Annotated in this window: 50 protein-coding genes, 5 tRNA genes and 1 riboswitch; of the genes, 32 read left to right on the top strand and 23 right to left on the bottom strand. The window is 55.1% G+C overall.

Annotation, left to right across the window (positions count from 1 at the left end):
• Nucleotides 1-42 precede the first annotated feature (42 nt).
• Nucleotides 43-480 carry a hypothetical protein gene (locus AC3WOK_RS18195; RefSeq protein ID WP_492354911.1) on the bottom strand — a complete coding sequence of 146 codons (438 nt, stop codon included), beginning with the start codon at nucleotides 478-480 and terminating at the stop codon, nucleotides 43-45.
• Between the two features lie 543 nt (nucleotides 481-1,023).
• Here AC3WOK_RS18195 and AC3WOK_RS18190 point away from each other — a divergent pair.
• On the top strand, nucleotides 1,024-2,643 hold the full coding sequence (locus AC3WOK_RS18190) for an ABC-F family ATP-binding cassette domain-containing protein (protein WP_492354910.1): 1,620 nt from the start codon (nucleotides 1,024-1,026) through the stop codon (nucleotides 2,641-2,643).
• Nucleotides 2,644-2,682: 39 nt separating this feature from the next.
• Here AC3WOK_RS18190 and AC3WOK_RS18185 read toward each other — a convergent pair whose 3' ends face one another.
• Nucleotides 2,683-2,970 (bottom strand): HTH-type transcriptional regulator, encoded by a 288-nt coding sequence (locus AC3WOK_RS18185; RefSeq protein ID WP_008502755.1) that lies wholly within the window; start codon nucleotides 2,968-2,970, stop codon nucleotides 2,683-2,685.
• A 331-nt stretch (nucleotides 2,971-3,301) separates the two neighbouring features.
• On the opposite strand from AC3WOK_RS18185, the gene AC3WOK_RS18180 reads away from it, so the two are divergent.
• The gene (locus AC3WOK_RS18180) at nucleotides 3,302-4,012 is read left to right on the top strand and encodes a DUF3053 domain-containing protein (protein WP_047347632.1); all 711 of its coding nucleotides are present in this window, start codon (nucleotides 3,302-3,304) and stop codon (nucleotides 4,010-4,012) included.
• A 246-nt stretch (nucleotides 4,013-4,258) separates the two neighbouring features.
• Entirely contained in the window at nucleotides 4,259-4,471 is a 213-nt protein-coding gene (gene cspE / locus AC3WOK_RS18175; RefSeq protein WP_032615822.1) for a transcription antiterminator/RNA stability regulator CspE, read from the top strand.
• Between the two features lie 58 nt (nucleotides 4,472-4,529).
• Here the strand turns inward: cspE and ghrB are convergent, their stop codons facing one another.
• The 6 genes from ghrB to AC3WOK_RS18145 form a co-directional block, all read right to left on the bottom strand.
• A complete protein-coding gene (gene ghrB, locus AC3WOK_RS18170; protein WP_492354909.1) occupies nucleotides 4,530-5,504 on the bottom strand; it encodes a glyoxylate/hydroxypyruvate reductase GhrB in 975 nt (324 codons plus the stop codon).
• Between the two features lie 26 nt (nucleotides 5,505-5,530).
• Nucleotides 5,531-6,811, bottom strand: coding sequence for an MFS transporter (locus AC3WOK_RS18165; protein WP_492354908.1), 1,281 nt, complete (start codon nucleotides 6,809-6,811; stop codon nucleotides 5,531-5,533).
• 117 nt (nucleotides 6,812-6,928) lie between these two features.
• Nucleotides 6,929-7,867 (bottom strand): sugar kinase, encoded by a 939-nt coding sequence (locus tag AC3WOK_RS18160; RefSeq protein WP_447854932.1) that lies wholly within the window; start codon nucleotides 7,865-7,867, stop codon nucleotides 6,929-6,931.
• Nucleotides 7,868-7,870: 3 nt separating this feature from the next.
• Nucleotides 7,871-8,620: a sugar phosphate isomerase/epimerase family protein gene (locus tag AC3WOK_RS18155; RefSeq protein WP_059311802.1), complete on the bottom strand. Its 750-nt coding sequence runs from the start codon at nucleotides 8,618-8,620 to the stop codon at nucleotides 7,871-7,873.
• Nucleotides 8,621-8,723: 103 nt separating this feature from the next.
• On the bottom strand, nucleotides 8,724-9,740 hold the full coding sequence (locus AC3WOK_RS18150; protein WP_063429477.1) for a LacI family DNA-binding transcriptional regulator: 1,017 nt from the start codon (nucleotides 9,738-9,740) through the stop codon (nucleotides 8,724-8,726).
• Between the two features lie 179 nt (nucleotides 9,741-9,919).
• Nucleotides 9,920-10,582, bottom strand: a complete 663-nt coding sequence (locus AC3WOK_RS18145) for an OmpA family lipoprotein (protein WP_059311801.1) — start codon at nucleotides 10,580-10,582, stop codon at nucleotides 9,920-9,922.
• A 212-nt stretch (nucleotides 10,583-10,794) separates the two neighbouring features.
• On the opposite strand from AC3WOK_RS18145, the gene AC3WOK_RS18140 reads away from it, so the two are divergent.
• Entirely contained in the window at nucleotides 10,795-13,074 is a 2,280-nt protein-coding gene (locus AC3WOK_RS18140) for a molybdopterin guanine dinucleotide-containing S/N-oxide reductase (RefSeq protein WP_492354992.1), read from the top strand.
• Here AC3WOK_RS18140 and AC3WOK_RS18135 read toward each other — a convergent pair.
• On the bottom strand, nucleotides 13,037-13,483 hold the full coding sequence (locus AC3WOK_RS18135; RefSeq protein WP_059312272.1) for an N-acetyltransferase: 447 nt from the start codon (nucleotides 13,481-13,483) through the stop codon (nucleotides 13,037-13,039). The two genes, AC3WOK_RS18140 and AC3WOK_RS18135, sit on opposite strands and share 38 nt — an antisense overlap.
• A complete protein-coding gene (gene tag, locus AC3WOK_RS18130) occupies nucleotides 13,461-14,042 on the bottom strand; it encodes a DNA-3-methyladenine glycosylase I (protein WP_047347640.1) in 582 nt (193 codons plus the stop codon). Before tag ends, AC3WOK_RS18135 begins: the two co-directional genes overlap by 23 nt.
• 153 nt (nucleotides 14,043-14,195) lie before the next feature.
• On the opposite strand from tag, the gene AC3WOK_RS18125 reads away from it, so the two are divergent.
• The 9 genes from AC3WOK_RS18125 (at nucleotide 14,196) to dppF (ending at nucleotide 24,776) form a co-directional block, all read left to right on the top strand.
• Nucleotides 14,196-14,894, top strand: coding sequence for an autotransporter domain-containing protein (locus AC3WOK_RS18125; protein WP_492354907.1), 699 nt, complete (start codon nucleotides 14,196-14,198; stop codon nucleotides 14,892-14,894).
• Between the two features lie 237 nt (nucleotides 14,895-15,131).
• Nucleotides 15,132-16,334 carry an L-lactate MFS transporter gene (locus AC3WOK_RS18120; RefSeq protein WP_059312270.1) on the top strand — a complete coding sequence of 401 codons (1,203 nt, stop codon included), beginning with the start codon at nucleotides 15,132-15,134 and terminating at the stop codon, nucleotides 16,332-16,334.
• A gap of 258 nt (nucleotides 16,335-16,592) precedes the next feature.
• Entirely contained in the window at nucleotides 16,593-18,284 is a 1,692-nt protein-coding gene (eptB, locus tag AC3WOK_RS18115) for a kdo(2)-lipid A phosphoethanolamine 7''-transferase (protein WP_047347643.1), read from the top strand.
• Between the two features lie 91 nt (nucleotides 18,285-18,375).
• Nucleotides 18,376-18,452: transfer RNA gene (locus AC3WOK_RS18110), tRNA-Pro, on the top strand.
• Nucleotides 18,453-19,072: 620 nt separating this feature from the next.
• Nucleotides 19,073-20,680 carry a dipeptide ABC transporter periplasmic-binding protein DppA gene (dppA, locus tag AC3WOK_RS18105; RefSeq protein WP_059312269.1) on the top strand — a complete coding sequence of 536 codons (1,608 nt, stop codon included), beginning with the start codon at nucleotides 19,073-19,075 and terminating at the stop codon, nucleotides 20,678-20,680.
• A gap of 160 nt (nucleotides 20,681-20,840) precedes the next feature.
• Nucleotides 20,841-21,860, top strand: a complete 1,020-nt coding sequence (gene dppB / locus AC3WOK_RS18100; protein WP_492354906.1) for a dipeptide ABC transporter permease DppB — start codon at nucleotides 20,841-20,843, stop codon at nucleotides 21,858-21,860.
• A gap of 9 nt (nucleotides 21,861-21,869) precedes the next feature.
• A complete protein-coding gene (dppC, locus tag AC3WOK_RS18095; protein WP_047347645.1) occupies nucleotides 21,870-22,772 on the top strand; it encodes a dipeptide ABC transporter permease DppC in 903 nt (300 codons plus the stop codon).
• A 10-nt stretch (nucleotides 22,773-22,782) separates the two neighbouring features.
• Nucleotides 22,783-23,766: a dipeptide ABC transporter ATP-binding protein gene (gene dppD / locus AC3WOK_RS18090; RefSeq protein ID WP_063957890.1), complete on the top strand. Its 984-nt coding sequence runs from the start codon at nucleotides 22,783-22,785 to the stop codon at nucleotides 23,764-23,766.
• Nucleotides 23,763-24,776, top strand: a complete 1,014-nt coding sequence (gene dppF, locus AC3WOK_RS18085; protein ID WP_047347647.1) for a dipeptide ABC transporter ATP-binding subunit DppF — start codon at nucleotides 23,763-23,765, stop codon at nucleotides 24,774-24,776. Before dppD ends, dppF begins: the two co-directional genes overlap by 4 nt.
• Before the next feature lie 43 nt (nucleotides 24,777-24,819).
• Here the strand turns inward: dppF and coaA are convergent, their stop codons facing one another.
• Nucleotides 24,820-25,770 carry a type I pantothenate kinase gene (coaA, locus tag AC3WOK_RS18080; protein ID WP_032654569.1) on the bottom strand — a complete coding sequence of 317 codons (951 nt, stop codon included), beginning with the start codon at nucleotides 25,768-25,770 and terminating at the stop codon, nucleotides 24,820-24,822.
• A gap of 317 nt (nucleotides 25,771-26,087) precedes the next feature.
• Between coaA and AC3WOK_RS18075 the strand changes: the two genes are divergently transcribed.
• From AC3WOK_RS18075 to rpoC, 13 genes are all read left to right on the top strand, one after another.
• Nucleotides 26,088-26,163 (top strand) — tRNA-Thr (locus AC3WOK_RS18075).
• An 8-nt stretch (nucleotides 26,164-26,171) separates the two neighbouring features.
• Nucleotides 26,172-26,256, top strand: a tRNA-Tyr gene (locus tag AC3WOK_RS18070).
• Nucleotides 26,257-26,373: 117 nt separating this feature from the next.
• Nucleotides 26,374-26,448 (top strand) — tRNA-Gly (locus AC3WOK_RS18065).
• 6 nt (nucleotides 26,449-26,454) lie between these two features.
• A tRNA-Thr gene (locus AC3WOK_RS18060) sits at nucleotides 26,455-26,530 on the top strand.
• A 118-nt stretch (nucleotides 26,531-26,648) separates the two neighbouring features.
• Complete coding sequence (gene tuf / locus AC3WOK_RS18055) at nucleotides 26,649-27,833, top strand: elongation factor Tu (RefSeq protein WP_014068448.1); 1,185 nt, start codon at nucleotides 26,649-26,651, stop codon at nucleotides 27,831-27,833.
• A 229-nt stretch (nucleotides 27,834-28,062) separates the two neighbouring features.
• On the top strand, nucleotides 28,063-28,446 hold the full coding sequence (gene secE, locus AC3WOK_RS18050) for a preprotein translocase subunit SecE (protein WP_014068449.1): 384 nt from the start codon (nucleotides 28,063-28,065) through the stop codon (nucleotides 28,444-28,446).
• Nucleotide 28,447: 1 nt separating this feature from the next.
• Entirely contained in the window at nucleotides 28,448-28,993 is a 546-nt protein-coding gene (nusG, locus tag AC3WOK_RS18045; protein ID WP_002438628.1) for a transcription termination/antitermination protein NusG, read from the top strand.
• Between the two features lie 155 nt (nucleotides 28,994-29,148).
• Entirely contained in the window at nucleotides 29,149-29,577 is a 429-nt protein-coding gene (rplK, locus tag AC3WOK_RS18040) for a 50S ribosomal protein L11 (protein ID WP_008503452.1), read from the top strand.
• Between the two features lie 3 nt (nucleotides 29,578-29,580).
• Nucleotides 29,581-30,285 carry a 50S ribosomal protein L1 gene (gene rplA / locus AC3WOK_RS18035; RefSeq protein WP_006810530.1) on the top strand — a complete coding sequence of 235 codons (705 nt, stop codon included), beginning with the start codon at nucleotides 29,581-29,583 and terminating at the stop codon, nucleotides 30,283-30,285.
• Between the two features lie 291 nt (nucleotides 30,286-30,576).
• Nucleotides 30,577-31,074, top strand: a complete 498-nt coding sequence (rplJ, locus tag AC3WOK_RS18030) for a 50S ribosomal protein L10 (protein WP_001207203.1) — start codon at nucleotides 30,577-30,579, stop codon at nucleotides 31,072-31,074.
• Nucleotides 31,075-31,140: 66 nt separating this feature from the next.
• Nucleotides 31,141-31,506 (top strand): 50S ribosomal protein L7/L12, encoded by a 366-nt coding sequence (gene rplL / locus AC3WOK_RS18025; protein ID WP_006176746.1) that lies wholly within the window; start codon nucleotides 31,141-31,143, stop codon nucleotides 31,504-31,506.
• Nucleotides 31,507-31,825: 319 nt separating this feature from the next.
• Complete coding sequence (gene rpoB / locus AC3WOK_RS18020; RefSeq protein WP_047345341.1) at nucleotides 31,826-35,854, top strand: DNA-directed RNA polymerase subunit beta; 4,029 nt, start codon at nucleotides 31,826-31,828, stop codon at nucleotides 35,852-35,854.
• 76 nt (nucleotides 35,855-35,930) lie between these two features.
• Entirely contained in the window at nucleotides 35,931-40,154 is a 4,224-nt protein-coding gene (gene rpoC / locus AC3WOK_RS18015; protein WP_047345342.1) for a DNA-directed RNA polymerase subunit beta', read from the top strand.
• A gap of 115 nt (nucleotides 40,155-40,269) precedes the next feature.
• On the opposite strand, the gene AC3WOK_RS18010 is transcribed toward rpoC, so the two are convergent.
• The 10 genes from AC3WOK_RS18010 to AC3WOK_RS17965 form a co-directional block, all read right to left on the bottom strand.
• Nucleotides 40,270-40,587 carry a PTS lactose/cellobiose transporter subunit IIA gene (locus AC3WOK_RS18010; protein ID WP_492354905.1) on the bottom strand — a complete coding sequence of 106 codons (318 nt, stop codon included), beginning with the start codon at nucleotides 40,585-40,587 and terminating at the stop codon, nucleotides 40,270-40,272.
• 3 nt (nucleotides 40,588-40,590) lie between these two features.
• Nucleotides 40,591-40,896, bottom strand: a complete 306-nt coding sequence (locus tag AC3WOK_RS18005; RefSeq protein ID WP_014882067.1) for a PTS sugar transporter subunit IIB — start codon at nucleotides 40,894-40,896, stop codon at nucleotides 40,591-40,593.
• Between the two features lie 180 nt (nucleotides 40,897-41,076).
• Entirely contained in the window at nucleotides 41,077-42,618 is a 1,542-nt protein-coding gene (locus tag AC3WOK_RS18000; RefSeq protein WP_063431654.1) for a sensor domain-containing diguanylate cyclase, read from the bottom strand.
• 323 nt (nucleotides 42,619-42,941) lie between these two features.
• The gene (thiH, locus tag AC3WOK_RS17995) at nucleotides 42,942-44,069 is read right to left on the bottom strand and encodes a 2-iminoacetate synthase ThiH (protein WP_063431656.1); all 1,128 of its coding nucleotides are present in this window, start codon (nucleotides 44,067-44,069) and stop codon (nucleotides 42,942-42,944) included.
• On the bottom strand, nucleotides 44,066-44,836 hold the full coding sequence (gene thiG, locus AC3WOK_RS17990) for a thiazole synthase (protein ID WP_063431658.1): 771 nt from the start codon (nucleotides 44,834-44,836) through the stop codon (nucleotides 44,066-44,068). The genes thiH and thiG overlap by 4 nt, the downstream gene beginning before the upstream one ends.
• 1 nt (nucleotide 44,837) lies before the next feature.
• On the bottom strand, nucleotides 44,838-45,038 hold the full coding sequence (thiS, locus tag AC3WOK_RS17985; protein ID WP_059312260.1) for a sulfur carrier protein ThiS: 201 nt from the start codon (nucleotides 45,036-45,038) through the stop codon (nucleotides 44,838-44,840).
• Nucleotides 45,022-45,777, bottom strand: a complete 756-nt coding sequence (locus AC3WOK_RS17980; protein ID WP_492354904.1) for a HesA/MoeB/ThiF family protein — start codon at nucleotides 45,775-45,777, stop codon at nucleotides 45,022-45,024. Before AC3WOK_RS17980 ends, thiS begins: the two co-directional genes overlap by 17 nt.
• The gene (gene thiE / locus AC3WOK_RS17975; RefSeq protein ID WP_063958158.1) at nucleotides 45,764-46,405 is read right to left on the bottom strand and encodes a thiamine phosphate synthase; all 642 of its coding nucleotides are present in this window, start codon (nucleotides 46,403-46,405) and stop codon (nucleotides 45,764-45,766) included. Before thiE ends, AC3WOK_RS17980 begins: the two co-directional genes overlap by 14 nt.
• Nucleotides 46,405-48,300: a phosphomethylpyrimidine synthase ThiC gene (gene thiC / locus AC3WOK_RS17970; RefSeq protein ID WP_492354903.1), complete on the bottom strand. Its 1,896-nt coding sequence runs from the start codon at nucleotides 48,298-48,300 to the stop codon at nucleotides 46,405-46,407. Before thiC ends, thiE begins: the two co-directional genes overlap by 1 nt.
• A gap of 78 nt (nucleotides 48,301-48,378) precedes the next feature.
• Nucleotides 48,379-48,488: riboswitch (TPP riboswitch) on the bottom strand.
• Between the two features lie 54 nt (nucleotides 48,489-48,542).
• Nucleotides 48,543-49,040: an Rsd/AlgQ family anti-sigma factor gene (locus AC3WOK_RS17965; RefSeq protein WP_059312256.1), complete on the bottom strand. Its 498-nt coding sequence runs from the start codon at nucleotides 49,038-49,040 to the stop codon at nucleotides 48,543-48,545.
• Nucleotides 49,041-49,135: 95 nt separating this feature from the next.
• On the opposite strand from AC3WOK_RS17965, the gene nudC reads away from it, so the two are divergent.
• From nudC to AC3WOK_RS17935, 6 genes are all read left to right on the top strand, one after another.
• A complete protein-coding gene (gene nudC / locus AC3WOK_RS17960; RefSeq protein ID WP_063431667.1) occupies nucleotides 49,136-49,909 on the top strand; it encodes an NAD(+) diphosphatase in 774 nt (257 codons plus the stop codon).
• A gap of 38 nt (nucleotides 49,910-49,947) precedes the next feature.
• Nucleotides 49,948-51,012 (top strand): uroporphyrinogen decarboxylase, encoded by a 1,065-nt coding sequence (hemE, locus tag AC3WOK_RS17955; protein ID WP_063431669.1) that lies wholly within the window; start codon nucleotides 49,948-49,950, stop codon nucleotides 51,010-51,012.
• A gap of 9 nt (nucleotides 51,013-51,021) precedes the next feature.
• Nucleotides 51,022-51,693: a deoxyribonuclease V gene (nfi, locus tag AC3WOK_RS17950; protein ID WP_063958156.1), complete on the top strand. Its 672-nt coding sequence runs from the start codon at nucleotides 51,022-51,024 to the stop codon at nucleotides 51,691-51,693.
• A gap of 41 nt (nucleotides 51,694-51,734) precedes the next feature.
• The gene (locus tag AC3WOK_RS17945) at nucleotides 51,735-52,325 is read left to right on the top strand and encodes a YjaG family protein (protein ID WP_063431673.1); all 591 of its coding nucleotides are present in this window, start codon (nucleotides 51,735-51,737) and stop codon (nucleotides 52,323-52,325) included.
• Nucleotides 52,326-52,511: 186 nt separating this feature from the next.
• Nucleotides 52,512-52,784: a nucleoid-associated protein HU-alpha gene (gene hupA, locus AC3WOK_RS17940; RefSeq protein WP_002445246.1), complete on the top strand. Its 273-nt coding sequence runs from the start codon at nucleotides 52,512-52,514 to the stop codon at nucleotides 52,782-52,784.
• Nucleotides 52,785-52,795: 11 nt separating this feature from the next.
• Complete coding sequence (locus tag AC3WOK_RS17935) at nucleotides 52,796-53,488, top strand: DUF1481 domain-containing protein (RefSeq protein WP_492354991.1); 693 nt, start codon at nucleotides 52,796-52,798, stop codon at nucleotides 53,486-53,488.
• A gap of 48 nt (nucleotides 53,489-53,536) precedes the next feature.
• On the opposite strand, the gene purD is transcribed toward AC3WOK_RS17935, so the two are convergent.
• Entirely contained in the window at nucleotides 53,537-54,829 is a 1,293-nt protein-coding gene (gene purD, locus AC3WOK_RS17930; RefSeq protein WP_063958153.1) for a phosphoribosylamine--glycine ligase, read from the bottom strand.
• A 15-nt stretch (nucleotides 54,830-54,844) separates the two neighbouring features.
• A complete protein-coding gene (gene purH, locus AC3WOK_RS17925) occupies nucleotides 54,845-56,434 on the bottom strand; it encodes a bifunctional phosphoribosylaminoimidazolecarboxamide formyltransferase/IMP cyclohydrolase (RefSeq protein WP_492354902.1) in 1,590 nt (529 codons plus the stop codon).
• Nucleotides 56,435-56,880: the final 446 nt, after the last annotated feature.

The following is a 56,880-nucleotide window of genomic DNA, read 5'->3' as shown; positions in this document are numbered from 1 at the left end:
GAGCTTTCGTAGGCCGGATAAGCGCAGCGTCATCCGGCAGGTTTAGCCGATCGCGACTGTGCCTTCATCCGTTTTCAGCCAGCGTGGTGCCTTCAGCGTATCGGCAAAGTAGCTGACCAGTTCGCACAGCAAATCTTCCATCACGATTGCAGATTGTCGCGGCAGTGAGCCGTTCATCAGCAACTGCGTAATCTCCTGACAGTAGCGCCCCAGCTGATCGCATTCGGGTTCGAAAGCCGGAAGACGTGACGGGAGTTCCTCCACGGTCAGGCTGGCTTTTAAATATTCCGGAACAGGATCCAGAAGCGTGGGTTGCAGAAGATGCAGGCAGGTGGAGAGTCGACCGTAAAGCGCCATTTTGTGGGCGGGCTCTGCGCAATCTGTCAGTGCATCGGTAAAACGTTCGCAGTTATCCGCCAGTTCGGTGAAGTCGGTGGCGTGGTTGAAGGGCAGGGTGATTAAAGAGTTAGTCATTGACATAAAATAACCTCAGTGAGTGGTATATCTTCCGCCACGGGAGGTTCCAGACTCGCTGGTGGCGGAACCGAACAAGGTTGGAACGACTGGCCTCACTGACACCAGCGCGCTTTGCAGCGCCCCTGTTCGGCCCGCCATTGAGATGCAACAGGCCGTACGACACAGAGCCTGTGTCGCCAGTGAAGTGATTCAGGGTTCCAATCCCGGCACCTGATTTTGCAGATGCGAAGAGAACTTACTGCTCATCAAAACAGGCGGCAACAGATTTGAGCTATGCCACTGAGGATATTACCATTTCTGGAAAGAGGCTCGCAAAATTACCGTATGTTCCCCCTCACCCCCAGCCCTCTCCCAAAGGGAGAGGGAGTACAAATCGTCCAAAATTTAACCTTGAAATATTCAACACATTACCGCTATCCTTATCCGCGTTAACTTTCTCGCTCTGGAGCGCCCCCCAAAAATGAACAAACACGACTGATGAATTTCGATCCTTGCTAAACGCCACCGCGTCGGCAGGGGATGTTTTGATTTCATTCAGGAGTGCTTATGGCTCATTTTGCGCAGTCCCCTTCTTTTATTTTGCATCAGGTCACCTGTCAGTTTCCGACGGGCGATATCCTTTTTGGTCCGCTGAATCTTACGCTGGAACCCTCCCTGTGCGCGCTGGTTGGCCGCAACGGCAGCGGGAAAACGCGTCTGCTGCGCTTGCTGGCGGGGCTGGATGAACCGGCCGTCGGCCATATTGAACGCTTTGGCTCGCATTTCTATGTGGCGCAGCAGCACGCTATTTCTCCGCAGACGACGGTTGCGGAACTGCTCGGGTACGACGCGATATTTGCGGCGCGTAAACGCATTGATAGCGGCGATTACCAGCCTGACGATCTGGACGCACTCGACGGCCACTGGGATGTCGCCGAGCGTCTGAGCGAGGCGTTTATCAATGCCCAACTGCCACCGTTTGATCCGGATAAGCCTGCCGCTGAACTCAGCGGCGGCGAGCGCATCCGCGCCCTGCTGTGTGGAGCATTTACGGCGGACGCGGATTTCCTGCTGCTGGACGAACCCACTAACCATCTGGACCGGCAGGGCCGGGCGTGGTTCTACGACCAGCTTAGACGGTATCAGGGCGGCGTGCTGGTGGCCTCCCATGACCGCGAACTACTGGAGCAGGTGCCGCGCATTCTTGAACTAAGCCCTTCGGGCCTGCGCAGCTATGGCGGGAATTATGCGGATTATCAAACCCAGCGCGATGCTGAGCAGCTGGCTGCCCGTGCGGCGCTGGAGCATGCAGCAACCGAGCGCAAACGTACCCGGGCACGCATGCAAAAAGAGCATGACGACAGCCTGCGGCGGTCGGCAAAGACATTACGCACCGTCGATACCCTGAACATCGCCTCGTTTGAACGGGTCAAATACAAAGGCGCGGCAAAGGAACGGATCGGCGCATGGAAAAAACAGCACAGCGATCAAAATGCGGAGCTGAACGCCGCGGTCAACAAGGCTCGTGAACGGGTTGAAGACGATAATCCGGTGATGTTTACCCTACCGGGAAGTCAGATCCCGGAAGGCAAACAGGTGCTGGTACTGGAGGATCTGGTATTGCCGCATGTGCCCGTTCCACCCATCACCTTTCGGATGGACGGACCGATGCGCATAGCGTTAAAGGGGCCAAACGGCTGCGGGAAATCGACGCTGTTAAAAACCATACTCGGTGAGATCGCCCCACGTTCAGGTACCTGTAAGGTTTCCGTCAGTTGCGCCTATCTCGACCAGCATTTGTCACAGCTCGATCTTTCACAATCGGTCATGACGCATCTCAATTTGAGCCATACGCCTCTGGAAGAGGGGGTATTGCGAACCCGTTTAGCGCAGCTGCAGCTGGGTGCCGACAAAGTCACGCTCCCGCTGGCGGAACTCAGCGGCGGCGAGCGCCTTAAGGCTGCGCTGGCCTGCGTGTTATGGCGCGCCGAAGCTACGCAGCTTCTGCTGCTGGATGAACCGACCAACCATCTTGATCTGGCTTCGGTACAGGCGATTGAAGCGGCGCTGGCCGGTTTTCCCGGAGCGCTGCTGGTGGTATCACACGATGAGGCTTTTTTAAGAGGCTTAACGTTAACGCATGAATGGGTGTGGGAAGAGGCGGGCTGGCGTTGTGATAGCCTTTAAAACACAAGCCCCCGCAAAGGCGGGGGCATTCAAACTTCACTACGCTATCTGTTTGCTGAGTGCAGGGTTGGCCTGAATCAGGCGCATCAGCCTTAACTCGGTTGGGGTGGGTTTTTCACGTTTTGACTCCCACTCCTGCACCATAGCCACGCTGACACCCATCGCTCTGGCGAATTCTTCGGTTTTCAGTCCTGTCCCTTTGCGCAATTGCTCATATTCTGTAAAGGGATTGGATTTTTGTTGCAGGGTAATCGTCTGCGGTACATCTTTAAAAATGATCTGTTCCAGGCTGCTCAGCAGCTCAAACTCAGGATCTTTATATTCCATTGAGGACTCCTCTTAAATCTCACATCGTGATCAAGAACATCAGAGAGCCAGTTAAGAATAGTCCCTAATACCAACCCAGGATCGTCACGGTTGTGATTAATCGTGCGGTAACGATCGCTTTACGCGATTCAGCGATATGGATAGTTATGCTAATTACCTGATTAGTCATATGTCGGCTTCGCCAGGTATTTTTTTGTAAATGGTAAGAAATAAATCGGCAATAGCCGTTTTGCATGAAAAGAGTATCTTGCAAGGCTGACCTGGACTATCCTTGTCAGCGTCGGGCACGCGTGTGCCGGTGTGCGCTTTTTTGGGTGAAAGGAGTAATAAAATGGCGACAGGAAAGTCCTGCTCTCGCTGGTTTGCGCCTATTGCGGCGTTGTTGATGGTTGTTAGCCTGAGTGGGTGTTTTGATAAAGAAGGCGATCAGCGCAAAGCGTTTATCGATTTTCTGCAGAATACAGTGATGCGCAGCGGCGAGCGGTTGCCGACGCTGACTGCGGATCAGAAAAAACAGTTTGGCCCCTTCGTGTCCGATTACGCCATTCTTTATGGTTATTCACAGCAGGTGAGCCAGGCGATGGATTCCGGTATCCGTCCCGTGGTGGATAGCGTGAACGCTATCCGCGTTCCACAGGATTATGTGACGCAGCGTGAACCGCTACGCCAGTCTAACGGTGCGCTTGGCGTGCTGAGCCAGCAGCTGCAAAATGCGAAAATGCAGGCTGATGCGTCACGTTCTGCACTGAAGCAGGGCGACGATCTCAAACCGGTCTTCGACAAAGTGTATGAGAAAGTGGTGACCAAACCTTCTGAAGCACTGCAACCGTTGATTCCAGCCGCGCAAATCTTCACGCAGCAGCTGGTTCAGGTGGGGGATTTTATCGCCCAGCAGGAGACTCAGGTGAGCTTTGTTGCCAATGGCATTCAGTTCCCGACCTCGCAGCAGGCAAGCCAGTACAATACGCTGATTGGGCCGCTGGCCTCCCAGCATCAGGCCTTTAGCCAGGCCTGGAGTGCCGCAGTCACGGCCACAGAATAAACCGAAAAAACCCCGCTCCTGGCGGGGTTTTTTTATGCATATCGAAAATAACGCTTGTCATTCTTCTACCACATCGGTATAACTATCCCCGTCGGTTTGTTACACAGACCTAAAGCAGTTTAGTAAAGCAGTCCAGATTGTTATCCATAGATACCCTTCGTTGTGACCCTTCCTTCATCGCTTAGAAATCTGTAACGCAATCCATCAAGCCGGAAGGCTCAATATATTTTTAATAAGGTAATTTCTATGTCTGGTAAAATGACTGGTCTGGTAAAATGGTTCAACGCTGATAAAGGTTTCGGCTTCATCACTCCTGACGATGGCTCTAAAGACGTGTTCGTACACTTCTCTGCTATCCAGAACGATGGCTACAAATCTCTGGACGAAGGTCAGAAAGTGTCCTTCACCATCGAAAGCGGCGCTAAAGGCCCAGCAGCTGGTAACGTTGTAAGCCTGTAAGCTTCCAACCCAGTAGCACAAAATTCAAAAACCCGCCTTCTGGCGGGTTTTTTCGTTTCTATCGTTGCACTTGCGGGTTCACGCAATTTATCTCTACCTTGCCGCTGAGGGCAGAGATGAGGTTATCTACCGCCGTGGCCGCCATGTTGTAGCGCGTCTCATGGGTGGCTGAGCCGATGTGGGGCAGGGCGACCACGTTGGGTAGCGTTAGCAGCGGAGAATCTACCGGTAGCGGCTCCTGCTCGAATACGTCCAGACCTGCGGCGTGGATCTCACCGTTTTGCAGGGCTTTAATCAGCGCCTTCTCATCCACTACCGGGCCACGACCCGCGTTGATGAAAATGGCTGACTTCTTCATTTTCTCAAACGCCTCTTTACCAATCATATGACGCGTTTCGTCCGTCAGCGGCAGGACCAGGCAGACAAAATCGGCTTCCTGCAGCAGGGTATCCAGCTCGTAGTAACGGGCATTGAAACGTTCTTCGGCTTCACTGTGATGACGACGCGCGTTGTACAGAATCGGCATGTTAAAACCAAAATGCGCGCGCTGCGCCAGCGCCAGCCCGATACGCCCCATGCCCACAATGCCCAGCGTTTTACCGTGAACGTCCACGCCGAACCAGTCCGGGCCAATGCTTTTTGTCCATTCGCCCGCTTTGACGCGCTCAGCCACTTCCACCACGCGACGGGCCGTTGTAAGCATCAGCGCCATCAGCGTGTCGGCCACGGTTTCCGTCAGGGCATGTGGCGTGTGCATCAGCAGGATCTTGCGGGCGTTCAGGGCATCTACATCGAAGTTGTCATAACCTACGGAAACGGTAGAGGTAGCACGAAGCTTCGGCATTTTCTCCAGCAGGGCGACATCCACTTTTTCGCTTGAACCCAGCAGGCCTTCGGCGCTGGCGAACGCCTCGGCGTGCTGTGCCACGGTCTCCGGGCTCAGATTTTTCACCTGCGTGACGGTGAAGTGTTCTTCCAGGCGTTTCTGCAGATCTTCCGGCAGGGCTTTATACAAAATGACGGACGGCTTCATGCTAATCTCCGTTGATTTTTAAGGATTCAGGCGTGGCGAGCGCCGACAAGGTGTTGTTGATTATTAGCAGGCTTAACAATCAGAGTAAGCCACACGGAAGCGAAAAGCGCCACCCCCATAAAGATGTACGAGGCTGACGGACTGCCGGTAGCACCGTTCAGGTAACCGACGAACCAGGAGCCGCAAAACGAACCCAGCGCGCCCATACTGTTAATCAGCGCCATCGCGCCACCTGCCACGTTACGCGGCAGCATTTCAGGGATGATGGCAAAGAACGGACCATATGGAGCGTACATAGCGGCACCGGCAATGACCAGCAGGGCGTAAGAGGCCCAGAAGTGATTCGCACCCACGGCCCAGGAGCCAATGAACGCAAAGGCAGCGATCAGCAGCAGCGGCCAGACAAACAGCTTACGGTTCTGCAGCTTGTCCGATGCCCACGATGCGACGATCATAGCGATGGTTGCCGCCAGATACGGTACGGAAGAGAGCCAGCCTACCTGTACCATACCGAGGTTTTCGCCGCCGCTGCGGATAATCGACGGCAGCCACAGCACAAAGCCGTACACGCCAATGCTCCAGGTAAAGTACTGCGCGCAGAGCAGAATAACGTTGCGGGAGCGGAAGGCTTCGCCGTAGTTGCGTACCGCCTTCAAGCCTTGCTGTTCTTTATCCAGCTGCGCCTGCAGCGCCGCTTTTTCATCTTCGGAAAGCCATTTGGCCTGTGCCGGTTTATCTTTCACCAGCACCCACCAGCAGAAGGCCCAGATCACTGCCGGCACCCCTTCGATGATAAACATTTCGCGCCAGCCGAAGGACTGGATCAGGTAGCCAGACACCACCGACATCCACAGTACCGTGACCGGGTTACCGAGGATCAGGAAGGTATTCGCGCGCGAGCGTTCAGATTTAGTAAACCAGTTGCTGATGTAGATCAGCATCGCGGGCATGACCGCCGCCTCAACCACGCCAAGGATAAAGCGAATGGCGGCCAGGGCAGGAATATTGTTCACCACGCCGGTCAGTGACGCGCAGGCGCCCCACAGGATCAGGCAGATGAAGATCAGCTTACGCACGCTGCGGCGTTCCGCATAGATAGCGCCGGGGATCTGGAAGAAGAAGTAGCCCAGGAAGAAAAGGGCACCCAGCAGGGAGGAGATACCTTTGGTGATCCCAAGGTCTTCGGTGATCCCTGCCGCGGACGCGAAGCTGAAGTTGGCACGATCGAGATACGCCAGGCTATACGTGATAAACACGATTGGCATGATGTACCACCAGCGTTTTACTGCATTGGTCGAACTGTTCATAGGCTTGCCTCTGTTGTTGAGGTTGTTACCGCCGTTGTCTGTAGGGTACACGGTGGCTTAATTATGTGGTGCGGCTTGCTGTCCTCACCCTGGCCCTCTCCCACAGGGAGAGGGAATTTAAACGCCGAGCTCTGCTCGCGTTGGTAATCCTTCGCTATCGCCCTGCACCTGAATGGCCAGCGAGCCAATCTTGTTGCCTCGCGCTACGGCCTGCTGCAGCGTTTTGCCTTCCAGCAGAGCGCTAATGACGCCCACGGCAAAACCATCGCCCGCGCCGACGGTGTCGACAACGTTTTCAACCTTCACCGCAGCGACCGCGCCCTGTTCGCCGTCTGCCGTTTTAAACCATGCGCCATCGGCACCGGTTTTTAGCACCACGGCTTTTACTCCTTTGTTCAGGTAAAAGTCGGCAATGCCTTCCGGCGTGCTTTCGCCGGTCAGGATCATTCCTTCTTTCAGGCCCGGCAGAACCCAGTCCGCCCTGAATGCCAGACGGTTGAGCTTCTCGACCATTTCCGCTTCGCTTTTCCACAGCACCGGGCGCAGGTTAGGATCGAAAGAGATCGTTTTGCCCTGGGCCTTCATTGTCGTTGCGGCATGATCCAGCAGTTCATACGAGCTGGCAGAGAGCGCTGCCGCCACGCCGCTCAGGTGCAGATGGCGCGCGGAGGCAAAATAGTCGGCGTGGTAATCCGCCACGGAAAGATGGCTCGCTGCCGATCCTTTACGGAAATACTCAACAATGGGATCGGTTCCATTTTCGACCTTCGATTTAAGCTGAAAGCCGGTGGCGAAGCGCCCGTCGAGGGTAACGCCTGCGGCATCAATACCCTCTTTTTTCAGCGAGTCGAGAACGAAGTGGCCAAAGCTGTCGTCCCCCACGCGGCTGACCCAGCCGACGTTCAGGCCAAGGCGCGCAAGTCCCGTCGCGACGTTCAGCTCTGCGCCTGCCACGCGTTTGATAAAGTGCTCCACCGCGCTCAGCTCGCCCGTTTCGGTGGCGACGAACATCGCCATGGCCTCGCCGATTGTGATGACATCCAGCGTCTTGTGCATGGTTTACTCCTCGCGCAGCAGGTTGACGTAATGGCGGGTAACGGCGGTTAAATCCGCCCCTTCCAGCGGGAACTCGATACCGCGCGGGGCATCGGCTGGCAGCTGGCTAAGCAGATCCAGCCAGCGCGCATCGGCGTGGTCCGGTGCCACGGCGCGGAAGTTATCTTTATGCGGCACGGCGGCTTTCACGTGGATATAGCTCACGGCAGGGGCCAGATGGCGTGCGGCCTCTTCAGGCGAATCGCCAACCCACAGCCAGTTACCCATGTCGAAGGTCAGCGTGACGGGGAGCGCCATTTCCCGACAGGCGGTCTGGAAGCGCTGCATGGGTGCGAGCTGGCCGCAGTCGGTCTGATCGTTCTCCACGACCAGCGCCATGCCGCTTGCGTTCAGTAGCGTACGCAGAGCTTCGAGAGGCTGCGCATCGCTAAAATGGCCCAGGGAAACCTTGAGCCACAGCGCGTTCAGGGTGTTGGCCTCAGAGAGGTAGCGAGGCAGGTCCGGGTTGAGGGTGCCGTCCGGCATAAACAGGGCCGCAGGGGCGGAGTAGCACGCCAGCAGGCCCAGCAGCTCAATGGATTCACCCAGCGCAGGCAGTGCCAGCAGCTCTTCGCTGTTGAACAGTTCGCGGCGGATCTCCACGCCGTCTGCCCCCGCGCCGGCAATAACGGGAAGCATCGCCCGCTGACCGCCTGCCTGTCGCACCTGTTCCGCCCCATACGCGGCGGTGACTACCATAATTTTCCTGTCCATCGTCGGACTCCATCGCAACCTATCAATACTATTACGCTAGATGGAACCGGTTCCAAAGAAAAGGTCAGGATGTTGAATTTATGATCGGTATCACAAGGGAAAATTAACGCGCGGTGGAGCCGCGAACGATCAGCTCGCCGGAGAAGACCTGCTCGCGAACGGCATCGCTGGTGCCTTCAATACGGCGAACCACTTGTTCTACAGCAGCATAGCCAATCTGCCAGGTGGGTTGTTTGAGGGTGGTAATGCCGACGCCGGCCAGTTCCGCCCACTCCAGTTCATCAAACCCCAGCAGACCGATGTCGCTGCCCCAGTGCAGGCCAATGCGCTTGAGCGAGCGGGCGACCTGAAGGGTTAGCGCCCCGTTGGCGGAGATAACGGCTTTGCGCATCCCGCGATGGCGAGTGTGGAACTGACGCAGAGTGTTGTCGAGCTGGTCGGCTTCGTGAAGCGGGGTTTCGGCATTTTCGGCGATCACGCCGGGATAACGCTCCAGCGTGGCGCGAAACGCGCCCAGGCGTTCGCGACGGGTGTTAACCATACCTAACGGCTCGCTCAGAAAGAGAATCGCTTCGAAGCCTTGTTCAATTAGATGTTCGGTGGCGGTTGTGGCGGCCTGAACGTTATCCAGCCCGACCACATCGCAGGCAAATTCCGGAATTTTACGGTCGATGAGGACCATAGGCAGGGAGGACTGCTGCAGGCGGTTTAAACCCTCTTCACGCATGCCCACTGCGTTAACCACAATTCCTTCCACCTGGTAGCTGCGCAGCAGATCGAGGTAATGCAGCTCCTGGTCGACTTCGTTATTGGTGTTACAGACCAGCGGCGTGAAGCCCTTCTCGCGACAGGCCGCTTCGATACCACTGAGCACGTTAACGGAATAGGGGTTGGTGATATCGGCGATGATAAGGCCAATAAGGCGGGTGCGGCCGCGTTTGAGCCCGCGCGCCATGAGGCTGGGACGATAGTCGAGGTCGGCAATCGCCTGTTCAATACGCGCCAGCAATGCATCGGACAGCAGGTGTTTCTCGCCGTTAAGGTAGCGCGAAATACTGGTTTTACCGGTTTTGGCGGCTTTCGCCACGTCGCTGATGGTGGCCCGGGCTGGTTTGCTCATCGCTGATTTCCCTGAATTTAGTGAGAATACCTTAGCGGGAAAATCTGGCGAATCAAGTAATTTGCCCGGTGGCGCTGCGCTTACCTGGGGTGCGGTCTGGTGCCCTCACCCCAACCCTCTCCCACGGGAGAGGGTGCAACCACTAAAAACGGCAACGAGCGTTGCCGTTTTGCTTTTACCTACTGAATTGGACTTAACGTAATTTCAACGCGACGGTTCTGCGCTTTGCCTTCCGCCGTACTGTTGCTGGCGATAGGGTTAGCTGGGCCCATTCCGCTGGTGCGGATGCGGTTCGCTTCAACGCCCTGGGTAATCAGCGAGCTGGCCACGGAATCGGCGCGCTGCTGGGACAGGCGCATGTTCAGATCCTGGCTGCCGGTGCTGTCGGTATAGCCCGTCACGTTCACGGCGGTCTTGTTGTACTCTTTGAGCACCATCGCCACGCCGGTCAGGGTGTTCGCGCCGGCCGGTTTCAGCGTCGCGCTGCTGCTGTCAAAGGTCACGTTGTTTGGCATGTTCAGGATGATGTTATCGCCGCTGCGCGTTACGCTCACGCCGGTGCCCTTCATTTTGTCGCGCAGCTTCGCTTCCTGCACGTCCATGTAATAACCCACGCCGCCGCCCAGCGCTGCGCCTGCCGCTGCGCCAATCAGCGCGCCTTTGCCGCGGTCTTTTTTGGAGGAGGAGAGCGCCCCAACGCCTGCGCCTACCAGCGAGCCGATACCCGCGCCGATACCGGATTTACCCGCTTCGCGTTCGCCGGTGTAAGGGTTGGTTGTGCAGCCAGAAACAGCCAGTGCGCCGCTCACCAGAGCGGCAATAACGAGTACGCGTTTTTTCATCTTCTTTCCTTAATCCTTTTTATTCTTTGCCACGGCGAGCGTGGCAGTTGATTATGACGTCCAGATACGGAGAAAATTCCGGGTATAACTCTGAAATTTGTGACAAACCATAAACTGCCTCAATAAGAAGGCCGTAAAACCTGCACGCAACCAGGAGCGCACGCTTGAGCACCTCAACGAAAACCATTCTGACCGCCGCCCACTGGGGGCCGATGCTGGTCGAAACCGACGGCGAAAATGTCCTGTCGTCTCGCGGGGCATTGCCAACCCAACATCCCAACTCTTTACAGACCGTCGTTCGCGATCAGGTGCACAGCAAAACGCGCGTGCGCTGGCCGATGGTGCGTAAAGGTTTTCTGGCCTCGCCGGACAAGCCGCAGGGTATTCGTGGTCAGGATGAGTTTATTCGCGTGAGCTGGGATGACGCGCTGGCGCTGATCCACAGCCAGCACAGGCGCATTCGCGACAGTTACGGTCCGTCCTCCATTTTCGCCGGGTCCTACGGCTGGCGTTCTAACGGCGTGCTGCACAAGGCCTCGACGCTGCTACAGCGCTATATGAGCATGGCGGGAGGCTATACCGGTCATCTGGGGGATTACTCCACGGGGGCGGCGCAGGCGATCATGCCGTACGTGGTGGGGGGGAACGAAGTGTACCAGCAGCAGACTAGCTGGCCGCTGGTGCTGGAGCATACAGACGTGGTGGTGCTGTGGAGTGCCAACCCGCTGAATACGCTGAAAATTGCCTGGAATGCCAGCGACGAACAGGGCATTCCCTATTTCGACGCGCTGCGCAAAAGCGGCAAGCGCATCATCTGCATTGACCCGATGCGTTCTGAAACCATGGAGTTCTTCGGCGACAGCGCCGAGTGGATTGCACCGCATATGGGCACCGACGTGGCGATGATGCTGGGTATCGCCCATACGCTGGTCGAAAACGGCTGGCATGATGTCGAATTTCTTACGCGCTGTACCACCGGCTTCGATAAATTCGCTGAATATCTGACGGGGCAATCCGATGGGGTGGCGAAAACAGCAGAGTGGGCGGCCGGGATTTGCGGCGTTCCTGCGGACAAACTCCGCGAACTGGCGGCGTTGTTCCATAAAAATACCACGATGTTAATGTCCGGTTGGGGGATGCAGCGCCAGCAGTTTGGCGAGCAAAAACACTGGATGCTGGTGACGCTTGCCGCGATGCTTGGGCAGATCGGTACGCCGGGCGGGGGTTTTGGGCTTTCCTATCACTTCGCGAACGGCGGTAACCCCACTCGTAAAGCCGCCGTGTTGGCTTCTCTGCAAGGTTCGGTGCAGGGCGGCGTGGATGCCGTGGATAAAATCCCGGTGGCGCGCATTGTTGAAGCTCTGGAAAACCCGGGTGGTTTTTATCAGCACAATGGTCTGGACCGCCACTTCCCGGATATTAAGTTTGTCTGGTGGGCGGGCGGGTCGAACTTCACCCACCATCAGGATACCAATCGCCTGATCCGTGCCTGGCAAAAGCCGGAGCTGGTGGTGATCTCAGAGTGCTTCTGGACCGGCTCGGCTAAGCATGCAGATATTGTGCTGCCGGCGACCACCTCGTTTGAGCGTAACGATCTCACCATGACCGGCGACTACAGCAACCAGCATATGGTTCCGATGAAGCGCGTCGTGGCGCCGCGTGATGAAGCGCGAGATGATTTCGACGTGTTTGCTGAGCTGAGCGAGCTGTGGGAAGCGGGCGGGCGCGAGCGTTTCACCGAGGGGAAAACTGATCTCGAATGGCTGGAAACCTTCTATCAGATTGCCGGGCAGCGCGGCGCGGCGCAGGGCGTAACGCTTCCGCCATTCGCTGAGTTTTGGGAGGCGAACCAGATCGTCGAGATGCCGGAGAGCGAACAGAACGCGCAGTTTGTCCGTTTTGCCGATTTCCGCCGCGACCCGGAAAATCACCCGCTGAAAACCGAGAGCGGAAAGATGGTGATCTACAGCGAGCGCATTGCCAGCTTTGGCTATGCCGACTGCCCGCCGCATCCTATGTGGCTCGAGCCGGACGAGTGGCACGGTAACGCCCAGCCGGAGCAGTTGCAGGTGTTGTCAGCTCATCCCGCGCATCGTCTGCACAGCCAGCTTAACTACACGTCACTGCGTGAGCAGTATGCGGTTGCAGGGCGAGAGCCGATCACGCTGAATACCCTTGATGCCAAAGCCCGCGGAATTGCCGACGGTGACGTGGTGCGCGTCTGGAACCATCGCGGACAGGTGCTGGCAGGGGCCGTGGTCAGCGACGGGATTAAACCGGGTGTTATCTGTATTCACCAGGGCGCCTGGCCTGACCTGGAGCCAACCGAAGGCGGGATCTGTAAAAACGGGGCGGTTAACGTGCTGACCAAAGATCTCCCCAGCTCGAAGCTGGGGAATGGTTGCGCAGGGAATACGGCGCTGGCCTGGGTCGAGAAATATGTGGGTCCCGAGCTTACCTTAACGGCGTTTGATCCGCCTGCCAGCTCATGATCCAGGTCGGGTGCTGGGTATCATCCTGCCAGGCGCTGTCTTCAATACGAAAGCCCTGAGCGTGGTAGAAATTCACCGCCCGGATATTTTTCTGGTATACCTCCAGGCTTAAGTGCGGGAAGCGCTGTTGAACGTGGTTCAGCAGCGCGCGCCCGATGCCTTTGCCGATATATGCCGGTGCGACAAACAGTGCGCCGACAAACTGCGACTGCATCACGCTGATAAACCCGTAAGGTTCGCCATCCTGTTCCCAGACCCAGGTTTCAGCCGAAGGCAGGTAAACGTCCCGCACCATCGCTTCATTCTCTTTCCAGTAGCTCGCCTCAATAAACGGATGCGCTTCTGTAGTGCTTTCAAGCCATAGGCGCAGAAGCGGCGCGGTATTCTCACTTTGCCATTTGCGGATCATGGTGGTCTCCCGGATGACAGAAGCAGCCGGTAACATGGTCGTTGACCAGGCCACAGGCCTGCATAAAGGCGTAGCAGATGGTGGAGCCGACAAACTTAAAGCCGCGTTTTTTGAGCGCTTTCGAGAGCGCATCCGAGGCCGGTGTGGAGGCGGGAATTTCCGCGAGCGTGGCGGCCTGCGTGATTTGCGGATCGTTATTCACAAACGTCCAGACAAAGTCTGAGAACGGTTCACCGTTTTGTTCCATTGCCAGGTAAGCGCGTGCGTTACCGATGATGGCCTGGATCTTACCGCGATGGCGGATGATGCCGGCATCCTGCACCAGCCGTTCCACGTCCTCATCGGTCATGGCGGCGACAGCGACAGGATCGAACTGGTGAAAGGCGTTGCGATAGTTTTCGCGTTTCTTCAGTACCGTAATCCATGACAGGCCCGCCTGCTGACCCTCCAGGCAGATCATCTCAAAGAGTTTTTTGCCATCGGTTTCCGGCACGCCCCATTCCCGATCGTGATAGTCGATATAAAGCTGATCCTGGCTTACCCAACCGCAACGTTCCATCCGTAATCTCCCTTATTGATACTGATTTCGCAAAATTTTCATCCTGACTGGCTTGACGTGTTTACTATAAAGACAATAGTTAATACAGGGCTATAAGCTCTTCCTGAATAACGACAAATATCGCCGAATTCGGCTCTCTCTGGGGTCGCGTTGATGATGATAAAAAAAATCAGTGGTCGCCATGCTGTTTCTGGCCTGGTGGGGATTTCAGCCTGCCTGTTTATGTGTAATAAAGCATCTGCCTGGCAACAGGAATATATCGTTTCAGACGCCCAAAATAATACGGCGGAACGCTATACATGGGACGCGGATCACCAACCGCGTTATGAGGATATTCTTGCGGAGCGTATCCAGTTTTCACAAAATGCGCCAGGCCTTGCCCTGAATGTACCGTCTGGCACGACGATGGACGGTGCGATGAGCGTGGGCTGGAATTTTCCGGTTTCAGCGCGTATCACCACCGGCCCGGTGGTGGCGTGGCGTTATGACGGTACGGCTCCCATGATGATCAACGAGTTTGGTGATAGCGTGACGACGCAAGCGCTCGCTGACCCGCTCTGGCATGCCAGCGTCAGCACGCTGGGGTGGCGAATGAATACCCAGTACGGCGATCTCCGTCCCTGGGCGCAGATTAGCTACAACCAGCAGTTTGGTGAAAACCAGTGGAAATCGCAGTTTGGCATGCCGCAAACGCCAGCCCCTGCGCAAAACGGTAGCTGGATGGATGTGACTGTTGGAACGGATATGCCGTTTACCACCCATGTTGCCGCTTATGCGTCGCTCGCTCAGGGGGAACATGCCACCACCGGTGAGGAGTTTTTGTACACCCTGGGCGTCAGTGCAAATTTTTAGAGTTGTTACTTTTTTAAACGTTACGATAACATCCTGAATACAACAACCGCAGGGGTTACAGCGATAGCGGGCACTAACACACTGTCGCTTTATTCCCGCGCCAGGTCATTCATTCCCGATTCCAGGCATTTCATTCCGTTCCGCCTGCATTTCATGCCGTTTTACCCCAGGCGTATTAAGGTTTTGTTTATCGTTGTCCTCAGCGAACTTTCTTAATTTCTCTGCAGGACAACTGCCATGAACACATCAACTTATAACCGCACGCGCTGGCTTACGCTCTTTGGCACCATCGTCACCCAGTTTGCGCTGGGTTCGGTCTATACCTGGAGCCTGTTTAATAGCGCGCTTTCCGACAAACTCGGCGCACCGGTCAGCCAGGTCGCGTTCTCCTTTGGTCTGCTGAGCCTGGGCCTGGCGATTTCGTCTTCCGTTGCGGGCAAGCTGCAGGAGCGTTTTGGCGTGAAGCGTGTGACCATGGCGTCCGGCATTCTGCTGGGTATAGGCTTTTTCCTGACGGCGCACTCCAGCAATCTGATGATGCTGTGGCTGAGCGCCGGCGTTCTGGTGGGGCTGGCCGATGGTGCAGGTTACCTGCTGACCCTGTCGAACTGCGTGAAGTGGTTCCCGGAGCGTAAAGGCCTAATCTCTGCGTTTGCGATTGGTTCTTATGGTCTGGGCAGCCTCGGTTTCAAATTTATCGACTCCCACCTGCTGGCGTCCGTAGGCCTCGAAAAAACCTTTATGATCTGGGGCGCAATCGTTCTGGTGATGATTCTCTTCGGTGCCACGCTGATGAAAGATGCGCCGCAGCAGGAGGTTAAGTCCGTGAACGGTGTGGTGGAGAACGACTTCACCCTCGCGCAGTCCATGCGTAAACCGCAGTACTGGATGCTGGCGGTGATGTTCCTGACGGCCTGCATGAGCGGTCTGTATGTTATCGGCGTGGCGAAAGATATCGCCCAGGGGATGGTGAAACTGGATGCGGCCACGGCGGCCAATGCGGTGACCGTGATTTCCATTGCCAACCTCTCCGGTCGTCTGGTACTTGGTATTCTCTCTGACAAAATCGCCCGTATCCGTGTGATTACGATTGGGCAGGTGGTGTCTCTGGTCGGCATGGCGGCCCTGCTGTTTGCCCCGCTGAACGAAGCGACCTTCTTTGCGGCGATTGCCTGCGTAGCCTTTAACTTCGGCGGCACCATTACCGTCTTCCCGTCACTGGTGAGCGAGTTCTTTGGCCTGAATAATCTGGCGAAAAACTACGGCGTTATCTATCTAGGCTTCGGGATTGGCAGTATCTGCGGTTCGCTGATAGCTTCCCTGTTCGGTGGGTTCTATGTCACTTTCTGCGTGATATTTGCCTTGCTGATTATCTCTCTGGCGCTCTCTACCACGATTCGCCAGCCGCAACGCGAAGTTTTCAAAGAAGTTCATGCATAATGACGACGAGAAAGGCCGGTAATCCGGCCTTTTCATTTTCTGAAGACTGGAAATAAAGCAATATTGTCTGTTTTAGGATTTGCTTTTTTGTAAATAACTGTACCGATCACATTCTCTTCTGCCACTTTTTCCCTTCCCTGTGGTCTACTTACCACGCCTGTAGACGTTTCATTGAACGATCCCCTGAGCGTATGTCTAATCTGCCCACTTTTTAATCGAGGTGGGTGGCGGTACTGTCCCTTTTTCCGGGTAGCTTGCATGAAATACATTAAATCGATGGCGCAACAAAAGCTCTGCTTTTTGCTGGCGTTGTACATCGGCCTGTTTATGAATGGCGCAGTTTTTTTCCGTCGGTTTGACGGTTATGCGCAAGATTTTACCGTCTGGAAAGGAATTGCAGCGGTTGTCGAATTGGTCGCCGCGGTACTGGTCACCTTCTTTTTATTCCGTATTCTTACTCTGTTTGGCCGTCGCGTGTGGCGAGTGCTGGCAACGTTTATCGTGCTGTGCTCGGCGGGGGCCAGCTATTACATGACCTTTATGAACGTTGTCATTGGCTACGGCATTATTGCCTCGGTGATGACCACGGATATCGATCTCTCTAAAGAGGTCGTGGGGTTGCACTTTATTCTCTGGGTGGTGGCGGTCAGCGCTTTACCGCTGCTGCTCATCTGGAGTAACCGCTGCCGGTACACGCTGGTTCACCAGATTCGCACGCCGGGAAAACGTTTCAGAAGCGTCGCGGTGGTGCTGCTGGCCGGTCTGATGGTCTGGGGGCCAATTCGTCTGCTGGAGGTGAAGCAGAAGAATGATGAGCGTACCTCCGGCGTGGATATGCCAAGCTACGGTGGCGTGGTTGCCAACTCGTATTTACCGTCTAACTGGATCTCCGCGCTGGGGCTGTATGCATGGGCGCAGGTGGATGAGTCTTCTGATAATAAATCGCTGATGAACCCGGCGAAGAAGTTTACCTATGTTCCGCCAAAAGATATCGACGATACCTACATCGTCTTTATTATCGGAGAAACCACGCGCTGGGATCATATGGGTATTCTTGGATACGACCGCGATACAACGCCAAAGCTGGCGCAAGAGAAAAACCTGATTGCCTATCGCGGCTACTCCTGTGATACCGCCACCAAGCTCTCCTTACGCTGCATGTTCGTACGTGAAGGGGGGGCGAGCGATAACCCACAGCGTACGCTGAAAGAGCAAAACGTCTTCTCGGTGCTTCATCAGCTTGGATTTACGTCTGACCTGTATGCGATGCAGAGCGAGATGTGGTTCTACAGCAACACCATGGCGCAGAACATCGCCTACCGCGAGCAGATTGGCGCGGAGGCGCGTAACCGCGGTAAGCCTGTCGATGACATGCTGCTGATTGATGAGATGAAATTGTCTCTCAACGGAAATCCGGATGGTAAGCACATGATCATCCTGCATACCAAAGGGTCGCACTTTAACTACACGCAACGCTACCCGCGTAGCTTTGCGAAATGGACGCCGGAATGTGTCGGAGTGGATAAAGATTGCACCAAAGAGCAGCTGATTAACTCCTACGATAACTCCGTGACGTATGTGGATCACTTTATTGATTCGGTGATTGACCAGGTGCGTGATAAGAAAGCGATTGTGTTCTATGCGGCAGACCACGGGGAATCCATCAATGAATTCGAGCATCTGCACGGTACCCCACGTAAGATGGCGCCACCGGAGCAGTTCCGTGTCCCTATGATGGTGTGGATGTCTGACAAGTATCTGGAAGACCCTGAGAAAGCGAAGATGTTTGCTCACCTGAAGAAAGAGGCGGATATGAAGGTGCCGCGTCGTCACGTTGAGCTGTACGACACCATTTTAGGCTGCCTGGGCTATACCTCTCCGGACGGGGGGCTTAACGAAAATAACAACTGGTGTAAACTGCCTGAGAGCAGCCAGAAAGCCGCGCAATAGCTCGCCTGGCGAGAATATCGCCAGTTGAATGGCTTTTTGAAAATAAGGGATTGACGGGGGCGCACCCCAGCAGTAAGATGCGCTCCGCATTCGGCGAGTAGCGCAGCTTGGTAGCGCAACTGGTTTGGGACCAGTGGGTCGGAGGTTCGAATCCTCTCTCGCCGACCACATTCTGAAAAGGGCTAACCACAAGGTTAGCCCTTTTTGCATTATGACCTTAGCCCGCCAGAGTCATCAAAATACCCCTTAGACCTGCTTCACCCTGCCTGTTAACGATTTTGTGACATAATCCATTGTATTTTTTTATATATAGATTGATCTTTTTTCGCGTTGCTTATGGATAACCTCAGCATTTTTCGCTGTGCGCTTTAACGTTCGCGGTATTTAGTGCTCAGATAATCACCATTCTGCAAGAAAATTTACCCATTCTGAATAAAAGTTAATCACTGATTGTTGCGAAATATGAAGGGGTTTGTGCTGCAATGTGGCGAGTAGCATAAATTTCCCTGCTGAAAACTGGCGTACATAGTTTTTTTAATCTTTGTTTGCGGTTTCTCACACTCAGCGTAAATCCCCGTCACCTGTATTGACGTTTTCACATTCTGTTGACAGATTGTAGGGCATGAGGGGCATTTCAGGGACGATCTGCGCTGCAACTCAAACGCTCTTCTGAAAGGATTCTCCATCCCTTTAAAGCCTTCGGGCATCACCGACCGGACCGGGTAAAAAATAAATAAAGGTCTGGCGGCGTAACACAACAAAGCAAAACATCACATTGGAGCAGAATAATGAGTATTTCCTTGAAGAAGTCAGGGATGCTGAAGCTTGGTCTGAGCCTGGTGGCTATGACCGTGGCAGCAAGCGTACAGGCAAAAACCCTGGTTTACTGTTCTGAAGGCTCGCCGGAAGGCTTTAACCCACAGCTCTTTACCTCTGGTACGACTTACGACGCAAGCTCTGTACCGATCTATAACCGTCTGGTTGAATTCAAAACCGGTACCACGGAAGTGATTCCGGGACTGGCCGAGAAGTGGGAAGTCAGCGAAGACGGTAAAACCTATACCTTCCACCTGCGCCAGGGCGTGAAGTGGCAGGACAACAAAGATTTCAAACCAACGCGCGACCTCAACGCCGACGACGTTGTGTTCTCCTTCGATCGTCAGAAAAATGCCCAGAACCCGTACCACAAAGTGTCTGGCGGCAGCTATGAGTACTTCGAAGGGATGGGTCTTCCCGACCTGATCTCTGAAGTGAAAAAAGTTGACGATAAAACCGTTCAGTTCGTACTGACTCGTCCGGAAGCGCCATTCCTGGCTGACCTGGCCATGGACTTCGCCTCTATTCTGTCCAAAGAGTACGCGGACAACATGCTGAAAGCCGGTACGCCGGAGAAAGTCGACCTGAACCCAATCGGTACCGGTCCATTCCAGCTGCTGCAGTACCAGAAAGACTCCCGTATTCTGTACAAAGCGTTCGAAGGCTTCTGGGGCACCAAGCCGAAGATCGACCGTCTGGTCTTCTCCATCACGCCTGATGCGTCAGTGCGTTATGCAAAACTGCAGAAAAACGAATGCCAGGTTATGCCATACCCGAACCCGGCTGACATCGCTCGCATGAAGCAGGATAAGAACATCAACCTGCTGGAGCAGGCGGGCCTGAACGTGGGCTACCTCTCCTTCAACACCGAGAAGAAACCGTTTGATGACGTGAAAGTGCGTCAGGCGCTGACCTACGCGGTGAACAAAGAAGCGATCATCAAGGCGGTTTACCAGGGCGCTGGCGTTGCAGCTAAAAACCTGATCCCACCAACCATGTGGGGCTATAACGACGACGTTAAAGACTACAGCTACGATCCTGAGAAAGCGAAAGCGCTGCTGAAAGAAGCGGGCCAGGATAAAGGCTTTACCGTTGAGCTGTGGGCGATGCCTGTTCAGCGTCCATACAACCCGAACGCACGCCGTATGGCAGAAATGGTTCAGGCCGACTGGGCGAAGATCGGCGTTCAGGCCAAGATTGTGACCTACGAGTGGGGCGAGTATCTGAAGCGTGCCAAAGCGGGTGAACACCAGGCGGTAATGATGGGCTGGACCGGTGATAACGGGGATCCGGACAACTTCTTCGCCACCCTGTTCAGCTGTGCTGCTGCGAAAGACGGCTCTAACTACTCTCGCTGGTGCTACAAGCCGTTTGAAGACCTGATCCAGCCGGCGCGTGCAACCGACGATCACAACAAACGTATTGAACTGTACAAGCAGGCTCAGGTTGTTATGCACGATCAGGCTCCGGCGCTGATTGTTGCTCACTCCACCGTGTACGAGCCAGTGCGTAAAGAAGTGAAAGGCTACGTGGTTGATCCACTGGGCAAACACCACTTCGAAAACGTATCTGTTGAATAATCAGTAGGGTGTTCTCCCTCTCCCTGTGGGAGAGGGCAGGGGTGAGGGGCGTGCATGTATCCCCTCACCCTAACCCTCTCCCAAGGGAGAGGGAATTTACATTTGTGAGCAATACAGACGCCACGCCATTGGTTGTGCGTCATCAGAGAGAATCCGGGTTATGTTGCAGTTCATCCTCCGACGTCTGGGACTTGTTATCCCCACGTTTATCGGTATCACCCTTCTCACTTTTGCCTTCGTCCATATGATCCCCGGCGACCCGGTAATGATTATGGCGGGTGAGCGTGGTATTTCCCCTGAGCGCCATGCACAGCTGCTGGCCGAACTCGGCCTCGATAAGCCGATGTGGCAGCAGTACCTCCACTATATTTGGGGCGTCATGCACGGCGACTTAGGGATTTCGTTGAAAAGCCGTCTTCCGGTGTGGGACGAGTTCGTGCCGCGTTTTAAAGCGACACTGGAGCTTGGCGTCTGCGCCATGATTTTCGCCACTGCGGTGGGCATTCCTGTTGGGGTGCTGGCTGCCGTTAAGCGTGGCTCTATTTTTGACCATACTGCGGTGGGCCTCGCGCTGACCGGCTACTCCATGCCTATCTTCTGGTGGGGCATGATGCTGATCATGCTGGTTTCGGTGCAGCTTAACCTGACACCGGTCTCCGGGCGCGTCAGCGATATGGTCTTCCTGGATGACTCCAACCCGCTCACCGGATTTATGCTGATTGATACGGCTATCTGGGGTGAAGAGGGCAACTTCATTGATGCCATCGCGCATATGATCCTGCCCGCCATGGTGCTGGGGACTATCCCTCTCGCGGTGATCGTGCGTATGACCCGTTCTTCCATGCTGGAAGTGCTGGGCGAGGATTATATCCGTACCGCGCGCGCCAAGGGCCTGACCCGTATGCGCGTCATCATCGTTCATGCGCTGCGTAACGCCATGCTGCCGGTGGTGACCGTTATTGGTCTGCAGGTGGGCACGCTTCTGGCGGGGGCGATCCTGACCGAAACCATCTTCTCCTGGCCGGGCCTGGGCCGCTGGCTGATTGACGCGCTGCAACGCCGTGATTATCCGGTTGTGCAGGGCGGTGTACTGCTGGTCGCGACGATGATTATCCTCGTCAACCTGCTGGTCGATTTGCTTTACGGCGTGGTGAACCCGCGTATTCGTCATAAGAAGTAAGGGGCCATCATGTCACAAGTAACTCAAAATAAAGTGGTCGCAGCGCCGGTGCCAATGACGCCGCTGCAGGAATTCTGGCACTACTTCAAACGCAATAAAGGTGCGGTAGTCGGGCTGGTATATGTCGTCATCATGATTCTGATCGCGGTGTTTGCGAACGTCCTGGCACCGTATAACCCGGCGGACCAGTTCCGCGATGCGCTGCTGGCCCCCCCTGCGTGGCAGGACGGCGGTAGCCTGACGCACCTGTTAGGTACCGATGACGTAGGCCGCGATGTGCTGTCGCGTCTGATGTACGGCGCGCGTCTGTCGCTGCTGGTCGGCTGCCTGGTGGTGGTGTTGTCCCTGATTATGGGGATCGTGCTCGGTCTGGTTGCCGGTTATTTCGGCGGTATCGTTGATAACATCATCATGCGTATCGTCGATATCATGCTGGCGCTGCCAAGCCTGCTGCTGGCGCTGGTGCTGGTGGCAATCTTCGGCCCGTCAATTGGTAACGCCGCGCTGGCGTTGACCTTCGTGGCGCTCCCTCACTACGTACGCTTAACACGTGCGGCGGTGCTGGTAGAAGTAAACCGCGATTACGTCACGGCATCTCGCGTGGCGGGTGCGGGCGCGATGCGCCAGATGTTTGTCAATATCTTCCCTAACTGCCTTGCGCCGCTGATTGTTCAGGCGTCGCTCGGTTTCTCTAACGCCATTCTTGATATGGCCGCTCTTGGCTTCCTGGGCATGGGTGCGCAGCCGCCAACACCGGAGTGGGGCACCATGCTCTCCGACGTGTTGCAGTTCGCACAAAGCGCCTGGTGGGTTGTCACCTTCCCGGGTCTGGCAATCCTGCTGACGGTGCTGGCATTTAACCTGATGGGTGATGGTCTGCGTGATGCACTTGATCCCAAACTGAAGCAGTAAGAGGCACGAGATGGCGTTATTAAATGTAGATAAATTATCGGTGCACTTCGGGGATGAAGGCACTCCGTTTCGCGCCGTGGACCGCATCAGCTACAGCGTCAATCAGGGCGAAGTGGTTGGCATTGTCGGGGAGTCCGGTTCCGGTAAATCGGTCAGTTCACTGGCGATCATGGGGCTGATTGATTACCCGGGCCGCGTGATGGCGGAAAACCTGCAGTTCAACGGTCAGGACCTGAAGCGAATTTCTGAAAAACAGCGCCGCCAGCTGGTGGGTGCGGAAGTGGCGATGATTTTCCAGGACCCGATGACCAGCCTGAACCCGTGCTACACCGTTGGTTTCCAGATTATGGAAGCGATTAAGGTGCATCAGGGCGGGAATAAGAAAACCCGTCGCCAGCGCGCGATCGATCTGCTGAACCAGGTGGGGATCCCTGACCCGGCATCGCGTCTGGACGTGTACCCGCACCAGCTTTCCGGTGGGATGAGCCAGCGCGTGATGATCGCGATGGCGATTGCCTGTCGACCAAAACTGCTGATTGCCGATGAGCCGACGACGGCGCTGGATGTAACCATTCAGGCGCAAATCATCGAACTGCTGCTGGAGCTGCAGCAGAAAGAGAATATGGCGCTGGTGCTGATTACGCACGACCTGGCGCTGGTGGCCGAAGCGGCGCACAAAATCATCGTGATGTACGCCGGCCAGGTGGTCGAGACCGGGAGTTCGCAAGATATCTTCCGCGCGCCGCGCCATCCGTATACCCAGGCGCTTTTACGTGCGCTGCCGGAGTTTGCCCAGGACAAAGCGCGTCTGGCGTCGCTGCCGGGCGTGGTTCCGGGTAAGTATGACCGTCCGCAAGGTTGTCTGCTTAATCCGCGCTGTCCGTATGCGACAGATAAATGCCGGGCAGAAGAGCCAGAGCTGAATCAGCTTGCTGACGGCCGTCAGTCGAAATGCCACTACCCACTCGATGATGCCGGGAGGCCAACACTATGAGTACGCAACAGGCCACCACGCAACAGCCGCTGCTGCAGGCCATCGACCTGAAAAAATACTACCCGGTGAAGAAGGGGCTGTTTGCCCCTGAGCGCCTGGTGAAAGCGCTGGACGGCGTCTCCTTTAATCTCGAACGCGGTAAAACGCTGGCGGTGGTGGGGGAGTCAGGCTGCGGTAAATCCACGCTGGGCCGTCTGCTGACGATGATTGAAGTGCCGACCGGAGGGGAGCTTTATTACCAGGGGCAGGATCTGCTCAAGCACGATCCGCAGGCGCAGAAGCTGCGTCGTCAGAAAATCCAGATTGTGTTCCAGAACCCGTATGGTTCTTTGAACCCGCGTAAAAAAGTGGGGCAGATTCTGGAAGAGCCGCTGCTGATTAACAGTAATCTGAGCAAGGAGCAGCGCCGTGAGAAAGCCCTGGCGATGATGGCGAAGGTCGGCCTTAAAACCGAGCATTATGACCGCTATCCGCACATGTTCTCCGGCGGCCAGCGTCAGCGTATTGCTATCGCGCGTGGGCTGATGCTCGATCCGGACGTGGTAATTGCCGATGAGCCGGTTTCGGCGCTCGACGTATCCGTGCGTGCGCAGGTGCTGAACCTGATGATGGATCTCCAGCAGGAGCTGGGACTGTCTTACGTGTTCATCTCCCACGACCTGTCGGTGGTGGAACATATTGCCGATGAGGTGATGGTGATGTATCTGGGGCGCTGCGTGGAGAAGGGGAGCAAAGATCAGATCTTTAATAATCCTCGTCACCCGTATACCCAGGCGCTGCTGTCTGCGACGCCGCGTCTGAACCCTGACGATCGTCGTGAGCGCATTAAGCTGACGGGTGAGCTGCCAAGCCCGCTGAATCCACCTCCGGGGTGTGCATTCAACGCACGCTGCAGTCGCCGCTTTGGCCCTTGCACCCAGCTACAGCCACAGCTGAAGGATTATGGTGGTCAGCTGGTCGCCTGCTTCGCGGTCGATCAGGATGAAAATGGCGAGAAGCCACAGGCATAAAGTAAAAAACCGGCGCTAAGCCGGTTTTTTTATGTCTGCTTTATTATTTCCGCAAGCGAATCTGGTCGACGGCGTGCTTCTCGCTCTTGGTGAGGATCAGGCTCGCGCGCTCGCGCGTCGGCAGGATGTTCTCTTTGAGGTTCACGTAGTTGATCTCATTCCAGAGTCCCGTCGCCACGTTGATCGCTTCTTCTTCAGAAAGCTGAGCATAGTGATGGAAATAGGAATCCGGGTCAGTGAACGCCCCTTCGCGGAACTTCAGGAAACGGTTGATGTACCAGTTTTGCAGCAGGTCTTCCGGCGCATCGACATAAATAGAGAAATCGACGAAATCCGAGACGAATACGTGATGCGGGTCGTGAGGATAGTCCATCCCGCTTTGCAGGACGTTCAGGCCTTCCAGAATCAGGATATCCGGCTGGACTACCGTTTTATCCCCGTCCGGGATGCGATCGTAGATCAGGTGCGAATAGACCGGCGCAGTCACGTGAGGCACGCCAGATTTCAGGTCGGAGACAAATTTCACCAGACGGTGCATATCATAAGAAAGCGGGAAGCCCTTCTTCTTCATCAGCCCGCGTTCTTTTAACACCTCGTTCGGGTGCAGGAAGCCGTCAGTCGTAATCAGTTCCACGCTGCGATGTTCCGGCCAGCGGCTCAACAGCGCCTGCAGGACACGCGCGGTGGTGCTTTTACCCACGGCCACGCTGCCGGCAATACTAATGATATAAGGAATGCGTTGACCGTTCGTCCCGAGGAACTGCTCCAGCACAGCCTGGCGGCGCAGGTTGGAGCTGATATAGAAGTTAAGCAAGCGAGAGAGGGGAAGATAAATCTCTGCCACCTCTTCCAGGGACAGATCTTCGTTTATCCCTTTTAACCGTGCGATTTCACCTTCCGTCAGCGTCATAGGGACGGAATCACGCAGGGCAGCCCACTGGCTGCGGTTAAAGTGAAGATAAGGCGTCATTAACGTTTGCTCTTTTTTGCTCATAAGCATGCTTCAGTGAGCCAGCATCACACTGCCGGATCATGGCTCATCACACAGTTAATTTTGGACAATGGGCAGGAGGTTAACACCAGATGACGGGAATAATAAGAAAAAAGATGGATAGCGCTGCGTTACGCGGAAGCCGTCACGCTACGGTGTATACGGTGCAAATCACGCTAATATGTTGAATATTTGACCGTGAATGACTACTTTTACAGCGTCCGGCACGTTGTTCGCATAAAATGTGAGCGAAAGAACGTTTTATGCAATTTTTTAGTTGCATGACCGCGCAGGTATCCATAGAATGCGCGCTACTTGATGCCGACTTAGCTCAGTAGGTAGAGCAACTGACTTGTAATCAGTAGGTCACCAGTTCGATTCCGGTAGTCGGCACCATCAAGTCCGGTGGGGTTCCCGAGCGGCCAAAGGGAGCAGACTGTAAATCTGCCGTCACAGACTTCGAAGGTTCGAATCCTTCCCCCACCACCACTTTCTGGCAGCGTAAATGCCGCCGGAGCTGGTTGGAAAAATTAGCCAGCTCAAACTGAAAAAGAGAGAAATCTCTTTTTTTGTTACAGAAAGAACTGGGTAGCCGAGTTTCAGGATGCGGGCATCGTATAATGGCTATTACCTCAGCCTTCCAAGCTGATGATGCGGGTTCGATTCCCGCTGCCCGCTCCAATACGTGCTGATATGGCTCAGTTGGTAGAGCGCACCCTTGGTAAGGGTGAGGTCCCCAGTTCGACTCTGGGTATCAGCACCACTTCACTTCTCCTTCCCGTTTCTCTCTGTTTCAATTTTACTGTATTCAACAATTCAGGCATTTCGCCTGGTTGATGTGGTGATATCACCGATTTATCCGTGTCTTAGAGGGACAATCGATGTCTAAAGAAAAGTTTGAACGTACAAAACCGCACGTTAACGTCGGTACTATCGGCCACGTTGACCATGGTAAAACAACGCTGACCGCTGCAATCACTACCGTTCTGGCAAAAACCTACGGTGGTTCTGCTCGTGCATTCGACCAGATCGATAACGCACCAGAAGAAAAAGCTCGTGGTATCACCATCAACACTTCCCACGTTGAATACGACACCCCGACTCGCCACTACGCACACGTAGACTGCCCAGGCCACGCCGACTATGTTAAAAACATGATCACCGGTGCTGCGCAGATGGACGGCGCGATCCTGGTTGTTGCTGCGACTGACGGCCCAATGCCTCAGACTCGTGAGCACATCCTGCTGGGTCGTCAGGTAGGCGTTCCTTTCATCATCGTGTTCCTGAACAAATGCGACATGGTTGATGACGAAGAGCTGCTGGAACTGGTAGAGATGGAAGTTCGTGAACTGCTGTCTCAGTACGATTTCCCAGGCGACGATACCCCAATCGTTCGTGGTTCTGCTCTGAAAGCGCTGGAAGGCGAAGCTGAGTGGGAAGCGAAAATCATCGAACTGGCTGGCTTCCTGGATTCTTACATCCCAGAACCAGAGCGTGCGATTGACAAGCCATTCCTGCTGCCAATCGAAGACGTATTCTCCATCTCCGGTCGTGGTACCGTTGTTACCGGTCGTGTAGAGCGCGGTATCATCAAAGTTGGCGAAGAAGTTGAAATCGTTGGTATCAAAGAGACTGCGAAGTCTACCTGTACTGGCGTTGAAATGTTCCGCAAACTGCTGGACGAAGGCCGTGCTGGTGAGAACGTTGGTGTTCTGCTGCGTGGTATCAAACGTGAAGAAATCGAACGTGGTCAGGTACTGGCGAAGCCAGGCTCAATCAAGCCACACACCAAGTTCGAATCTGAAGTGTACATCCTGTCCAAAGACGAAGGCGGCCGTCATACTCCGTTCTTCAAAGGCTACCGTCCACAGTTCTACTTCCGTACAACTGACGTGACCGGTACCATCGAACTGCCAGAAGGCGTTGAGATGGTAATGCCAGGCGACAACATCAAGATGGTTGTGACTCTGATCCACCCAATCGCGATGGACGACGGTCTGCGTTTCGCAATCCGTGAAGGTGGTCGTACCGTTGGTGCTGGCGTGGTTGCTAAAGTTCTCGGCTAATTGCTGATAACATTTGACGCAATGCGCATGAAAAGGGCATCATTTGATGCCCTTTTTGCACGCTTTCACATCAGAACCTGGCTCATCAGTGATTATTTTTGTCATAATCATTGCTGAGACAGGCTCTGCAGAGAGCGTATAATCCGTAAAGGGATTAAGCGTATCGATTTGGCTCGCCTCGCAATCGCGGGGTGAAATTATTTGTAGAATTCTTCTGACAGGTTGGTTTATGAGTGCGAATACCGAAGCTCAAGGGAGCGGGCGCGGCCTGGAAGCGATGAAGTGGGTCGCTGTTGCCGTGCTGCTGATTGTGGCAATCGTTGGCAACTATCTTTATCGTGACATGATGCTGCCGCTCCGCGCGCTGGCAGTGGTGATTCTGATTGCTGCAGCGGGCGGTGTCGCGCTGTTAACGACTAAAGGTAAGGCAACCGTTGCTTTTGCACGTGAAGCGCGTACCGAAGTCCGCAAGGTGATTTGGCCAACTCGCCAGGAAACACTGCACACCACTCTGATTGTGGCTGCTGTGACTGCGGTAATGTCACTGATCCTGTGGGGACTGGATGGTATTCTGGTTCGCCTGGTTTCCTTTATCACTGGCCTGAGGTTCTAAGATGTCTGAAGCCCCTAAAAAGCGTTGGTACGTCGTTCAGGCGTTTTCCGGTTTTGAAGGCCGCGTAGCAACGTCGCTGCGTGAGCATATCAAATTACATAATATGGAAGAGTTGTTTGGCGAAGTTATGGTCCCGACTGAAGAAGTGGTCGAGATCCGTGGCGGCCAGCGTCGCAAAAGCGAGCGCAAATTCTTCCCGGGTTACGTGCTGGTTCAGATGGTGATGAACGACGCGAGCTGGCACCTGGTGCGCAGCGTACCGCGCGTGATGGGCTTTATCGGCGGCACGTCTGACCGTCCGGCGCCAATCAGCGATAAAGAAGTTGATGCGATTATGAACCGCCTGCAGCAGGTAGGTGATAAGCCGCGTCCGAAAACGCTGTTTGAACCGGGTGAGATGGTTCGTGTTAGCGACGGTCCGTTTGCTGACTTTAACGGCGTGGTTGAAGAAGTGGACTACGAGAAGTCCCGCCTGAAAGTTTCTGTTTCTATCTTCGGTCGTGCGACCCCGGTAGAACTGGACTTTGCTCAGGTAGAAAAAGCCTAAACAGCGATCAAAAAAGCGACGATTTAATCGTTGCACAAGGCGCGAGATTGGAATACAATTTCGCGCCTTTTGTTTTTATGGGCCCGGCCCGTAAAACGAATTTTATTCACGGGGAGCCTTCCTGAGGCGCTATTACCCAATCAGAGGATTTTAGAATGGCTAAGAAAGTACAAGCCTACGTCAAGCTGCAGGTTGCAGCTGGTATGGCGAACCCAAGTCCACCAGTTGGTCCAGCTCTGGGTCAGCAGGGTGTGAACATCATGGAATTCTGTAAAGCGTTCAACGCAAAAACTGAATCCCTGGAAAAAGGTCTGCCAATCCCAGTCGTAATCACTGTTTACGCTGACCGTTCTTTCACTTTCGTTACCAAAACCCCTCCAGCAGCAGTTCTGCTGAAGAAAGCGGCTGGTATCAAGTCTGGTTCCGGTAAACCGAACAAAGACAAAGTGGGTAAAATTTCCCGCGCTCAGCTGCAGGAAATCGCGCAGACCAAAGCTGCCGACATGACTGGTGCCGACATTGAAGCGATGACTCGCTCAATCGAAGGTACTGCACGTTCCATGGGCCTGGTAGTGGAGGACTAAGAAATGGCTAAACTGACCAAGCGCATGTCCGTGATCCGTGACAAAGTTGATGCGACCAAACAGTACGACATCAACGAAGCTATCGCTCTGCTGAAAGAACTGGCAACTGCTAAGTTCGTTGAAAGCGTTGACGTTGCCGTGAACCTCGGCATCGACGCGCGTAAATCCGATCAGAACGTTCGTGGCGCAACTGTACTGCCACACGGTACTGGCCGTTCCGTTCGCGTAGCTGTATTTGCTCAGGGTGCAAACGCTGAAGCGGCTAAAGCTGCCGGCGCTGAACTGGTAGGTATGGAAGATCTGGCTGATCAGATCAAGAAAGGCGAAATGAACTTTGACGTTGTTATTGCTTCTCCAGATGCAATGCGCGTTGTTGGCCAGCTGGGCCAGGTTCTGGGTCCACGCGGCCTGATGCCTAACCCGAAAGTTGGTACTGTAACGCCTAACGTTGCTGAAGCGGTTAAAAACGCTAAAGCAGGTCAGGTTCGTTATCGTAACGACAAAAACGGCATCATCCACACCACCATCGGTAAAGTGGACTTTGACGCTGACAAACTGAAAGAAAACCTGGAAGCTCTGCTGGTTGCGCTGAAAAAAGCAAAACCAACTCAGGCGAAAGGCGTGTACATCAAGAAAGTTAGCATCTCCACCACCATGGGTGCAGGTGTTGCAGTTGACCAGGCTGGCCTGAGCGCTGCTGCAAACTAATGCCTTTACGTGGGCGGTGATTTTGTCTACAATCTTACCCCCACGTTTGCTAACAAAAGTTAGCGGCTAAAAGATTTGTTCGTTGGAGCCTGGCCTAATCCAGGCCTCCGTCGAAGACCGCAGGTGTTTCGCAAGAGACTTAATCCCCTGCGTAGACGGTGACAGAACGCTAAGATTATTTTTGGATACTCTGGCTTGTTTCTGCTCACCGTATTAAGACGCTCTTCCCGTTGGGTTGAGTGAAGTGAGTTCCGGAACATGAGTTCCGGCAAACATCCAGGAGCAAAGCTAATGGCTTTAAATCTTCAAGACAAACAAGCGATTGTTGCTGAAGTCAGCGAAGTAGCCAAAGGCGCGCTGTCTGCAGTAGTTGCGGATTCCCGTGGCGTTACTGTAGACAAAATGACTGAACTGCGTAAAGCAGGTCGTGAAGCTGGCGTATACATGCGTGTTGTTCGTAACACCCTGCTGCGTCGCGTAGTTGAAGGTACTCAGTTCGAGTGCCTGAAAGACACGTTTGTTGGTCCGACCCTGATTGCATACTCTATGGAACACCCGGGCGCTGCTGCTCGTCTGTTCAAAGAGTTCGCGAAAGCGAATGCAAAATTTGAGGTCAAAGCTGCAGCCTTTGAAGGTGAGTTGATCCCGGCATCGCAAATCGATCGCCTGGCAACCCTGCCGACCTACGAAGAAGCAATTGCACGCCTGATGGCAACCATGAAAGAAGCTTCGGCTGGCAAACTGGTTCGCACTCTGGCTGCTGTTCGCGATGCGAAAGAAGCTGCTTAATCGCAGTTATCTTTATAAAGCATTCGCTTACGTATAAACTTATTCTGATTTTCAGGAACAATTTAAATGTCTATCACTAAAGATCAAATCATTGAAGCAGTTGCAGCTATGTCCGTAATGGACGTTGTAGAACTGATTTCTGCAATGGAAGAAAAATTCGGTGTTTCTGCTGCTGCTGCTGTAGCTGTAGCTGCTGGCCCGGCTGAAGCTGCTGAAGAAAAAACTGAATTCGACGTAATTCTGAAAGCTGCTGGCGCTAACAAAGTTGCTGTTATCAAAGCAGTACGTGGCGCAACTGGCCTGGGTCTGAAAGAAGCTAAAGACCTGGTAGAATCTGCTCCAGCTGCGCTGAAAGAAGGCGTGAGCAAAGACGACGCAGAAGCACTGAAAAAATCTCTGGAAGAAGCTGGCGCTGAAGTTGAAGTTAAATAAGCCAACTTTTCTGGTTGCAGCCTAAGTAATTAGGCTGATGGCTGGTGACTTTTTAGTCACCAGCCTTTTTGCGCTGTAAGGCATCAGTAGCATTTCACACTGTTTGACTGCTGATTGTCCTGACAATGCATGTTTCTATCGACGACTTAATATATTGCGACAGGGTGCTCGCTCTGTGTAAATCGCGACGAAATGGTTTAAGCGTGATAGCAACAGGTATTGCGGAAAGTATTCAATTTTCCGGTCCACAAAATGGTGTTGCACAAACTGTCCCTTCGTCGGACAGATGGGTCGACTTGTCAGCGAGCTGAGGAACCCTATGGTTTACTCCTATACCGAGAAAAAACGTATTCGTAAGGATTTTGGTAAACGTCCACAAGTTCTGGACATTCCATATCTCCTTTCTATCCAGCTTGACTCGTTCCAGAAGTTTATCGAGCAAGATCCTGAAGGGCAGTACGGTCTGGAAGCAGCCTTCCGTTCCGTGTTCCCGATTCAGAGCTACAGCGGTAATTCCGAGCTGCAGTACGTCAGCTATCGCCTTGGCGAGCCGGTGTTTGACGTTCAGGAATGTCAGATCCGTGGCGTGACCTATTCCGCACCGCTGCGCGTAAAACTGCGTCTGGTGATCTACGAGCGCGAAGCGCCAGAAGGCACCGTAAAAGACATTAAAGAACAAGAAGTCTACATGGGTGAAATTCCACTCATGACAGACAACGGTACTTTCGTTATCAACGGTACTGAGCGTGTTATCGTTTCCCAGCTGCATCGTAGCCCGGGCGTCTTCTTCGACAGCGATAAAGGTAAAACACACTCTTCCGGTAAAGTACTGTATAACGCGCGCATCATTCCTTACCGTGGTTCATGGCTGGACTTCGAGTTCGATCCAAAAGACAACCTGTTTGTCCGTATCGACCGTCGTCGCAAACTGCCAGCAACCATCATTCTGCGTGCGCTGCAATATACCACTGAGCAGATCCTGGACCTGTTCTTTGAGAAAGTGATCTTTGAAATCCGCGACAACAAGCTGCAGATGGAGCTGGTGCCGGAACGTCTGCGTGGTGAGACCGCGTCGTTCGACATCGAAGCCGACGGCAAAGTGTATGTGGAAAAAGGTCGCCGTATCACTGCGCGTCACATCCGTCAGCTGGAAAAAGATGATATCAAACACATCGAAGTTCCGGTTGAATACATTGCAGGAAAAGTAGCCGCGAAAGATTACGTTGATGAATCAACTGGCGAGCTGATCTGCCCGGCGAACATGGAGCTGAGCCTGGATCTGCTGGCTAAGCTGAGTCAGTCTGGCCACAAACGTATCGAAACGCTGTTCACCAACGATCTGGACCACGGTCCTTATATCTCTGAGACTATCCGCGTCGACCCAACGACCGATCGTCTGAGTGCGCTGGTTGAAATCTACCGCATGATGCGTCCTGGTGAGCCACCAACTCGCGAAGCGGCTGAAAGCCTGTTCGAGAACCTGTTCTTCTCTGAAGACCGCTACGATCTGTCTGCGGTTGGTCGTATGAAGTTCAACCGTTCTCTGCTGCGTGATGAGATCGAAGGTTCCGGTATCCTGAGCAAAGACGACATCATCGAAGTGATGAAGAAGCTCATCGATATCCGTAACGGTAAAGGCGAAGTGGACGATATCGACCACCTCGGCAACCGTCGTATCCGTTCCGTAGGCGAAATGGCGGAAAACCAGTTCCGCGTTGGTCTGGTACGTGTAGAGCGTGCGGTGAAAGAGCGTCTGTCTCTGGGCGATCTGGATACCCTGATGCCTCAGGATATGATCAACGCCAAGCCGATTTCTGCAGCAGTGAAAGAGTTCTTCGGTTCCAGCCAGCTGTCTCAGTTCATGGACCAGAACAACCCGCTGTCTGAGATTACGCACAAACGTCGTATCTCTGCACTCGGCCCAGGCGGTCTGACCCGTGAACGTGCAGGCTTCGAAGTTCGAGACGTACACCCGACGCACTACGGTCGCGTATGTCCTATCGAAACGCCTGAAGGTCCAAACATCGGTCTGATCAACTCCCTGTCCGTGTACGCACAGACAAACGAATACGGTTTCCTCGAGACCCCGTATCGTAAAGTGACTGACGGTGTTGTAACCGACGAAATTCATTACCTGTCTGCTATCGAAGAAGGCAACTACGTTATCGCTCAGGCGAACTCCAACCTGGATGACGAAGGCCACTTTGTAGAAGATCTGGTTACCTGCCGTAGCAAAGGCGAATCAAGCTTGTTCAGCCGCGATCAGGTTGACTACATGGACGTTTCCACCCAGCAGGTGGTATCCGTCGGTGCGTCCCTGATCCCGTTCCTGGAACACGATGACGCCAACCGTGCATTGATGGGTGCGAACATGCAACGTCAGGCCGTTCCAACTCTGCGCGCTGATAAGCCGCTGGTTGGTACCGGTATGGAACGTGCTGTTGCCGTTGACTCCGGTGTTACTGCGGTTGCTAAACGTGGCGGTACTGTTCAGTACGTGGATGCCTCCCGTATCGTTATTAAAGTTAACGAAGACGAGATGTACCCGGGCGAAGCAGGTATCGACATTTATAACCTGACTAAATACACCCGTTCTAACCAGAACACCTGTATCAACCAGATGCCATGTGTGTCTCTGGGTGAGCCAGTTGAGCGCGGCGACGTGCTGGCAGACGGTCCGTCTACCGACCTCGGTGAACTGGCGCTCGGTCAGAACATGCGCGTAGCGTTCATGCCGTGGAACGGTTACAACTTCGAAGACTCCATCCTCGTCTCCGAGCGTGTTGTTCAGGAAGATCGTTTCACCACCATCCACATTCAGGAACTGGCATGTGTGTCCCGTGACACCAAGCTGGGGCCAGAAGAGATCACCGCTGACATCCCTAACGTGGGTGAAGCTGCGCTCTCCAAGCTGGATGAATCCGGTATCGTTTACATCGGTGCAGAAGTGACCGGCGGCGACATTCTGGTTGGTAAGGTAACGCCGAAAGGTGAAACCCAGCTGACGCCAGAAGAAAAACTGCTGCGTGCCATCTTCGGTGAGAAAGCGTCTGACGTTAAGGACTCTTCTCTGCGCGTACCTAACGGTGTTTCCGGTACGGTTATCGACGTTCAGGTCTTTACCCGTGACGGCGTTGAAAAAGATAAACGTGCGCTGGAAATCGAAGAGATGCAGCTCAAACAGGCTAAGAAAGACCTGTCTGAAGAACTGCAGATCCTCGAAGCGGGTCTGTTCAGCCGTATCTATGCGGTGCTGGTTGCCGGTGGCGTTGAAGCTGAGAAGCTCGACAAACTGCCACGCGATCGCTGGCTGGAACTGGGCCTGACCGACGAAGAGAAACAGAATCAGCTGGAACAGCTGGCTGAGCAGTATGACGAACTGAAACACGAGTTCGAGAAAAAACTCGAAGCGAAACGCCGTAAAATCACTCAGGGCGACGATCTGGCACCAGGTGTGCTGAAGATTGTTAAGGTGTATCTGGCTGTTAAACGTCAGATCCAGCCTGGTGATAAGATGGCAGGTCGTCACGGTAACAAGGGTGTTATCTCTAAGATCAACCCGATCGAAGATATGCCGCACGATGCTAACGGTACGCCGGTAGATATCGTACTGAACCCACTGGGCGTACCGTCTCGTATGAACATCGGTCAGATTCTGGAAACCCACCTGGGTATGGCTGCGAAAGGTATCGGCGACAAGATTAACGCCATGCTGAAGCAGCAGGAAGAAGTCGCGAAACTGCGCGAATTCATCCAGCGTGCCTACGATCTGGGTACCGATGTGCGTCAGAAAGTCGACCTGAACACCTTCAGCGATGAAGAAGTGCTGCGTCTGGCTGAGAACCTGAAAAAAGGTATGCCAATCGCAACGCCAGTATTCGATGGTGCGAAAGAAGCTGAAATTAAAGAGCTGCTGCAACTGGGTGGTCTGCCAACGTCTGGTCAGATTACGCTGTTTGACGGCCGTACCGGTGAACAGTTCGAGCGTCCGGTAACCGTAGGTTACATGTACATGCTGAAACTGAACCACCTGGTCGACGACAAGATGCACGCTCGTTCTACCGGTTCTTACAGCCTGGTTACTCAGCAGCCGCTGGGTGGTAAGGCACAGTTCGGTGGTCAGCGCTTCGGGGAGATGGAAGTGTGGGCGCTGGAAGCATACGGCGCGGCATACACCCTGCAGGAAATGCTCACCGTTAAGTCTGATGACGTGAACGGTCGTACCAAGATGTATAAGAACATCGTGGACGGCAACCATCAGATGGAACCGGGCATGCCTGAATCCTTCAACGTACTGTTGAAAGAGATTCGTTCGCTGGGTATCAACATCGAACTGGAAGACGAGTAATTCTCGCTCAAACAGGTCACTGGTGCCGGGTTAACCCCCGGCACCAGATTGTGCTAACTCCGACGGGAGCAAATCCGTGAAAGATTTATTAAAGTTTCTGAAAGCGCAGACTAAAACCGAAGAGTTTGATGCGATCAAAATTGCTCTGGCTTCGCCAGACATGATCCGTTCATGGTCTTTCGGTGAAGTTAAAAAGCCGGAAACCATCAACTACCGTACGTTCAAACCTGAGCGTGACGGCCTTTTCTGTGCGCGTATTTTCGGGCCAGTAAAAGATTACGAGTGCCTGTGCGGTAAGTACAAGCGCCTGAAACACCGTGGTGTGATCTGTGAGAAGTGCGGCGTTGAAGTGACCCAGACCAAAGTGCGTCGTGAGCGCATGGGCCACATCGAGCTGGCGTCTCCTACCGCGCACATCTGGTTCCTGAAATCTCTGCCGTCCCGTATCGGTCTGCTGCTGGATATGCCGCTGCGCGATATCGAACGTGTTCTGTACTTCGAATCTTATGTGGTTATCGAAGGCGGGATGACGAACCTGGAACGTCACCAGATCCTGACTGAAGAGCAGTATCTGGACGCGCTGGAAGAGTTCGGTGACGAATTCGACGCGAAGATGGGTGCGGAAGCTATTCAGGCCCTGCTGAAGAGCATGGACCTGGAGCAAGAGTGCGAGCAGCTGCGTGAAGAGCTGAACGAAACTAACTCCGAAACCAAGCGTAAAAAGCTGACCAAGCGTATCAAACTGCTGGAAGCGTTCGTTCAGTCTGGTAACAAACCAGAGTGGATGATCCTGACCGTTCTGCCGGTTCTGCCGCCAGATCTGCGTCCGCTGGTTCCGCTGGATGGTGGTCGTTTCGCAACGTCCGATTTGAACGATCTGTATCGTCGCGTTATCAACCGTAACAACCGTCTGAAACGTCTGCTGGATCTGGCTGCGCCGGACATCATCGTACGCAACGAAAAACGTATGCTGCAGGAAGCGGTAGATGCCCTGCTGGATAACGGTCGTCGCGGTCGTGCGATCACCGGTTCTAACAAACGTCCTCTGAAATCTTTGGCCGACATGATCAAAGGTAAGCAGGGTCGTTTCCGTCAGAACCTGCTCGGTAAGCGTGTTGACTACTCCGGTCGTTCTGTAATCACCGTAGGTCCATACCTGCGTCTGCATCAGTGCGGTCTGCCGAAGAAAATGGCACTGGAGCTGTTCAAACCGTTCATCTACGGCAAGCTGGAACTGCGTGGCCTGGCCACCACCATCAAAGCCGCTAAGAAAATGGTTGAGCGTGAAGAAGCTGTCGTTTGGGATATCCTGGACGAAGTTATCCGCGAACACCCGGTACTGCTGAACCGTGCACCAACCCTGCACCGTCTGGGTATCCAGGCATTTGAGCCAGTCCTGATTGAAGGTAAAGCTATCCAGCTGCACCCGCTGGTTTGTGCGGCATATAACGCCGACTTCGATGGTGACCAGATGGCTGTTCACGTACCGCTGACGCTGGAAGCCCAGCTCGAAGCGCGTGCGCTGATGATGTCTACCAACAACATCCTGTCTCCAGCGAACGGTGAACCAATTATCGTTCCTTCTCAGGACGTTGTATTGGGTCTGTACTACATGACCCGTGACTGTGTTAACGCCAAAGGCGAAGGCATGGTGCTGACTGGCCCGAAAGAAGCTGAGCGTATTTATCGCGCTGGCCTGGCCTCTCTGCATGCGCGCGTTAAAGTGCGTATCACCGAATACGAAAAAGATGCAAACGGCGAATTCGTTGCGAAAACCAGCCTGAAAGACACGACCGTTGGCCGTGCCATTCTGTGGATGATCGTACCGAAAGGTCTGCCTTTCTCCATCGTCAACCAGGCGCTGGGCAAGAAGGCTATCTCCAAAATGCTGAACACCTGTTACCGCATTCTGGGCCTGAAGCCGACCGTTATCTTCGCTGACCAGACAATGTACACCGGCTTTGCTTATGCAGCGCGTTCAGGTGCATCTGTTGGTATCGATGACATGGTCATCCCAGAGAAGAAACACGAGATCATCTCTGAAGCGGAAGCCGAAGTTGCTGAGATCCAGGAGCAGTTCCAGTCTGGTCTGGTTACCGCGGGCGAACGCTATAACAAAGTTATCGATATCTGGGCAGCGGCGAACGATCGTGTATCCAAAGCGATGATGGATAACCTGCAGACCGAAACCGTGATTAACCGTGACGGCGTAGAAGAGCAGCAGGTTTCCTTCAACAGCATCTACATGATGGCCGACTCCGGTGCGCGTGGTTCCGCAGCACAGATTCGTCAGCTGGCAGGTATGCGTGGTCTGATGGCGAAGCCAGATGGCTCCATCATCGAAACGCCAATCACCGCGAACTTCCGTGAAGGTCTGAACGTACTCCAGTACTTCATCTCCACGCACGGTGCGCGTAAAGGTCTGGCGGATACCGCACTGAAGACAGCGAACTCCGGTTATCTGACGCGTCGTCTGGTTGACGTTGCGCAGGATCTGGTTGTGACCGAAGACGATTGTGGCACCCTCGAAGGTATCACCATGACCCCGGTTATCGAGGGTGGTGATGTTAAAGAGCCACTGCGCGATCGCGTACTGGGTCGTGTTACCGCGGAAGACATTCTGAAGCCGGGTACTGCAGACATTCTGGTTCCACGCAACACGCTGCTGCACGAGCACTGGTGTGACCTGCTGGAAGCGAACTCTGTTGACTCCGTGAAAGTACGTTCCGTTGTATCTTGTGACACCGACTTTGGTGTATGTGCGCACTGCTATGGTCGTGACCTGGCGCGTGGCCACATCATCAACAAAGGTGAAGCTATCGGCGTTATCGCGGCACAGTCCATCGGTGAGCCGGGTACACAGCTGACGATGCGTACGTTCCACATCGGTGGTGCGGCATCTCGTGCGGCTGCTGAATCCAGCATCCAGGTGAAAAACAAAGGTAGCATCAAGCTCAGCAACGCGAAGTCTGTTGTTAACTCCGCTGGCAAGCTGGTTGTGACCTCTCGTAACACCGAGCTGAAGCTGATCGACGAATTCGGTCGTACCAAAGAGAGCTATAAAGTGCCTTACGGTGCTGTTATGGCGAAAGGTGATGGCGAGCAGGTTGCCGGCGGTGAAACCGTAGCAAACTGGGATCCACACACCATGCCGGTTATCACCGAAGTGAGTGGTTTCATCCGCTTCACTGACATGATCGACGGCCAGACCATTACTCGTCAGACCGACGAGCTGACCGGTCTGTCTTCTCTGGTGGTTCTGGATTCTGCAGAGCGTACTGCGGGTGGTAAAGATCTGCGTCCTGCACTGAAAATCGTTGATGCTCAGGGTAACGACGTTCTGATCCCGGGTACCGACATGCCTGCGCAGTACTTCCTGCCGGGTAAAGCGATCGTTCAGCTGGAAGATGGTATTCAGATCGGTGCGGGTGATGCTCTGGCGCGTATTCCTCAGGAATCCAGCGGTACCAAGGACATCACCGGTGGTCTGCCACGCGTTGCTGACCTGTTCGAAGCACGTCGTCCGAAAGAGCCTGCAATCCTGGCTGAAATCAGCGGTATCATCTCCTTCGGTAAAGAGACCAAAGGTAAACGCCGTCTGGTTATCACTCCAGTAGATGGCAGCGAGCCGTACGAAGAGATGATTCCTAAGTGGCGTCAGCTCAACGTGTTCGAAGGTGAACGTGTAGAACGTGGTGACGTGGTTTCCGATGGTCCAGAAGCACCGCACGACATTCTGCGTCTTCGTGGCGTACACGCGGTAACGCGTTACATCACCAACGAAGTACAGGACGTTTACCGTCTGCAGGGCGTTAAGATTAACGATAAGCACATCGAAGTTATCGTTCGTCAGATGCTGCGTAAAGCAACCATCGAAAACGCAGGCAGCTCCGAGTTCCTGGAAGGCGAACAGGTTGAATACTCTCGCGTCAAGATCGCTAACCGCGAACTGGAAGCGAACGGCAAAATCGGTGCGACCTTCTCGCGCGATCTGCTGGGTATCACCAAAGCGTCTCTGGCAACCGAGTCCTTCATCTCTGCAGCATCGTTCCAGGAAACCACGCGTGTCCTGACTGAAGCCGCTGTTGCAGGTAAACGTGATGAACTGCGCGGTCTGAAAGAGAACGTCATCGTGGGTCGTCTGATCCCGGCGGGTACCGGTTATGCGTACCACCAGGATCGTATGCGTCGTCGTGCTGCAGGCGAACTGCCAGCTGCACCGCAGGTGACTGCTGAAGATGCATCCGCGAGCCTGGCAGAACTGCTGAACGCAGGTCTGGGTGGTTCCGACAACGAGTAATCGTTGATGCCCGGTAATAAACATTACCGGGCATATGTCTCGTAGGTCGGGTAAGCGTAGCGCCACCCGACAATAAAAAACCCGCCTCGGCGGGTTTTTTTACATCTGTATGTTATTAGTTTACCAACGGGATCCGTCGATAAAGTTCAATCATATCGCCCGCCAGATCCTGAATGACCATTGCGTTCATCAGGTGATCCTGAGAGTGAACGGTGATCAGGTTAACCGGAAGTTTCCCGGTGCCTTCATCAAGCCCAATGAGTTGCGTCTGTATGGTGTGGGCATGCTTCACGTATTCGCGCGACTCTTCCATCGCCTTTTCGGCTTCGGTAAAGTCACCTTTACGCGCCATCTGCAACGCCGTAAGGGCAGCGCTGCGCGCCGCACCCGCGTTGACCAGCAGTTCCATGATCGTTGTTTCTAAATCTTCCACGGGTTACTCCAGAAGTTTAAGCGCTTTTTCCAGTACGGCATCACCTTTCATCATGCCGTAATCCATCATGTCGATCACCGCGACCTTTTTACCCAGCGGGTCGGCCTGTGCCTGTAGTTTCGCCTGCTCGTATTTAACCTGTGGCCCCAGCAATACGATGTCGGCCGTCGCGATGTTGTCTTTAAACTCCGCAACCGGAACGGCTTTAATGGTGACTTCAACTCCTTTTTTCTGTGCGGCATCTTTCATACGTTGAACCAGCATGCTGGTTGACATTCCCGCGGCACAGCATAAAACGATGTTCTTCATAATCAGCCTCGATCTACATGTGTTTACTGATAATTATCCCGTGCAGAACGCTTCAACAACCGCTTTACCGCGATTGTGTGTCAGGCATCACAAAGAAACCGATGATTTTCTGAAACCGGTTACAATTTTGTATTGGCTTATACCTGGCCCGTCGAAACGGGCAGGGTGAAAGAGTGAGGATTAGCTGGCAGACGTGCGGATAATGCGGTTTTTTCCCTGCTGCTTCGCGCTGTAGAGGGCGTTATCAACGCTTCCCACAAACTGCTCCAGCGGTTCGAAATGCCACTCACCAAGACCGCCGCTGAACGTCACCCGCAGGTTCTCTTCACGCCAGACGCGTTTTTCAACGGCGTTACGCCACGCTTCCAGCAATGAGAGCGCGGAAGGAATCTGCTCAGCCAGGAAGACCACCGCGAACTCTTCTCCGCCGTAACGGTAAACCGAGACGTGATGTGGCTGCATTATCTGGATCCCTTCGCGGGCCACGTTGCGCAGGACGATATCACCTGTCAGGTGGCCCAGCGTGTCGTTAATTGATTTAAAGTTATCAATATCCACCAGCGCCATCGCAAAAGGCTGTTGGGCATTCAGCAGCTCAGCGACGTCGCTATCGAACGCGCGACGATTTTTACAGCCCGTCAGCGCATCGTGAGTTGCCTGGCGCACATACGCCATTTCGCGCTCTTTATTGGACTGAATGGTGTGGCTCAGCATCGCTTCAAGACGTGGAGCCTCGCTGACATCACCGGTTTTGATGGCATTGATAATGTGCATCAACACGCTACGCGAGGCGTGGCGGAGGTATAAGCCGAAGAGAATGATGATGATGGCCGCCAGCGCGAACCCCCAGCCAACGATCGTCGTTTCGTGGCGGGTAATATCGGTGAGCGTCGCGCCCGATACCCGGTATATGACAAACCAGTCCGGGTTGGTAAACGAGTAATAGTAATACCAGGCGTTGCTTTTCTTGTCGTAAAAATGGCCTTCACCGCTGGTCATTTTGTCCATCAGCGCTTCGCTCACGTACTGTTTGAAGAGCGCGCCTGTATCAGGGTGCAGCACGACGGCACCGTCGCGTTCGACGACAAAGAATTCCCCCTGAACGGGCGCCACCATCTGACGCAGGGTGTAGCCCATTGAGGTCAAATCGAGATGAAACGCGATCGTTCCCTTCAGTCTGCCTTCAGGAGAAATCAAAGGCTTATAAAGCGTGACCGTCGGATGACCGGTGAAGTAGTCCATGTAGGGACGGGTATAGTGGCTGAAGATGCTGGCTTCCGCCTGGGCGACAAACCACGGCCGCGTCCGCGGGTCGAAGGTTTTACTTTTCTCAGTCGGGAGCACTTCCGGTGCGCGGAGATAATGCCCCTGCGTGTCGGCCAGCGAGATGGAGGATACGGTCGGCATCAGGTTCTGCAGATGCATGATCATCTGCAGCCCCTGCGTCGGGTTGACGTTGAGCGTCTCGTTAAGCCTGTCGTTGCGCGCAAAATACATGGCAGAGCGGCCAAGGATATAGTCGTTTTCACGCAGGATAGACTCGGTGTAGTTTACCGCCAGGTTGTGCGTGAAATTACTATTAATTTTATGATAATCCTCAAGAAAATCCTTTCTCTGTGAAAGCGTCACGGCGATAGCGATCACCGCAAAACTGCAGAGGATCCCCGCGAAGCTGAGCATGATTGGCCGGGTAAAAGAGAGCTTTTTGCTGTGAAGTGCCATGAGCTGTACATCGTTCCTGATGGTGAATGCTTTTCGTCTGCCGATATCCTCTCAGCATAGTCGCTGTCCTGCGGTTAGCGGTGAATTATACGGAACACGATGTCTGATGGGATGATTTATCTTAAGGATCGCTAAGAAAATACTTATTAAATGAGCGGTCGCTTTCAGAGGCAGGGCGAAACGAGGAAGAAGCTTTTCGCCCTGGTCAGCATCCTTTGCTAACGCGGTGACAATAAAAAACCGGATGAGGGCTGGCAATCATCCGGTTGTGACTCTACGTAGCCCCTCGACATTTTTTTACCGGGTTGCAGTGCGTTTCAGCGTTATTGCGAGGCTCTTCCCAGCCAGCTGTCCCAGTCTTTCCATACAGGCTGAAGGCCCTGTGCCGTCAGGGCTGCGGCGACCGCTTCCGGACGCCGTCCATCATGCGGGACAAACTGCTCCAGCTCCGGACGATCGTCGGCGTAGCCGCCAGGCTGCGTTTTGGAAAACGCGCTGACGTTGTTAATCGCAAGCGGGATCACGCGATCGCGAAACGCCGGGGACTCGCGCGTTGAGAGGGATAATTCAACCTCCGGGGCAAGCAGGCGAAACGCGCAGATGGTCTGCACCAGCTGACGTTCGTCCATTAGTGAAGCCGGCTCAATCCCTCCCGCGCAAGGCCGCAGGCGGGGGAAAGAGATGGAATAACGGCTCTGCCAGTAGTGCTGCTGGAGCCACAGCAGATGTTCCGCCACCATGTAACAATCCACCCGCCAGCTGTCGGAGAGCCCGATCAGCGCACCCAGACCGATTTTGTCGATGCCCGCGCGACCCAGCCTGTCCGGCGTTTCCAGCCGGAAAAAGAAGTCTTGTTTCTTGCCCTTCAGGTGGTGTCGGGCGTACGTCGCCTCGTGATAGGTTTCCTGATAGACCATGACCCCGTCCAGCCCGAGGGTTTTTAGCTCCGCGTATTCGTCCTGCGACAGGGGCTGCACTTCCATCTGCAAAGACGCAAACTGACGGCGAATGGCGGGAAGATGCTGACGGAAATAGTCCATTCCCACCTTTCCCTGATGTTCGCCCGTAACCAGCAGAAGATGCTCAAAGCCCATCTCACGTATGGCCGCACACTCGTGGGCAATCTCATCCTCATCGAGCGTTTTTCTCTTGATGCGGTTGCTCATGGAGAAACCGCAGTAGGTGCAGTCATTGGCGCAAAGATTTGAGAGATAGAGCGGGACGTAGAAGCTCACCGTGTTGCCAAAGCGCTGACGGGTAAGCCTCTGGGCCCTCTGTGCCATCGGTTCGAGGTACGCGCTGGCCGCCGGGGAGAGCAGGGCCATCAGATCCTCGCGGGTCAGATGACGGACATTCAGCGCGCGCTCCACGTCGGCAGCCGTTTTGCTGTTGATGCGCAGGGCAATGTCGTCCCAGTTTATCTCCCGCCAGCGCTCGGTAAATGTCCTCATGAGATTGCCTCCAGGAAACCGGTCAACGGGCTGGTGGCCTGCGCCTGAAAACTGCGCGAGCCGGGGCCGGAAACCCTTGCCAACAAGCCGGCCTCAACGGCCATGCGGAACGCACGCGCCATCATGACCGGATCGTCGGCAACCGCGATAGCCGTGTTCACCAGCACCGCGTCGGCACCCATCTCCAGCGCCTGCGCGGCATGGCTTGGCACGCCAATGCCCGCATCCACAACCACCGGTACGTTGGCCTGTTCGATGATGATCTCCAGCATCGCCCGGGTCTCCAGCCCCTGGTTGGAACCGATGGGGGCCCCCAGCGGCATGACGGCGGCGCAGCCGACCTCTTCCAGCCGTTTACACAGGACCGGGTCGGCGCCGCAGTAAGGCAGGACGGTAAACCCTTGCTGCACCAGCTTTTCAGCGGCCTTCAGCGTTTCGATGGGGTCAGGCAGCAGCCAGCGGGCATCCGGATGTATTTCCAGCTTCAGCCAGCGCGTGCCGAGTGCCTCCCGGGCCAGCTGCGCGGCGAAAATCGCCTCTTCGGCCGTTTTCGCGCCGGAGGTGTTGGGCAGCAGCGTGACGCCCGCTTCCAGTAAAGGAGCCAGAATAGCGTCGCTGTGGTGGCGCAGATCCACGCGCTTGAGCGCCAGCGTCACCAGTTGGCTGCCGCTTTCACGAATGGCATCCACCATCAGCTGCGGCGAGGCGAATTTTCCGGTTCCGGTAAACAAGTGCGAGTCAAAAACTTTATCGGCAATACGTAACATCTCAGCCCCCTGCGATAACCTGAAACAGCAGGATCTGGTCGCCTTCGTTGACCTGCTGATGTTCCCACTGCTCGCGCGGCAGGATCTGTTGATTGAGCGCCAGTGCCGTTCCCGGCTTGAGCTGGCGCAGCTTGTCGAGCAGTACGGCAACGGTGAGCCCGTCGTCGCATCTCATCGGCTCGTCGTTAAACAGAATGCGCATCGCAGCCTCCACATACCGGGCAACGGCTGGCGCGGCGTAACGCCAGATGGCGCCAGCCGCTGGAGCGAGCATCAAACAGCCGCAGCGTATTGCGTTCCGTCTCCATGCCGCTGAGCAGCTTGATGGCCTCCAGCGCCTGCATCGTGCCCATCACGCCGACCACCGGACCAAGAATGCCCGCCGTGCGGCAGTTGCGCGTCGGCTCGGCATCATCCGGCCACAGGCAGCGATAGCAGCCCTGCGCCCACGGCGGGGTCAGGACCATCATCTGCCCGCCGAACCCCACCGCGCTGGCGGTAATCAGCGGGGTATTAGTTGCCACGCAGGCGGCGTTAATCGCCTGGCGCGTCGCCATGTTGTCGGTGCAGTCCAGCACCACGTCGGCAAGCGCGACTTCACGATGCAGGCTCTCGCCGCTGAGACGTTCCTGTCGCGCAATCAGCTTGATGTCCGGATTAAGCTGGTGTAGCCGCTGCCGGGTGATGTGCGCTTTGGGCTGGTTGATATCGCCGGTGGTAAAGAGGATTTGTCGCTGCAGGTTGCTGAGATGAACGTCGTCATCATCGGCCAGCACCAGCGTGCCGATACCGGCACCTGCCAGATACAGCGCCGCAGGTGCGCCTAATCCGCCCAGACCGACAATCAGCACCCGGCTGGCGAGCAGTTTTTGCTGCCCGTCGATGGCGATATCCTCCAGCAGGATCTGGCGGCTGTAGCGCATGAAATCACGATCGTTCATCGCCAGCTCCTGCCAGCTGTAACAGCTGTTGGGTGGCAGACTGCCAGTCTGCGGCCTGGGTGATGGCGCTGACGACGGCGATGCTGCCGACGCCCGTCTCCAGCACGGCCGGAGCCCGTTCCAGGCTGATGCCACCGATGGCAACGGTGGGATAATCGGCAAGGCGTTTGACGTGACTCGCCAGCTGCGTCAGTCCCTGCGGTGCGGAGGGCATCTGCTTGGTCTGCGTCGGGAAAACGTGGCCCAGCGCGATGTAAGAGGGATGGGCAGCCAGCGCCACGTCGATCTCCATGTCGTCGTGTGTGGACACGCCCAGGCGCAGGCCGGCGGCGCGGATGGCATTCAGATCGGTTGTTTCCAGGTCCTCCTGACCCAAATGCACGCCGTAGGCCTGGTGCTTAACGGCCAGTCGCCAGTAGTCGTTGATAAACAGACGGGCGTTATACCGACGCCCCAGCGTAATGGCGGCGATGACATCAGTTTCCACCTCGTCGTCGCGTTTATCCTTGATGCGCAGCTGGATTGTGCGAACGCCAGCCTCCAGCAGGCGTTCGATCCACGCTACGCTGTCCACCACCGGATAGAGTCCTAAACGGTAGGGAACGGGCGGGAAATCGGGCTGGTACATTACGCCTCCTCTTTTTTGAGGTAGATTTCGCCGCCTTTGGCGCGGAAGGTTTCAGACATGTCCGCCATCCCCACTTCAATGGTTTGCGCGGCGGCGTAGTCGCGCACCTCCTGGCTGATTTTCATCGAGCAGAATTTTGGCCCGCACATGGAGCAGAAGTGTGCGACTTTGCCCGATTCCTGCGGCAGGGTCTCATCGTGATAGGCGCGGGCGGTGAACGGGTCCAGCGCCAGGTTGAACTGGTCTTCCCAGCGGAATTCAAAACGCGCCTTCGACATGGCGTTATCGCGGATTTGCGCGCCCGGATGGCCTTTCGCCAGATCGGCGGCATGGGCGGCAATTTTGTAGGTAATCAGCCCCTGCTTTACATCCTCTTTGTTTGGCAGGCCGAGGTGCTCTTTCGGCGTCACGTAGCAGAGCATGGCACAGCCGAACCAGCCGATCATCGCCGCACCAATCCCGGACGTGAAGTGGTCATAGCCTGGCGCAATATCGGTGGTCAGCGGCCCCAGGGTATAGAACGGCGCTTCGTGGCAGTGCTCCAGCTCTTCCGTCATGTTGCGGCGGATCATCTGCATCGGCACGTGTCCCGGGCCTTCAATCATCACCTGCACGTCATACTCCCAGGCGATTTTGGTCAGCTCACCCAGCGTGTGCAGCTCGGCAAACTGCGCCTCATCGTTGGCATCGCGAATGGAGCCCGGACGCAGACCATCGCCCAGCGACAGAGAGACATCGTACGCGGCACAGATTTCGCAAATCTCGCGGAAATGTTCGTAGAGGAAGTTTTCCTGGTGATGGGAGAGGCACCACTTCGCCATGATGGAGCCGCCGCGCGAGACAATACCGGTCAGACGCTTCGCCGTCATCGGCACGTAGCGCAGCAGCACGCCCGCGTGAATGGTGAAGTAGTCTACGCCCTGTTCAGCCTGCTCCAGCAGCGTGTCGCGGAAGGCTTCCCAGGTGAGGTCTTCGGCAATACCGTTGACCTTTTCCAGCGCCTGATAAATCGGGACGGTGCCAATCGGTACCGGGCTGTTACGCAGGATCCACTCGCGGGTTTCGTGAATATAGCGGCCAGTGGAGAGGTCCATCACCGTGTCCGCGCCCCAGCGCGTTGACCAGACCAGCTTTTCCACCTCTTCTTCGATGGAGGAGGTCACGGCCGAGTTGCCGATGTTAGCGTTGACCTTCACCAGGAAGTTGCGGCCGATAATCATCGGCTCGGATTCCGGGTGGTTGATGTTGGCGGGGATAATCGCGCGGCCGGCGGCCACTTCTTCACGCACATACTCCGGCGTGATGTTCTCCGGCAGGCGAGCGCCATAGCCCTCGCCCGGATGCTGGTGGCGCAGTATTTCACTGCGGATGCGCTCACGGCCCATATTTTCGCGGATGGCGATGAACTCCATCTCCGGCGTGACGATCCCCTGACGCGCATAGTGCAGCTGGGTCACGCGTTTGCCCGCTCTGGCGCGTTTCGGCGTCAGCAGCCCGGCGAAGCGCAGCTCGTCCAGACCATCGTCGGCCAGGCGTTCTTTGGTATACGCAGAGCTACGTACGCTCAGTTCTTCACAGTCGTTACGCGCGTCAATCCACGGCTGGCGCAGCTTCGCCAGACCCTGCTGAACGTTGATAGTCACAGAGGGATCGCCGTACGGGCCGGAGGTGTCATACACCGGTACGGCTTCGTTGTCTTCAAACTGCGGGTTATCTTTGCTGCCGCCGATAAGCGTCGGGCTAAGCTGGATTTCACGCATCGGGACGCGGATATCGGCCTGCGAGCCGGAAATGTAGATGCGTTTAGAGCTCGGGAAAGCGGTGCCTTCCAGGGTATCAATGAAGCGTTGGGCCTGTGCGCGCTGTTCGCGGCGGGTCAGTTTTGCAGTAGACATAGCTCATTCCAAAAGTGAAGGACATGGCTTGTCAGACGACGGATGAAGCAAGAGAGGATCGCCCGGGGGCGATACAACAGCAGTGTGACTCTTGTTCCCTTCGCAGGTATTAGCCTGATCAGGTTCCGCGGATCCCGAATTAACGGTCTCAGCCCGTGCTTTCACACTGGGCACTCCGACAAGAAAAATCCCCCTCGTGAGAGGGGCGAATGGTTGTAAATTACTCGTTAACGATTAATAACTCAAGCAGGGCGCGCGATGTTATCTTCGTGGCTGACATCCAGGCCGTTATCCAGAGCGAGGGCGATCAACTTATCTTCCAGCGTGAATCGCTCTTCCAGCGCTTCGCCAAGGTCGGAAAGCGCCCGCTGGAACTCAAGATAGTTGTCGTGATCGATGGCGTTCTCAAGCGTGGAATCGTAGTAGTCCATAATCTGCTGGGTGTTGGCTTCCAGCAGCGGATAGAGTTTGCTGGCCGCTAAATACGGCGTTGTCCCTTCCATTTCGCGGATAATGCGTTCATAAATATTGAAATGGCCGTCGGACAGATAGTCGACCAGGCCCTGACAAAAATCATCCAGCGATTTTTCATTCAGTCGCATAAACGATTCTTTGCCAGGCTTAATACCGACCAGATTGTAATAAGCCACGAGTAGATGCTTGCGCACGTGTAGCCAGCGATCCACCAGTTTGTTACTTCCTCTAACGCGCTCAGTCAGGCTTTCCAGCTGGTTTAACATGGTCGACTCCGCAAGGTTTAGGATTGAATCTGCTTATCCAAAATGTAACCACAATGCTAACAACATGTCAGTGAAGCGAAGGTAGTGCAATAGATATGGATCGTATTATTGAAAAATCAGATCTGGGTTGGTGGATCGTCAGTCACGAACAAAAATTATGGCTTCCTGGCGGAGAGATCCCTTATGGCGCAGCAGAGGTGTTCGATCTAGTGGGGCAGCCTGCGCTGAAGATCGGCGAATGGCAGGGGGAAGCTGTGTGGTTGATCCAACAGCCTCGCCGTCAGGATATGGGATCGGTTCGTCAGGTACTGGATCTGGACGTGGGTCTGTTCCAGCTGGCGGGGCGCGGCGTGCAGCTGGCGGAGTTTTACCGCTCGCATAAATACTGCGGCTACTGCGGTCATACCATGCACCGGAGCAAAACCGAGTGGGCGATGCTCTGCAGCCACTGCCGCGAGCGCTACTATCCTCAGATTGCACCGTGCATTATCGTCGCTATCCGCCGGGAGGATTCCATCCTGCTGGCGCAGCACACCCGTCATCGCAACGGCATTCACACCGTGCTGGCCGGCTTCGTCGAGGTGGGCGAAACGCTGGAACAGGCGGTGGCGCGAGAAGTGATGGAGGAGAGCGGGATTAAGGTCAAAAACCTGCGCTACGTCACCTCTCAGCCGTGGCCGTTCCCGCAGTCGCTGATGACGGCCTTTATGGCCGACTACGACAGCGGGGAGATTGTTATCGACCAGAAAGAACTGCTGGATGCGAACTGGTATCGCTATGACGATTTGCCGCTGTTACCCCCACCGGGCACCGTAGCGCGTCGGCTGATAGAAGATACCGTGGCGATGTGTCGGGCCGAGTATGAGTAGTGTTACACTGAGGCCATGACGCTTAAGGAACTGCAAAAATGACCGAACTGAAGAACGATCGTTATCTGCGTGCGCTGCTGCGCCAGCCCGTTGATGTCACCCCGGTGTGGATGATGCGCCAGGCGGGACGCTATTTGCCAGAGTACAAAGCCACGCGCGCACAGGCGGGTGATTTTATGTCGCTGTGCAAAAACGCCGAGCTGGCCTGCGAAGTCACGCTCCAGCCGCTGCGCCGCTTCCCGCTGGATGCCGCCATTCTCTTTTCGGACATTCTGACCATTCCGGATGCCATGGGCCTCGGTCTCTATTTCGAAACCGGTGAAGGCCCGCGCTTCACCTCCCCAATCAAAAGCAAAGCAGATGTAGATAAGTTGCCGATTCCCGATCCGGAAGGTGAACTGGGCTACGTGATGAACGCCGTGCGCACCATTCGCCGCGAGCTGAAAGGCGAAGTGCCGCTGATTGGTTTCTCCGGCAGCCCGTGGACGCTGGCGACCTATATGGTGGAAGGCGGCAGCAGCAAAGCCTTCACCATGGTTAAAAAGATGATGTACGCCGAGCCCCTGGCCCTGCATGCGCTTCTCGACAAGCTGGCGAAGAGCGTCACGCTCTACCTCAACGCGCAGATTAAAGCGGGTGCACAGTCGGTCATGATTTTCGATACCTGGGGTGGCGTGCTGACCGGGCGCGATTATCAGCAGTTCTCCCTGTACTACATGCATAAAATTGTCGACGGCCTGCTACGCGAGAACGAAGGTCGCCGCGTGCCGGTAACGCTGTTTACCAAAGGTGGCGGTCAGTGGCTGGAAGCCATGGCGGCAACCGGCTGCGACGCGCTGGGTCTCGACTGGACCACCGATATCGCTGATGCCCGCCGCCGCGTGGGTGACAAAGTGGCGCTGCAGGGAAACATGGATCCCTCCATGCTCTATGCTCAGCCTGCCCGCATTGAAGAGGAAGTGTCGACTATACTGTCTGGTTTCGGCCAGGGTGAAGGCCACGTCTTTAACCTCGGCCACGGCATTCATCAGGATGTGCCGCCAGAACACGCTGGCGTCTTTGTGGAGGCGGTGCATCGGCTTTCTGCCCAGTATCACAAGTAAGGAGTGGTTATGGATCTCGCGTCGCTACGCGCTCAGCAAATCGAACTGGCTTCATCGGTGATCCGCGAGGATCGTCTGGATAAGGATCCTCCGCAGTACATTGGCGGAGCAGACGTCGGATTCGAGCAGGGGGGCGAAGTAACGCGAGCGGCGATGGTGGTCCTGAAATACCCTTCGCTTGAGCTTGTGGAATACAAGGTGGCGCGTATCGCCACCACCATGCCCTATATCCCCGGCTTTCTCTCCTTCCGCGAATACCCCGCGCTGCTGGCAGCGTGGGAGCAGCTCTCGCAAAAACCTGACCTGCTGTTTGTCGATGGACACGGTATCTCACACCCGCGCCGTTTAGGCGTTGCCAGCCACTTTGGGCTGCTGGTGGATGTGCCGACCATTGGCGTCGCCAAGAAACGCCTGTGTGGCGCGTTTGAACCCCTTTCCGCGGAGCCGGGCGCGCTGGCGCCGCTCATCCATAAAGGCGAGCAGCTGGCGTGGGTCTGGCGCAGCAAAGTCCGCTGTAACCCGCTGTTTATCGCTACCGGGCATCGGGTAAGCATGGACAGCGCCCTGGCGTGGGTGCAGCGTTGTATGAGGGGCTACCGCTTGCCGGAGCCGACGCGCTGGGCAGACGCCGTGGCTTCATCGCGTCCGGCTTTTGTTCGTTGGCAGGAAATTCAGCGATGATTCAGGTAAACTGCGCCTAATTTTCGATTCGAGAGATCATCATGCTACAAAACCCGATTCACCTGCGCCTTGAAAAGCTGGAAAGCTGGCAGCACGTCACCTTTATGGCTTGCCTGTGCGAGCGCATGTATCCCAACTATGCCGCGTTCTGCAAGGAAACGGGCTTTGGCGATGGGCATCTTTATCGCCGAATTCTGGACCTGATCTGGGAAACGCTGACGGTGAAAGACGCGAAGGTGAATTTCGACTCTCAGCTGGAAAAGCTGGAAGAGGCGATTCCGGCTGCGGATGATTTTGACCTCTATGGCGTCTACCCGGCGATTGATGCCTGCGTAGCGTTAAGCGAGCTGCTTCACTCCCGTCTGAGCGGCGAAACGCTGGAGCATGCTATCGAAGTCAGTAAGGCATCTATCACTACCGTGGCGATGCTGGAAATGACCCAGGAAGGACGCGAAATGACCGACGAAGAGCTTCGTGCAAACCCGGCCGTTGAGCAAGAATGGGATATTCAGTGGGAAATTTTCCGCCTGCTGGCAGAGTGTGAAGAACGCGATATTGAGCTGATAAAAGGGCTGCGCGCGGACTTACGTGAGGCCGGCGAGAGCAATATTGGTATAATTTTTAACCAATGAGACAATAAATCTTGAGATAACGCCCGTTTTGTCGCTCCTCGACTCTTCCCTTTCGACCCTTGTCTGGTCTACATTTGGGGGGCGAAAAAAAGTGGCTATCGGTGCGTGTATGCAGGAGAGTGCTTTTTTGGCATTTTCGTCGCACTCGATGCTTAGCAAGCGATAAACACATTGAAAGGATAACTTATGAACAAGACTCAACTGATTGATGTAATTGCGGACAAGGCTGATCTGTCTAAAGTGCAGGCTAAAGCTGCTCTGGAATCTACCCTGGCTGCTATTACTGAGTCTCTGAAAGAAGGTGATGCTGTACAACTGGTTGGTTTCGGTACCTTCAAAGTGAACCACCGCGCTGAGCGCACTGGCCGCAACCCGCAGACCGGTAAAGAAATCAAAATCGCCGCAGCTAACGTGCCGGCATTTGTTTCTGGTAAAGCACTGAAAGACGCTGTTAAGTAAGACGCGTGGCAGTGAACAGTTTTAGCGAAGGGGCGGCAACGCCCCTTTTGTCTTTCTGGCGTGGAACGCTCGCGCTGGCAGGCATGCTGTTGCTGTCAGCCTGTAGCCACGATACCTCTCTGCCGCCGTTTACCGCCAGCGGTTACGCGGACAACCAGGGCGCGGTCAGGATCTGGCGCAAAGATTCCGGTGATGAAGTTCATCTGCTTTCAGCCTTCAGCCCGTGGCATAACGGGAATACGTCGACCGCGGAATATCGCTGGCAGGGCGATGACCTGACGCTGATTGAACTGAACGTCTACAGCAAGACCCCCGAACACGTGAAAGTGCGTTTTGACGACCACGGCGAGCTGAGCTTTATGCAGCGTGAAGTCAGCGGTCAAAAACAGCAACTTTCCAGCGATCAAATCGCCCTCTACCGCTATCGTGCTGAACAAATCCGCCAGACCAGCGATGCGCTTCGTCTGGGGCGCGTTGTGCTGCGCCAGGGGCGCTGGCATGCCGATGGGACGGTGACAACCTGTGAAGGGCAGACGGTTAAGCCTGAACTCGAATCCTGGGCGACCGAACATATTCAACGTCGTCAGCGTCATTCATCAATGGAAGTGAGTGTGGCGTGGCTTGAGGCGCCGGAAGGCTCTCAGCTGCTGCTGGTGGCGAACGAAGACTTCTGTAACTGGCAGCCGACAGAGAAGAGTTTCTGACGTAAATCCCCTCTCCCTGTGGGAGAGGGTTAGGGTGAGGGTGTGAAATTACTCGCCCTGCTCACGCGCAATCGCGCGATAGCCGATATCCTGACGGCTAAAGCTACCGTTCCAGTGGATATCCGCCATCAGCGTGTAGGCACGCTTCTGCGCTTCTGCAACGGTATGGCCCAGCGCGGTCGCACACAGCACGCGTCCGCCGTTGGTCAGCACGCGGTCATCATCAGCCAGCTTCGTTCCGGCATGGAATACCTTCGCGCCTTCAACTTCTTCCAGCGGTAAGCCGTGGATCTCATCACCGGTGTTGTAGTTGCCAGGGTAACCACCCGCAGCAATCACCACGCCCAGAGACGCACGCTCATCCCATTCCGACGTTTTCTCGTTCAGCTTGCCTTCGCAGGCCGCCAGACACAGATCGACCAGATCGGATTTCATGCGCAGCATGATGGGCTGAGTTTCCGGATCGCCAAAGCGGCAGTTGAATTCGATAACCTTAGGATTGCCCTGCTTGTCGATCATCAGACCCGCATAGAGGAAACCGGTATAGGTGTTGCCTTCTGCCGCCATGCCTTTCACGGTTGGCCAGATAATGCGATCCATCGTGCGCTGGTGGACTTCGTCAGTCACGACCGGAGCAGGGGAGTAAGCGCCCATCCCGCCGGTATTCGGGCCTGAATCACCATTGCCCACGCGCTTATGGTCCTGGCTGGTGGCCATCGGCAGAACGTGCTCGCCGTCGACCATCACGATAAAGCTCGCCTCTTCGCCGTCGAGGAACTCTTCGATCACGATGCGGTGGCCCGCATCGCCGAAGGCGTTACCCGCCAGCATATCCTGAACCGCGGCTTCAGCTTCTTCGAGCGTCATCGCCACGATCACGCCTTTACCGGCAGCCAGGCCGTCGGCCTTAATGACAATCGGTGCACCTTTTTCACGCAGGTAAGCCAGAGCGGGTTCCACCTCTGTGAAGTTCTGGTATTCCGCCGTCGGGATATTGTGACGTGCGAGGAAATCTTTGGTGAAAGCTTTGGAGCCTTCCAGCTGCGCAGCGCCTTCCGTTGGGCCGAAGATTTTCAGGCCCGCCGCGCGGAACGCATCAACCACGCCAATCACCAGCGGTGCTTCCGGGCCGACGATGGTCAGGTCGATTTTCTCGCTTTGGGCAAAGCTCAACAGCGCCGGAATGTCGGTCACGCCGATGGCCACGTTCTGCAGCGCGGGTTCCAGTGCGGTACCGGCGTTGCCCGGTGCCACGAAGACCGTTTTTACCAGCGGAGACTGAGCCGCTTTCCACGCCAGAGCGTGTTCGCGTCCGCCGTTACCAATCACTAATACTTTCATTTTCTGCTCCGGGAATTAATGGCGGAAGTGACGCATGTCGGTGAAGATCATCGCAATCCCGTGCTCGTCGGCGGCGGCAATCACTTCGTCGTCGCGGATTGAGCCGCCAGGCTGGATCACGCAGGTGATGCCGACAGCAGCAGCCGCGTCGATACCGTCCCGGAACGGGAAGAAGGCGTCAGAAGCCATGGCGGAGCCTTTTACTTCCAGGCTTTCATCGCCTGCTTTAATACCCGCGATTTTCGCAGAGTAGACGCGGCTCATCTGGCCTGCACCTATCCCGATAGTCATGTTCTCTTTGGCGTAGACGATGGCGTTGGATTTAACGAACTTCGCGACCTTCCAGCAGAACAGCGCGTCACGCAGTTCCTGCTCGCTCGGCTGACGCTTGGTCACCACGCGCAGGTCGGCTTCTGTCACCATACCCAGATCGCGGTCCTGTACCAGCAGGCCGCCGTTCACGCGTTTGAAGTCCAGACCCGGAACGCGTTCCGCCCACTGACCGCAAACCAGGACGCGCACGTTCTGTTTCGCCGCGGTGATTTTCAGCGCTTCTTCAGAAGCTGATGGCGCGATGATCACTTCGACAAACTGGCGGGAGATGATGGCCTGTGCGGTTTCAGCATCCAGCTCGCGGTTGAAGGCGATAATGCCGCCGAATGCGGAGGTCGGGTCGGTTTTATAGGCGCGATCGTAGGCATCCAGAATGGAGGTGCTCACGGCAACGCCGCATGGGTTCGCGTGCTTGACGATAACGCAGGCAGGTTCGCTGAACTCTTTCACGCATTCCAGCGCCGCGTCGGTGTCGGCAATGTTGTTATAGGAGAGCGCTTTGCCCTGAACCTGCTGGGCGGTCGCAACAGAGGCTTCTTTTACCTCTTCTTCTATATAGAAGGCAGCCTGCTGGTGGCTGTTTTCACCGTAACGCATATCCTGCTTCTTAATGAAGTTCAGGTTCAGGGTGCGCGGGAAGCGGCCGGAAGGATCTTTGCTTTCACCGTGGTAAGCCGGTACCAGGCTGCCGAAGTAGTTGGCGATCATGCTGTCGTACGCGGCGGTGTGTTCGAATGCTTTGATGGCGAGGTCGAAACGCGTTTCCAGCGTCAGTGACCCTTCGTTGGCATCCATCTCATTAATAATGGTTTCGTAATCGCTGCTCTTTACGACGATGGCCACATCTTTATGGTTCTTGGCCGCGGAGCGCACCATGGTCGGGCCGCCGATATCAATATTCTCTACGGCATCTTCCAGAGAGCAGCCTTCGCGGGCAACGGTCTGGGCGAACGGGTAGAGGTTAACGACAACCATGTCGATTGGCGCGATGTCATGCTGTTCCATGATGGCGTCGTCCTGACCGCGACGGCCAAGAATACCGCCGTGGACTTTTGGATGCAGGGTTTTGACGCGTCCATCCATCATTTCCGGGAAACCGGTGTAATCGGACACTTCGGTTACCGGCAGACCTTTATCTGCTAACAGGCGAGCGGTACCGCCTGTAGAAAGCAGCTCCACACCGCGTGCAGAAAGAGCCTGAGCGAATTCGACGATACCGGCTTTATCAGAAACACTGAGCAGAGCGCGGCGGACTGGACGACGTTGTTGCATGGTAAATCCCCTGGATTTCACGATTACAGAGAGCGTTAGATGAATTTTCCTGCGAAAAACTCATCTAACACACCTGACGGGGCATCCTTGTTAAGCGCGAGCATTTTAACGAAAACGTTTGCGCAACGCTCGCACATTTTCACTTTTTCGCATCATTGTGGATAAGTCTGTGTGTAAAAAGGTATAAGGCGGGGTTTTGCTGTGGAATGCAGCAGTCAGTCATTTTTCTGTCATTTAGCGGTTGCGGCCTGCGGAGAACTCCCTATAATGCGCCTCCATCGACACGGAACATGTGAATCACTTCACAAACAACCGGGTCGGTTGAAGAGAAAAAATCCTGAAATAACGGGTTGACTCTGAAAGAGGAAAGCGTAATATACGCCACCTCGCAACGGTGAGCGAAAGCCGCGTTGCACTGCTCTTTAACAATTTATCAGACAATCTGT

Source organism: Enterobacter sp. FW301-JW81 (assembly GCF_058788735.1).
Note: the sequence above shows the minus strand (reverse complement) of the source record. Positions and strands in the feature narration are given on the sequence as shown.

Excerpts from the sequence above, each read along its gene's own strand:
- AC3WOK_RS18195 (WP_492354911.1), bottom strand. The coding sequence starts at position 480 with ATGTCAATGACTAACTCTTTAATCACCCTGCCCTTCAACCACGCCACC.
- AC3WOK_RS18190 (WP_492354910.1), top strand. The coding sequence starts at position 1,024 with ATGGCTCATTTTGCGCAGTCCCCTTCTTTTATTTTGCATCAGGTCACC.
- AC3WOK_RS18185 (WP_008502755.1), bottom strand. The coding sequence starts at position 2,970 with ATGGAATATAAAGATCCTGAGTTTGAGCTGCTGAGCAGCCTGGAACAG.
- AC3WOK_RS18180 (WP_047347632.1), top strand. The coding sequence starts at position 3,302 with ATGGCGACAGGAAAGTCCTGCTCTCGCTGGTTTGCGCCTATTGCGGCG.
- cspE (WP_032615822.1), top strand. The coding sequence starts at position 4,259 with ATGTCTGGTAAAATGACTGGTCTGGTAAAATGGTTCAACGCTGATAAA.
- ghrB (WP_492354909.1), bottom strand. The coding sequence starts at position 5,504 with ATGAAGCCGTCCGTCATTTTGTATAAAGCCCTGCCGGAAGATCTGCAG.
- AC3WOK_RS18165 (WP_492354908.1), bottom strand. The coding sequence starts at position 6,811 with ATGAACAGTTCGACCAATGCAGTAAAACGCTGGTGGTACATCATGCCA.
- AC3WOK_RS18160 (WP_447854932.1), bottom strand. The coding sequence starts at position 7,867 with ATGCACAAGACGCTGGATGTCATCACAATCGGCGAGGCCATGGCGATG.
- AC3WOK_RS18155 (WP_059311802.1), bottom strand. The coding sequence starts at position 8,620 with ATGGACAGGAAAATTATGGTAGTCACCGCCGCGTATGGGGCGGAACAG.
- AC3WOK_RS18150 (WP_063429477.1), bottom strand. The coding sequence starts at position 9,740 with ATGAGCAAACCAGCCCGGGCCACCATCAGCGACGTGGCGAAAGCCGCC.
- AC3WOK_RS18145 (WP_059311801.1), bottom strand. The coding sequence starts at position 10,582 with ATGAAAAAACGCGTACTCGTTATTGCCGCTCTGGTGAGCGGCGCACTG.
- AC3WOK_RS18140 (WP_492354992.1), top strand. The coding sequence starts at position 10,795 with ATGCTGGTCGAAACCGACGGCGAAAATGTCCTGTCGTCTCGCGGGGCA.
- AC3WOK_RS18135 (WP_059312272.1), bottom strand. The coding sequence starts at position 13,483 with ATGATCCGCAAATGGCAAAGTGAGAATACCGCGCCGCTTCTGCGCCTA.
- tag (WP_047347640.1), bottom strand. The coding sequence starts at position 14,042 with ATGGAACGTTGCGGTTGGGTAAGCCAGGATCAGCTTTATATCGACTAT.
- AC3WOK_RS18125 (WP_492354907.1), top strand. The coding sequence starts at position 14,196 with ATGATGATAAAAAAAATCAGTGGTCGCCATGCTGTTTCTGGCCTGGTG.
- AC3WOK_RS18120 (WP_059312270.1), top strand. The coding sequence starts at position 15,132 with ATGAACACATCAACTTATAACCGCACGCGCTGGCTTACGCTCTTTGGC.
- eptB (WP_047347643.1), top strand. The coding sequence starts at position 16,593 with ATGAAATACATTAAATCGATGGCGCAACAAAAGCTCTGCTTTTTGCTG.
- dppA (WP_059312269.1), top strand. The coding sequence starts at position 19,073 with ATGAGTATTTCCTTGAAGAAGTCAGGGATGCTGAAGCTTGGTCTGAGC.
- dppB (WP_492354906.1), top strand. The coding sequence starts at position 20,841 with ATGTTGCAGTTCATCCTCCGACGTCTGGGACTTGTTATCCCCACGTTT.
- dppC (WP_047347645.1), top strand. The coding sequence starts at position 21,870 with ATGTCACAAGTAACTCAAAATAAAGTGGTCGCAGCGCCGGTGCCAATG.
- dppD (WP_063957890.1), top strand. The coding sequence starts at position 22,783 with ATGGCGTTATTAAATGTAGATAAATTATCGGTGCACTTCGGGGATGAA.
- dppF (WP_047347647.1), top strand. The coding sequence starts at position 23,763 with ATGAGTACGCAACAGGCCACCACGCAACAGCCGCTGCTGCAGGCCATC.
- coaA (WP_032654569.1), bottom strand. The coding sequence starts at position 25,770 with ATGAGCAAAAAAGAGCAAACGTTAATGACGCCTTATCTTCACTTTAAC.
- tuf (WP_014068448.1), top strand. The coding sequence starts at position 26,649 with ATGTCTAAAGAAAAGTTTGAACGTACAAAACCGCACGTTAACGTCGGT.
- secE (WP_014068449.1), top strand. The coding sequence starts at position 28,063 with ATGAGTGCGAATACCGAAGCTCAAGGGAGCGGGCGCGGCCTGGAAGCG.
- nusG (WP_002438628.1), top strand. The coding sequence starts at position 28,448 with ATGTCTGAAGCCCCTAAAAAGCGTTGGTACGTCGTTCAGGCGTTTTCC.
- rplK (WP_008503452.1), top strand. The coding sequence starts at position 29,149 with ATGGCTAAGAAAGTACAAGCCTACGTCAAGCTGCAGGTTGCAGCTGGT.
- rplA (WP_006810530.1), top strand. The coding sequence starts at position 29,581 with ATGGCTAAACTGACCAAGCGCATGTCCGTGATCCGTGACAAAGTTGAT.
- rplJ (WP_001207203.1), top strand. The coding sequence starts at position 30,577 with ATGGCTTTAAATCTTCAAGACAAACAAGCGATTGTTGCTGAAGTCAGC.
- rplL (WP_006176746.1), top strand. The coding sequence starts at position 31,141 with ATGTCTATCACTAAAGATCAAATCATTGAAGCAGTTGCAGCTATGTCC.
- rpoB (WP_047345341.1), top strand. The coding sequence starts at position 31,826 with ATGGTTTACTCCTATACCGAGAAAAAACGTATTCGTAAGGATTTTGGT.
- AC3WOK_RS18005 (WP_014882067.1), bottom strand. The coding sequence starts at position 40,896 with ATGAAGAACATCGTTTTATGCTGTGCCGCGGGAATGTCAACCAGCATG.
- AC3WOK_RS18000 (WP_063431654.1), bottom strand. The coding sequence starts at position 42,618 with ATGGCACTTCACAGCAAAAAGCTCTCTTTTACCCGGCCAATCATGCTC.
- thiH (WP_063431656.1), bottom strand. The coding sequence starts at position 44,069 with ATGAGGACATTTACCGAGCGCTGGCGGGAGATAAACTGGGACGACATT.
- thiG (WP_063431658.1), bottom strand. The coding sequence starts at position 44,836 with ATGTTACGTATTGCCGATAAAGTTTTTGACTCGCACTTGTTTACCGGA.
- thiS (WP_059312260.1), bottom strand. The coding sequence starts at position 45,038 with ATGCGCATTCTGTTTAACGACGAGCCGATGAGATGCGACGACGGGCTC.
- AC3WOK_RS17980 (WP_492354904.1), bottom strand. The coding sequence starts at position 45,777 with ATGAACGATCGTGATTTCATGCGCTACAGCCGCCAGATCCTGCTGGAG.
- thiE (WP_063958158.1), bottom strand. The coding sequence starts at position 46,405 with ATGTACCAGCCCGATTTCCCGCCCGTTCCCTACCGTTTAGGACTCTAT.
- thiC (WP_492354903.1), bottom strand. The coding sequence starts at position 48,300 with ATGTCTACTGCAAAACTGACCCGCCGCGAACAGCGCGCACAGGCCCAA.
- AC3WOK_RS17965 (WP_059312256.1), bottom strand. The coding sequence starts at position 49,040 with ATGTTAAACCAGCTGGAAAGCCTGACTGAGCGCGTTAGAGGAAGTAAC.
- nudC (WP_063431667.1), top strand. The coding sequence starts at position 49,136 with ATGGATCGTATTATTGAAAAATCAGATCTGGGTTGGTGGATCGTCAGT.
- hemE (WP_063431669.1), top strand. The coding sequence starts at position 49,948 with ATGACCGAACTGAAGAACGATCGTTATCTGCGTGCGCTGCTGCGCCAG.
- nfi (WP_063958156.1), top strand. The coding sequence starts at position 51,022 with ATGGATCTCGCGTCGCTACGCGCTCAGCAAATCGAACTGGCTTCATCG.
- AC3WOK_RS17945 (WP_063431673.1), top strand. The coding sequence starts at position 51,735 with ATGCTACAAAACCCGATTCACCTGCGCCTTGAAAAGCTGGAAAGCTGG.
- hupA (WP_002445246.1), top strand. The coding sequence starts at position 52,512 with ATGAACAAGACTCAACTGATTGATGTAATTGCGGACAAGGCTGATCTG.
- purD (WP_063958153.1), bottom strand. The coding sequence starts at position 54,829 with ATGAAAGTATTAGTGATTGGTAACGGCGGACGCGAACACGCTCTGGCG.
- purH (WP_492354902.1), bottom strand. The coding sequence starts at position 56,434 with ATGCAACAACGTCGTCCAGTCCGCCGCGCTCTGCTCAGTGTTTCTGAT.